The sequence below is a fragment of the Streptomyces sp. NPDC057307 genome (assembly GCF_042667665.1).
GTDB lineage: Bacteria > Actinomycetota > Actinomycetes > Streptomycetales > Streptomycetaceae > Streptomyces.
This window is the reverse complement of record NZ_JBHUZM010000046.1, coordinates 1-50,631: the sequence shown is the minus strand read 5'-3', so window position 1 is coordinate 50,631 and position 50,631 is coordinate 1. Positions and strand designations below refer to the sequence as shown.

At 71.0% G+C, this 50,631-nt stretch carries 41 protein-coding genes and 1 pseudogene; 15 read left to right on the top strand and 27 right to left on the bottom strand.

What is annotated here, in order from left to right:
* Window positions 1-857, top strand: an 857-nt coding sequence (locus ACFUN8_RS18305; RefSeq protein ID WP_383638151.1) for an ATP-binding cassette domain-containing protein, incomplete at its 5' end; no start/stop codon positions are given.
* 70 nt (window positions 858-927) lie between these two features.
* On the opposite strand, the gene ACFUN8_RS18300 is transcribed toward ACFUN8_RS18305, so the two are convergent.
* Complete coding sequence (locus tag ACFUN8_RS18300; protein ID WP_383638148.1) at window positions 928-1,557, bottom strand: DNA-binding response regulator; 630 nt, start codon at window positions 1,555-1,557, stop codon at window positions 928-930.
* A gap of 671 nt (window positions 1,558-2,228) precedes the next feature.
* Here ACFUN8_RS18300 and ACFUN8_RS18295 point away from each other — a divergent pair.
* Both ACFUN8_RS18295 and ACFUN8_RS18290 read left to right on the top strand, forming a co-directional pair.
* Window positions 2,229-3,695, top strand: a complete 1,467-nt coding sequence (locus tag ACFUN8_RS18295; protein ID WP_383638145.1) for an AMP-binding protein — start codon at window positions 2,229-2,231, stop codon at window positions 3,693-3,695.
* On the top strand, window positions 3,692-4,738 hold the full coding sequence (locus ACFUN8_RS18290; RefSeq protein WP_383638142.1) for a hypothetical protein: 1,047 nt from the start codon (window positions 3,692-3,694) through the stop codon (window positions 4,736-4,738). The genes ACFUN8_RS18295 and ACFUN8_RS18290 overlap by 4 nt, the downstream gene beginning before the upstream one ends.
* A gap of 243 nt (window positions 4,739-4,981) precedes the next feature.
* Here ACFUN8_RS18290 and ACFUN8_RS18285 read toward each other — a convergent pair whose 3' ends face one another.
* The 4 genes from ACFUN8_RS18285 to ACFUN8_RS18270 all read right to left on the bottom strand — a co-directional run bounded on the left by ACFUN8_RS18285 (window position 4,982) and on the right by ACFUN8_RS18270 (window position 8,813).
* Complete coding sequence (locus tag ACFUN8_RS18285; RefSeq protein WP_383638139.1) at window positions 4,982-6,964, bottom strand: esterase-like activity of phytase family protein; 1,983 nt, start codon at window positions 6,962-6,964, stop codon at window positions 4,982-4,984.
* Window positions 6,961-7,383: a hypothetical protein gene (locus ACFUN8_RS18280; protein WP_383638136.1), complete on the bottom strand. Its 423-nt coding sequence runs from the start codon at window positions 7,381-7,383 to the stop codon at window positions 6,961-6,963. Before ACFUN8_RS18280 ends, ACFUN8_RS18285 begins: the two co-directional genes overlap by 4 nt.
* Window positions 7,384-7,499: 116 nt before the next feature.
* A complete protein-coding gene (locus ACFUN8_RS18275) occupies window positions 7,500-8,168 on the bottom strand; it encodes an O-methyltransferase (RefSeq protein WP_383638133.1) in 669 nt (222 codons plus the stop codon).
* 150 nt (window positions 8,169-8,318) lie between these two features.
* Entirely contained in the window at window positions 8,319-8,813 is a 495-nt protein-coding gene (locus tag ACFUN8_RS18270; RefSeq protein ID WP_383638154.1) for a hypothetical protein, read from the bottom strand.
* A 33-nt stretch (window positions 8,814-8,846) separates the two neighbouring features.
* On the opposite strand from ACFUN8_RS18270, the pseudogene ACFUN8_RS18265 reads away from it, so the two are divergent.
* Window positions 8,847-9,200 (top strand): annotated as a pseudogene (locus ACFUN8_RS18265) (helix-turn-helix transcriptional regulator); the annotation flags it as partial.
* 39 nt (window positions 9,201-9,239) lie between these two features.
* Here ACFUN8_RS18265 and ACFUN8_RS18260 read toward each other — a convergent pair.
* From ACFUN8_RS18260 to ACFUN8_RS18235, 6 genes are read right to left on the bottom strand one after another with little or no spacing between them, the layout of a single operon-like run.
* The gene (locus tag ACFUN8_RS18260; RefSeq protein ID WP_383638130.1) at window positions 9,240-10,040 is read right to left on the bottom strand and encodes a thioesterase II family protein; all 801 of its coding nucleotides are present in this window, start codon (window positions 10,038-10,040) and stop codon (window positions 9,240-9,242) included.
* Window positions 10,041-10,098: 58 nt separating this feature from the next.
* On the bottom strand, window positions 10,099-10,839 hold the full coding sequence (gene fabG, locus ACFUN8_RS18255) for a 3-oxoacyl-ACP reductase FabG (RefSeq protein WP_383638127.1): 741 nt from the start codon (window positions 10,837-10,839) through the stop codon (window positions 10,099-10,101).
* Window positions 10,836-11,093 (bottom strand): acyl carrier protein, encoded by a 258-nt coding sequence (locus tag ACFUN8_RS18250; protein ID WP_383638124.1) that lies wholly within the window; start codon window positions 11,091-11,093, stop codon window positions 10,836-10,838. The genes fabG and ACFUN8_RS18250 overlap by 4 nt, the downstream gene beginning before the upstream one ends.
* A complete protein-coding gene (locus tag ACFUN8_RS18245; RefSeq protein ID WP_383638122.1) occupies window positions 11,084-12,130 on the bottom strand; it encodes a beta-ketoacyl synthase N-terminal-like domain-containing protein in 1,047 nt (348 codons plus the stop codon). Before ACFUN8_RS18245 ends, ACFUN8_RS18250 begins: the two co-directional genes overlap by 10 nt.
* Window positions 12,127-13,263 (bottom strand): beta-ketoacyl-[acyl-carrier-protein] synthase family protein, encoded by a 1,137-nt coding sequence (locus ACFUN8_RS18240; RefSeq protein ID WP_383638119.1) that lies wholly within the window; start codon window positions 13,261-13,263, stop codon window positions 12,127-12,129. Before ACFUN8_RS18240 ends, ACFUN8_RS18245 begins: the two co-directional genes overlap by 4 nt.
* Window positions 13,260-15,110, bottom strand: a complete 1,851-nt coding sequence (locus ACFUN8_RS18235) for an AMP-binding protein (protein WP_383638116.1) — start codon at window positions 15,108-15,110, stop codon at window positions 13,260-13,262. The genes ACFUN8_RS18240 and ACFUN8_RS18235 overlap by 4 nt, the downstream gene beginning before the upstream one ends.
* 415 nt (window positions 15,111-15,525) lie before the next feature.
* Here ACFUN8_RS18235 and argB point away from each other — a divergent pair, with 415 nt between their 5' ends.
* Window positions 15,526-16,461, top strand: coding sequence for an acetylglutamate kinase (gene argB / locus ACFUN8_RS18230; protein WP_383638113.1), 936 nt, complete (start codon window positions 15,526-15,528; stop codon window positions 16,459-16,461).
* Window positions 16,462-16,464: 3 nt separating this feature from the next.
* Here argB and ACFUN8_RS18225 read toward each other — a convergent pair whose 3' ends face one another.
* The 3 genes from ACFUN8_RS18225 to ACFUN8_RS18215 form a co-directional block, all read right to left on the bottom strand.
* Complete coding sequence (locus ACFUN8_RS18225; RefSeq protein ID WP_383638110.1) at window positions 16,465-16,986, bottom strand: GNAT family N-acetyltransferase; 522 nt, start codon at window positions 16,984-16,986, stop codon at window positions 16,465-16,467.
* A gap of 82 nt (window positions 16,987-17,068) precedes the next feature.
* Window positions 17,069-18,673, bottom strand: a complete 1,605-nt coding sequence (locus ACFUN8_RS18220; protein WP_383638107.1) for an amidohydrolase — start codon at window positions 18,671-18,673, stop codon at window positions 17,069-17,071.
* Between the two features lie 83 nt (window positions 18,674-18,756).
* Entirely contained in the window at window positions 18,757-18,969 is a 213-nt protein-coding gene (locus ACFUN8_RS18215; RefSeq protein ID WP_383638104.1) for an MbtH family protein, read from the bottom strand.
* 215 nt (window positions 18,970-19,184) lie between these two features.
* Between ACFUN8_RS18215 and ACFUN8_RS18210 the strand changes: the two genes are divergently transcribed.
* The gene (locus ACFUN8_RS18210; RefSeq protein WP_383638101.1) at window positions 19,185-20,282 is read left to right on the top strand and encodes an alpha/beta hydrolase-fold protein; all 1,098 of its coding nucleotides are present in this window, start codon (window positions 19,185-19,187) and stop codon (window positions 20,280-20,282) included.
* 54 nt (window positions 20,283-20,336) lie between these two features.
* Here the strand turns inward: ACFUN8_RS18210 and ACFUN8_RS18205 are convergent, their stop codons facing one another.
* The 8 genes from ACFUN8_RS18205 to ACFUN8_RS18170 all read right to left on the bottom strand — a co-directional run bounded on the left by ACFUN8_RS18205 (window position 20,337) and on the right by ACFUN8_RS18170 (window position 40,711).
* A complete protein-coding gene (locus ACFUN8_RS18205; RefSeq protein WP_383638098.1) occupies window positions 20,337-22,037 on the bottom strand; it encodes an ABC transporter ATP-binding protein in 1,701 nt (566 codons plus the stop codon).
* Complete coding sequence (locus ACFUN8_RS18200; protein ID WP_383638095.1) at window positions 22,024-33,027, bottom strand: amino acid adenylation domain-containing protein; 11,004 nt, start codon at window positions 33,025-33,027, stop codon at window positions 22,024-22,026. The genes ACFUN8_RS18205 and ACFUN8_RS18200 overlap by 14 nt, the downstream gene beginning before the upstream one ends.
* A gap of 72 nt (window positions 33,028-33,099) precedes the next feature.
* Window positions 33,100-34,890 (bottom strand): ABC transporter ATP-binding protein, encoded by a 1,791-nt coding sequence (locus tag ACFUN8_RS18195; protein ID WP_383638092.1) that lies wholly within the window; start codon window positions 34,888-34,890, stop codon window positions 33,100-33,102.
* A 76-nt stretch (window positions 34,891-34,966) separates the two neighbouring features.
* Entirely contained in the window at window positions 34,967-36,019 is a 1,053-nt protein-coding gene (locus tag ACFUN8_RS18190) for an iron-siderophore ABC transporter substrate-binding protein (RefSeq protein WP_383638089.1), read from the bottom strand.
* Window positions 36,020-36,195: 176 nt separating this feature from the next.
* Window positions 36,196-37,038 (bottom strand): ABC transporter ATP-binding protein, encoded by an 843-nt coding sequence (locus ACFUN8_RS18185; RefSeq protein WP_383638086.1) that lies wholly within the window; start codon window positions 37,036-37,038, stop codon window positions 36,196-36,198.
* 34 nt (window positions 37,039-37,072) lie between these two features.
* Entirely contained in the window at window positions 37,073-38,173 is a 1,101-nt protein-coding gene (locus ACFUN8_RS18180) for a FecCD family ABC transporter permease (RefSeq protein ID WP_383638083.1), read from the bottom strand.
* Window positions 38,170-39,228, bottom strand: coding sequence for a FecCD family ABC transporter permease (locus ACFUN8_RS18175; RefSeq protein WP_383638080.1), 1,059 nt, complete (start codon window positions 39,226-39,228; stop codon window positions 38,170-38,172). Before ACFUN8_RS18175 ends, ACFUN8_RS18180 begins: the two co-directional genes overlap by 4 nt.
* A gap of 148 nt (window positions 39,229-39,376) precedes the next feature.
* Window positions 39,377-40,711, bottom strand: coding sequence for a lysine N(6)-hydroxylase/L-ornithine N(5)-oxygenase family protein (locus tag ACFUN8_RS18170; protein ID WP_383638077.1), 1,335 nt, complete (start codon window positions 40,709-40,711; stop codon window positions 39,377-39,379).
* Between the two features lie 241 nt (window positions 40,712-40,952).
* Here ACFUN8_RS18170 and ACFUN8_RS18165 point away from each other — a divergent pair, with 241 nt between their 5' ends.
* Window positions 40,953-41,900 carry a methionyl-tRNA formyltransferase gene (locus tag ACFUN8_RS18165; protein ID WP_383638074.1) on the top strand — a complete coding sequence of 316 codons (948 nt, stop codon included), beginning with the start codon at window positions 40,953-40,955 and terminating at the stop codon, window positions 41,898-41,900.
* A 67-nt stretch (window positions 41,901-41,967) separates the two neighbouring features.
* Here ACFUN8_RS18165 and ACFUN8_RS18160 read toward each other — a convergent pair whose 3' ends face one another.
* From ACFUN8_RS18160 to arsM, 4 genes are all read right to left on the bottom strand, one after another.
* A complete protein-coding gene (locus tag ACFUN8_RS18160; RefSeq protein WP_383638071.1) occupies window positions 41,968-42,507 on the bottom strand; it encodes an EF-hand domain-containing protein in 540 nt (179 codons plus the stop codon).
* 143 nt (window positions 42,508-42,650) lie between these two features.
* Entirely contained in the window at window positions 42,651-43,388 is a 738-nt protein-coding gene (locus ACFUN8_RS18155; RefSeq protein ID WP_383638068.1) for an SDR family NAD(P)-dependent oxidoreductase, read from the bottom strand.
* A 121-nt stretch (window positions 43,389-43,509) separates the two neighbouring features.
* Window positions 43,510-43,944 carry an Rrf2 family transcriptional regulator gene (locus tag ACFUN8_RS18150; RefSeq protein WP_383638065.1) on the bottom strand — a complete coding sequence of 145 codons (435 nt, stop codon included), beginning with the start codon at window positions 43,942-43,944 and terminating at the stop codon, window positions 43,510-43,512.
* Between the two features lie 59 nt (window positions 43,945-44,003).
* Window positions 44,004-44,756, bottom strand: coding sequence for an arsenite methyltransferase (gene arsM / locus ACFUN8_RS18145; protein ID WP_383638063.1), 753 nt, complete (start codon window positions 44,754-44,756; stop codon window positions 44,004-44,006).
* A 109-nt stretch (window positions 44,757-44,865) separates the two neighbouring features.
* Here arsM and ACFUN8_RS18140 point away from each other — a divergent pair, with 109 nt between their 5' ends.
* From ACFUN8_RS18140 to ACFUN8_RS18120, 5 genes are all read left to right on the top strand, one after another.
* Entirely contained in the window at window positions 44,866-45,333 is a 468-nt protein-coding gene (locus ACFUN8_RS18140) for an ArsR/SmtB family transcription factor (RefSeq protein WP_383638060.1), read from the top strand.
* Window positions 45,330-46,484, top strand: coding sequence for an ACR3 family arsenite efflux transporter (gene arsB, locus ACFUN8_RS18135; protein WP_383638056.1), 1,155 nt, complete (start codon window positions 45,330-45,332; stop codon window positions 46,482-46,484). The genes ACFUN8_RS18140 and arsB overlap by 4 nt, the downstream gene beginning before the upstream one ends.
* Window positions 46,477-46,881 carry an arsenate reductase ArsC gene (locus ACFUN8_RS18130; RefSeq protein ID WP_383638053.1) on the top strand — a complete coding sequence of 135 codons (405 nt, stop codon included), beginning with the start codon at window positions 46,477-46,479 and terminating at the stop codon, window positions 46,879-46,881. Before arsB ends, ACFUN8_RS18130 begins: the two co-directional genes overlap by 8 nt.
* A 121-nt stretch (window positions 46,882-47,002) precedes the next feature.
* Complete coding sequence (locus tag ACFUN8_RS18125; RefSeq protein WP_383638051.1) at window positions 47,003-47,329, top strand: WhiB family transcriptional regulator; 327 nt, start codon at window positions 47,003-47,005, stop codon at window positions 47,327-47,329.
* 231 nt (window positions 47,330-47,560) lie between these two features.
* Complete coding sequence (locus ACFUN8_RS18120; protein ID WP_383638049.1) at window positions 47,561-47,725, top strand: hypothetical protein; 165 nt, start codon at window positions 47,561-47,563, stop codon at window positions 47,723-47,725.
* Between the two features lie 33 nt (window positions 47,726-47,758).
* Here the strand turns inward: ACFUN8_RS18120 and ACFUN8_RS18115 are convergent, their stop codons facing one another.
* Window positions 47,759-48,025: a hypothetical protein gene (locus ACFUN8_RS18115; protein ID WP_383638047.1), complete on the bottom strand. Its 267-nt coding sequence runs from the start codon at window positions 48,023-48,025 to the stop codon at window positions 47,759-47,761.
* A 199-nt stretch (window positions 48,026-48,224) separates the two neighbouring features.
* On the opposite strand from ACFUN8_RS18115, the gene ACFUN8_RS18110 reads away from it, so the two are divergent.
* The 3 genes from ACFUN8_RS18110 (at window position 48,225) to ACFUN8_RS18100 (ending at window position 50,521) form a co-directional block, all read left to right on the top strand.
* Window positions 48,225-48,572 carry a GntR family transcriptional regulator gene (locus ACFUN8_RS18110; RefSeq protein ID WP_383638044.1) on the top strand — a complete coding sequence of 116 codons (348 nt, stop codon included), beginning with the start codon at window positions 48,225-48,227 and terminating at the stop codon, window positions 48,570-48,572.
* A 65-nt stretch (window positions 48,573-48,637) separates the two neighbouring features.
* The gene (locus tag ACFUN8_RS18105) at window positions 48,638-49,126 is read left to right on the top strand and encodes a hypothetical protein (RefSeq protein ID WP_383638041.1); all 489 of its coding nucleotides are present in this window, start codon (window positions 48,638-48,640) and stop codon (window positions 49,124-49,126) included.
* A 204-nt stretch (window positions 49,127-49,330) separates the two neighbouring features.
* Window positions 49,331-50,521 (top strand): alpha/beta hydrolase family protein, encoded by a 1,191-nt coding sequence (locus ACFUN8_RS18100; RefSeq protein WP_383638038.1) that lies wholly within the window; start codon window positions 49,331-49,333, stop codon window positions 50,519-50,521.
* Window positions 50,522-50,631 lie beyond the last annotated feature (110 nt).

The window sequence follows — 50,631 nt, the reverse complement described above, 5'->3', positions numbered from 1 at the left end:
TGCCCGAACCGTCGGTGCCCGAGTCGTCGGTGCCCGCGCCCCGGCGGCTCGGGCACGGCCGTGGCGTCGGAGCCGTACGCGCTCCCCGCGACCGTCCCGCGCCGGCGGTCGAGGTACGCGCCGTCACCCACGCCTACGGTCCCGACTCACCTCCCGTACTGGAACACCTCCACCTCACCGTCCGGCGCGGCGAACACATCGCCGTCGTCGGCCCGAGCGGCATCGGCAAGTCCACCCTCGCGGGCGTCGTCTCCGGGCTCGTCACGCCCGACCTCGGTACGGTGCTGCTCGGCGGGGAGCCGGTGACCGGCAGCACCGCCGAGGAGCTGGCGGAGCGCCGCGTCCTGATCCCGCAGCAGGCGTACGTCTTCACCGGCAGTGTCCGTGACAATCTCCTGCATCTGCGGCCGGACGCCTCGGACGCCGAACTGGCCTACGCGGTAGAGGCGTTGGGCGCCGAAGCCCTCGTGCGCCGACTGGGCGGCCCGGAGGCCGTACTCGACCCCCGGGCGCTGTCCCACGGTGAGCGCCAGTCGCTGGCGCTGTGCCGCGCCTACCTCTCCCCCGCGCCGCTCGTCGTACTCGACGAGGCCACCTGCCATCTGGACCCGGTCGCCGAGGCCCACGCCGAACGCGCGTTCGCCGCGCGGGCCCTCGCCGACGGAACGCGCGCGCGTGACGGCGCGCTGATCGTCGTGGCCCACCGGTTGTCGTCCGCGCGCCGGGCGGACCGGGTACTTGTGCTGGACGGCACCGCGCCACGGTTCGGCACCCACGACGAACTGCTGACGAGTTCCCCGCTCTACCGCGACCTGGTCGGCCACTGGCAGCACACGCCGCCGGCCGCCGACCGCTGAACTCCCCCGGCCGCAACCCGGCTCGCGGCCACCGGCACCGTCGCAGCCACCGCCACCGCTACAGCCACCGCTACAGCCATCCCGCGTCCTGGGAGATGCGAATGGCGTCCATACGATTGCGCGCGCCGACCTTGCGTATGGCGGAGGCCAGGTAATTGCGTATCGTCCCGCTCGACAGATTCAGCGACTTCGCGATCTCGCCGATCGGCGCCCCCTGCGCGGCGAGCGCCAGTGCGCTCAACTCACGCGGTGTCAGGGGAATCTTCGTCGCCTGGAGGAAATCACAGGCCAGGGAATCATCCACGAATCGCTCACCGCGCGCGACCTGGTGAATGCCCTCGATCAACCGGCTGGGATCGCCGTCCTTGTTGACATATCCCAGCGCCCCCGCCTCGAATGCCCTCAGCAGTGCTCCCGGCTTTCTCGCCGAGGTCAGAACCAATAACGCCCCCATACCGCCCTGCCCGTTGCCGGGTCCGGACCGTCCCGTGCGCGCCGGGTCATCGAGACAGTCGATGTCGGTCACCCAGACGTGCGGCGATGGACCGTGCGCCCCCTGGCGACCCGGCCGTCGGGGCGAGGCCGAAACGTCGAGTGTCTCCTCGCAGCGCAACAACGCGACGAGGGCGGAACGGAACAGTCCGACCCTGTGTACGACTTGAACAATGATCATGCGCGTCCCCTTGTAGTGGTCGGTCATCGGTCGGCATCACATCCACTGCCCCTGATACGCCGACAGGAACTCCGTTCCGACCGGAAGGTGAGGCACTTTTCATACCGCCGTGAGCCCCCGGCATGCACATGTGCTCCCCAGTACGCCCCCCTTCGTTCTATTCACTGACCACCTGCCCCGGAAAAGCTGTCACATCGATGCGACAAACGGAAAGGAAAAGAGAGATCCGGTCAGTCGGCGACTGAATCAAGTCGAAATTTCCGGGGTGACCAATCCTTGCCGTCGGACCGCATATGCCCCGCGCCGAGCCGTCGGCGAACAGGCCCTCGGGCCCCACCGCCCGAAGCGGGGCGCCAGATGAATCTGACGCGCAATCAGCGACGCCCGGACGGGCCCTGACCAGCGCGAAGGCGTGGCCGGCCGGGCATCCGCGGCTCAACTGGTTGGTAGATACCGTTGATCGGTCAACTGCCCTGCTCTATGGTCGCGTTCATCGAACGGCCGTCCCCGGTCGGGAGTGCACCACCAGGAGCCCAGCCGCCCCCCGGGCGGCGCGAACAAGGGAGATCCATCATGGTCAAGCACTACGTCAAGTACGCCTTCAGCACGCTCACCGCGGCCATGTTCGCCAGCATGATCTGACGGTCGCCCCCGGCCTGGACCGGGAAAACAACCCGGTCCAGGCCTCAGGAGGCACCTTGTTCGGCACCGCCCTCAGTCAGCTCCGCTACGGCATGGCGATCCTGCGCAACCGTCCCATCCGACCGCGGGACCTGGAACGCATCGCCCGGGACCTGGTCGCGACCCTGGCGGAGTTCGGCGAGCCCGGAGCGGACTCGGCCCTGCTCCCCGGTCAGTCGGGGTCCGTCGACCCCGCCGTACGACGGACCGTCATGGAACGCAGCCTGCGGGCCACGGCACAGGCCGCCGCCCGGCACACGGCCCACTACCGGCGGACCTTCGACGTCCTGGGACTCGACCCGGCCACCCTCACCCCGGAGACCTGGGACCGGGTGCCGGTCACGCCCAAAGAAGCCCTGCGCGGTCTGCCGGCCGCGTTCGTGTCCGCCGCTTCCGCCCCCGCGCTGATGGCGCTCACCACCGGGACCAGCGGCACCCCCACCACGGTCTGGTACTCCAGGGCCGAGGTGGAGATCTCGGTCGCCATGAGCACCGTCTCGGCCGTGCTCGGCATGGGCCTGCGGCCCCGCCACACCATGGCGTACGCGGGCTGTTCGCGGGCGACCCTGCCACTGCTCAACGTGGAGGAGTCGGTGACCCGCGTCGGTGCCTCGTTCGTCCAGATCGGCACCGTGGACCCGGCCGTGGCGCTGGACCGGTTGGCCACACCGCTCGGCCTGCGGGACAAGGCCCCGCAGATCACCCATCTGACGGTCTCCGCGTCCTATCTCTCCGCCCTGGTCGAGGAGGCGGAGCGGAGCGGCTGGCACGCGTCGGACTTCGGCCTGGAATCCGTCGGCGTCGGCGGCGAGGTGCTCTCCGAACCGCTGAAGGAGCGGGCCGCCGCCGCGCTGGGCGCCCGGATCTCCACGTCGTACATGATGACCGAGACCCTCCCGTCGGGCGGCATGCCGTGCACCGAGGGACATCTGCACCACACCACGGAGTTCGGGCACCTGGAGATACTCGATCCCGTGACACATGAGCCGACGCCGCCGGGCGCCACCGGCATCATCGTGTCGACGCCGTACGTGCCCTACCGGGACTGCACACTGCTGTTGCGGTACGCGACCGGCGACCTGGTCGCGCGCCCCGAGGCCGACCCCACGTGCGAGCTGTCCCATCTGCCCGCGACCTCGCCCATCCTCGGCCGCTGGTCGAGTCCGCTGAGCGTCGCGGTGCCCACCCGGTCGGTGCTGAACCTGCTGGAGGCCGAGCGGGACGTCCCGCTGCCCGCGCGCTACGCCCTGGTCGAAGAACCCGGAGGCCCCGTGCTCCATGTCCTGGTCCGCAGGCTGCCCGCCGAAGCGCTCCTCGGCGGGCTGGAGGAGCGGGCCACCGCGGCGGGCCTCGCGCTGGACGGCATCGTGCTCCACGACGACCCGGCCACCCTGCCGCCGACCGGCCCGGTCCGCGCCGATCTGCGCGAGCACACCTTCGAGTCGCCCCGCCCCGCCGCCGTACGCATGGCGAGCCCGGCATGAGTACCGCCATCGCCCTCGTGGGCCTCAACTGCGCCGTCGCCGCGATCACGGTGGCGGGCGCCGGCTACTTCGCCCGGGTCCGGATGCCCCGGCCCCCGGTCGGCAAGTACGAACTGCCCGACGTCGCCGTGATGACCGCCGTCGTGGTGGCGGCTCCCCTGGTGTATCTGGCACTGCCCCGGACCGCGGTGGCCGTCGTGTTCGGCCTGGTCCTCTGCGCCGCGCTCCAGTTCACTCTCGCGCCGCTGATCGGCGGCGGGCGGGCCTGGGCGGCCTCGGCGCTCTCCGTGGCCGTCACCGCCGTCTGCGCGTTCGCGGACCTGCCGGTCGCCGTGACGGTGCTCACCGACGTACTGCTCGCCGTCGCCGTGGTGGGCGTGGCCAACATGTGGGCGCAGAGCGGGATGCGCTCCGTCCACGCGGCGTGGTTCGCGGGCGCGCTCTGCTGCTACGACCTGGTGGCGACCGGACTCACCTCCGTGATGGACCGGTTCGCCGCCCAGGTCATGGGGCTGCCGTTCGCCCCGCTGCTGGCGGTCACCCAGGGCAGGCCGCCGGTGGCGCTCGGACTGGGCGACCTGCTGCTCCTGGTGCTGTTCCCGCTGGTCGCGGTCAAGGCTTTCGGACGGGCCGCCGGCGTCCTCGCGGCCGTGGTCGGCCTGGCGGTGTCCGCGGGCGTCAGCCTGCTGTTCGGCCTGGGAGCGCTGACGGGGGCGTTCCCGCTCCTGACGGCGCTGGGACCGCTGATCGTGCTGCAGCACGTGCTCTGGTCACGGGCCAAGGGGGGCGAGCGGACCACCGCCGAGTGGCGTGCGGGAACACCGCGTACGGCGACGTCCACCACCTCCCCGGACCCGGACCCGGCGCTCCTGAAGGCCCTGGAACCGACCGGCCTGGACACGCTGCGGCCGGAGTTGTCCCCGGGCGACTGGCTCGCGGTCGTCGACGGCCGGGCGGTGGGCAGCGGCACCTCGTCGGGCCGGGCCCGCAGGGACGCGCGGCTCCGCGGGTGCGACACGGTGCCGGTGGTACGCCAGAACTGAGCCGGGGCCGCGGGCGCGCGTGCCGGCGGCCGCGGCTGGAACCGGCATCGTTCGGCCTTGACCCGGAGTGCGCTCCAACTGCCGGCATCGGGCAACGACGGAGAGGCAGTGCCGATGGCTGAACTCCCGGCCGGACGTGCGGGAGCGTGTCCTGCTCGCGGCCAAGGGCCGCTTCGGATACCCGGGCGCGAGCCTGACACCGGCCCCGGATTCGGCGCCCGTCGTCCGGACCGGTGAGGGCGCTCAGGAAAGCCGGACCGCCACCGAGTACAACCGAGTGATCTGCCCCTCGCTGCCGTTGTCGTCCGAGACCAGATACAACGGGCGCCACCCTTTGTAGCGGCCGTCGGTCCACGTACCTCCCAGGGCCATGCCCTCGACGTTGTCGAGCAGCGGGTTGAGTTGTCTCGACTGCAGTGACGCCACTTCCCCGGGGCCGCCCGCGGGGCATTGAGCCAGGTCGAAGACAAGCTCGGTCTTGGCGAAGATGTCGGCCGGCAGGTTGTACAGGGCCTTCTCGTCCGTCACGTCTCGAGCGTTCGTCAGTGAGATCTCGGCGACCTGGATCGCGTTGCCGAGGTTCGACGTGAACTGGCGCTCCAGCGCCAGTAACCGGCCGCCGTCGACCGCGGCCAGCTCGACGAGATACATCCCGTCCGCGGAGAGATACGCGTACTGCCTGTCCGGGGTGTACGCGCCTCCGTGCGTTCCCCTGTAGCGCTGTATGCGCAGAATGTGGCGGCCGCGGGAATCGCCGTCCTGGGCGAGCGGGGCCTCCCAACCGGCGTACAGATAGCGGCCGTCGGGGGAGACGGTGAGCGATTCGATGCCCCGGCCCACCAGGGCACCACCCGCCGGCGGGTACTGGAGCTCCTTCGGCACGGCGATGGCTTCGCCGAGTTGCCTTCCGCTGGCGATGTCGAACCGGCGGATGGCGGGACCGGTCTCGGAACCGATCAGCATCGTCCTGCCGCCCTTCTCGACGACCAGGGCCTCGCCGTCGTACCAGTCCGGGAGCTTGCCGCCCTCCGCCGGACGCAGGGTGTAGGCCGTGCCCGCCGAGGGCTCCAGGCTGTACGGCGAGCCGAGTTCGAGCGGGAAGACCCGGCCCGGTGAGTTGTCGGCGAGCGCGAGTGCGGCGGGGGGATCGGCGGACAGCAGACCGAGGGCCGAGATTCCCTCCACCGGTTCGTTGTTCACCTCCTGCTTGTTGAGAGCGTCGGAATGGTCGAGCAGTACGGCCTTGGGAGAGCACGCGCCGGTGGCCTCGGCCGGGTGCAGTTCCTGCCAGCGGTCCACCGCCGGCGGCAGGACCAGCCCGAGCGCCAGGCCCGTCGCCCCGGCGAGCAGCGACCAGAGCGCCGTCCGGCCTCCGCGCACCGGTGGGGGCGGGACGGTGGGAACGGCAAGGGGCGGCAGCACCGCCACGTTGCGGATGAACTCCAGACCACCGACCCCGTTACGGTCCTCGTCCTGCGGTTCCTGCGGCAGCTCCGGGCGCATGCCCGCGATACGCGCCTTGACGGCCTCGAAGAGCACGTGCAGCCCTAGCATCCCCGCACCGTCCGGAACCCCTTGGCGCATGATGTCGACCAGGGCGCCGGTGAACGCGGTGCAGCTCTTCGGATCGGGGGCGTGCGAGGGCCTGTTGCGCGGCCCGGAGGTCATCACGTACGAGCCCTCGACGTCCCGCAGTGTCCCGACGGCCACTTTCCCGCCCCGCACCCCGCGGTCGGCGGTGGACATCTCCGTCAGCACCTGTCCGCTGAAGCAGCAGTCGAGGATGAGCACCCGGCGCAGGGCCGAGCCATGGTCCCGGATCGCCCTGCGTACGTCGGCGGCACGGACGCAGGTGTCCGGCTGGTCCTCGGCGGAGTCGGGCAAGGTCAGATGCAGCTTCTGGTCATGCCGGTCGAGGAGGCCATGCCCGGCGTAGTAGACGATCAGGGTGTCTTCCGCCCGCTTGGCGGCCTCCCGGATCGGACCGACCAGTTCGGAGGGGGCTCCCGGATTCGACACGGTCGTGACCCGGTCGTCGGGGATGCCCCAGATCTCCTTGTCGGTCAGGGCGGCCCGTAACCCGACGAGGTTGTGCGCGACGCCACGCAGTGAGTCGAGATGGGTGTAGCGGTCCACCCCGATCAGGACGCAGGTCGAGCGGTTCGGATCGATCCGCCGGGAAGGGCCTTCCAGCCGCTGCCCGTCCGGCTGCTCGACAACGGTCACGACGCGCTCCCGGGGGTGCGACGGAGGTCGGGGTCCGCGTCGGGGCCGGGGTCGGGTTCGGGGTCGGAGTCGTCCGGATGGGGGGCGGCTCCCCCGGCGGGTGGCTCCAGTCCGAATCTGCGCAGGACGGCTTCGGTCTCCGCCGCGTCCGCCCCGATTATGTTGATGGTGACCGGCGTCCGCGTTCTTCTGCCCTGACGCCAGGCCAAGTACGAGTAGGGCAGCTGCCCCAGCGCCGCTCCCGCGGAGATCGACGCGAGCACCGCGTCGAGGCTGGGGCCCATCCGCCCGGCCTCCGCGCCGGTGACCGCCTCGATACGGACATGGCCACGCAGGGCCCGGTCATCCGCGAGCCAGTTGTAGAGGGAGCGCAGATCTCCCTCCCGGTCCGGTCCTGTCGTCTCGAATCTGAGTTCCATCGGCTCCCCCGTTGCGGTTCGTCGCCGAACGACATACGTCTCGTGTGTGCCACACACGATGGTGCAACTATCCTACGGACAACGGGAGTTGCACCACGGGCCCGCAACAGGCGCGGTCAGCGTCTGCGGGCGATGGTCAGACCGTCCGCGATCGGCAGGAGCACCGACTCGACCCGGTCGTCGGCACGGACATGTGCGTTGAACTCGCGGATCGCCAGGCCGTTCCCCTCGGCGTCGGCGTTGGCCGCCTCACCGCCGTACAACACGTTGTCGGCGAGGAGGAGCCCGCCCGGACGCACGCGCGGTACGAGTTCGTCCCAGTAGGCGCGGTAGCCCGGCTTGTCGGCGTCCAGGAAGACGAGGTCGATCAGCGGCTCCGCCGGCAGGGATCCGAGGGTGTCGAGGGCCGGGGCGATCCGGAGGTCGATACGGTCCCGGACCCCGGCCTCCTCCCACGCCTGCTGGGCGATGGCGGTCCACTCCGTGGAGACGTCGCAGGCGAGGACGCGACCGCCGGGGGCCAGGCCCTGGGCCAGTGCGAGGGTCGAGTATCCCGTGAAGGTGCCCACCTCGACGATGCTGCGCGCGCCGGTCAGCCGGGCCAACAGGGTGAGCAGGACGGCCTGTTCGTGCGGAGTGCGCATCCTGGCGGGCCCACCGAGCGCCCGCGTGCGCGCGATCAGCTTTTCCTGGACGGGAGTTGGCGGTTCGGCCTGGGCCAGGAGGTAGTCGTACAGCTCGGGGGTGAGGGGGACCGACTTGATCGCGTCCGCGCGGCTGCTCATGTCGTGGGCCCTTCGGCAGGAGTGGGAGGGGGTGCCCGCCGGGCAACGGACTGCTCGGCGGGGGCCGCGAGGCGGCGGCCCCAATTGTGCCTCGCGGCCGGCCCGGCGCCCGGTACGCCGGAGTGTGCGGCGCCACGCGTCGTACGGCACCTACCGCTTGAACAGATCTTCACTCAGCGCCCAGAGGCGCCCGGCGGACTCCGGGTCGATGGAGTGGGACGTGACGGCGGAGTTGGGGTGCCGCGGGTCGAAGGGCCGCTGCTCGTCGTCCAGCTCCGAGATGTCGCTGTTCCTCAGATAGACCCCGCCGATGTCCGCGAGGAGGGGGCTGGTGGCCGCGAACACGACGGTGGCGGCCCCCTGTCGGGGTGTCTTCTTCTCGCGGTCGGGGTCGATGACCGGGCGGCCGGTCTCGTCGATCAGGCCCATGGCCCGCAGCCCCTCCTGGCCGCCGGCACTGTTGAGACTGGTGCCGACGACAATGCCCGGATGGGCCGCGTAGCCGCGGATGCCGTCGGCGGACCAGCGACGGTCCAGCTCGACCGCGAAGAGCACGTTGGCCGTCTTGGACTGCGCGTAGGCCGTCGTGTACTCGTAACCGGCCGCGAAGGTCGCGAACTGGACCTCGTAGCCGCGGGTGTCCACGGTCCGTTCCCGGGGTGCCGGGACGCCGGCGCCGGGTGGCTGCGTCTGCTGACGGACGAACGGCTGCGCACGGCGGTGACGCTCATGCACGCCCAACCGGGCACGGCCTGGCAGCTGGAGACCCTGGCACAGGCGGCCGCCATGTCACGTACGGCCTTCGCCACGCGCTTTCGCGCCGTGGCGGGCATGCCGCCGCTCACCTATCTCCACCACTGGCGCATGCTGCTCGCACAGCGCGCCCTCCGGGAGGGGAACGAGCAGGTCGGCGCGCTGGCGTCCGCTCTGGGCTACGCCTCGGAGAGCGCCTTCAGCACCGCCTTCAAACGCGAGACCGGGGAGCCGCCGCTGCGCTACCGGAAACGCGTCCGTGAGGAGGCGTCGAGGTAGGGGCGGCCCGACGTCGCGGGCGGCGCGGCTCGTCCGCGGTCATGGCGCCCCATCCGGTGTGTACGTCGGCCTCGGCCGGAGCAGGGTGCGGATCGTCCGCGTGATGGTCCCGGTCAGCTCCTTTCGGTGGTCGTTCAGATAGAAGTGCGCTCCCGCGTAGGTGTGCAGCCCGAGGAAGTCGTCCGTCAGGTGGGGCCAGGCGTCCAGTTGGCCGGGGGCCACCACGGTGTCGTCCGTACCGGTGAAGAGGGTCAGCGGTACCGGAAGAGGTTTCGCGGGTGTCTCGTGGTCCCAGCTGTCCGCGAGTCCGAGATCGTTGCGCAGTACGGGCGCGAACGCGGTCCAGAGGCTGTCGTCGCCCAGCAGCCGGTCCGGGGCGCCGCCCGTGGCCCGCAGCCAGTCACGCAGCGCCGCGTCGGAGCCGAGGCTCCGGCTCAGTGGCGGTTCCACGGCGTCCGGTTGGGGTGCGCGGAAGGCCGACACCCCCAGCCAGAGCGGCAGTTCGCGTGACGTGTCCCCGAGGCGGCGCGCGAGCGCGTACGCGACGCGGGCTCCCACACTGTGGCCGAAGAACGCGAACGGCCGGTTCAGCAGCGGTGTGAGGGCGTCGTCGAAGAACGCCACGAGGTCGGCGCAGTCGCCGATGAGAGGGAGGCCCTGCGCGTTCCCCCGGCCGGGCGCGTCCAGCAGGCAGATGTCCCAGTCGTCCGGGAAGTGGCGCGTCCAGCCGCGGTAGAGCAGATGGGAGCCCCCGGCATGGTGGAAGAGGAACAGACGCACCGCGGGATCGTCGACGGGCCGGCGCCGGGTGACCGGGCCGAGCGGGGCGATGGGTCTCATACGTGTCCTGCCCGTCGGGTGGGGTGCGGGCCCTGTGTCGCGAGGGCGGCCGTGCCGTTCACATCACCAACCCGCCGTCGATGCCCAGGACTTGGCCGGTGATGTAGGAGGCGCGTGCGGACAGGAGGAACGAGACCAGGTCGGCCACCTCCTCCGAGGTGCCGAACCTCGACAGCGGGATCTGACCGAGATACTTCTTCCTGGCCCGGTCGGACACGTCGGCCGTCATCTCCGTCTCGATGAATCCGGGCGCCACGGTGTTGGCCCGTACGCCGAATCTGCCGTACTCCTTCGCCATGGCCCGGGTGAAGCCGATGATCCCGGCCTTGGCCGCCGAGTAGTTGGTCTGTCCGGCGCTCCCCCGCACTCCGGCGATCGAGGACAACGTCACCAGGGAGCCCGCCCGGCGACCGACCATGCGCTCAATAGCGGGACGGCAGATGTGGTACGTACCGTCCAGGTTGGTGGTCAGTACGTCATGCCACTGGGCGTCCTCCATCGTCGCCAGCGGTTTGTCCCGGGTGATGCCCGCCGCCGTCACCACGGCGTCGATCGGGCCGAGTTCGTCCTCCGTCGCGGCGAGGAAGGCGCGGCTCTCGTCGGCGTCGGCGACGTCGACCCGCATGGCGAGGACGCGGGCGCCGAGCGCCGTCGCCTGCCGCTCGGTCTCCTTGGCGGCGTCGGCGCGCGAGACGTAGCAGAAGGCGACGTCGAATCCGTCCTCGGCCAGTCTGGTGACGACGGCCCGGCCGATTCCCCGGGAACCGCCGCTCACCAGGGCTATTCGCCTTTCCGTCACGCCACCGACCCCTCGGCGAGCAGGGATTCGACCAGAACGCGCAGTTCGGTGAGGTTCTGTACGGAGCCGACGGAGGTGTCCTGGATCGGTATGCCGTAGCGCTGCTCCAGCCGGGAGGATATTTCCAGCACCATCAGCGAGTCCATTTCCAGATCCTCGGCGAAGTGGTCACTGTCACCGACCTCTTCGGTTTCCAGCTCCAGCGAGAGGGCGACGATCGTGCGCAATTCCTCGACGTCCACGGTCAATTCCATGGTGAATTCTCCTTTCGTTCGACGTCCGGGCCGGTCAGCAGGAGTGCGGCTGCCGCGTCATCGGCATCGGCGCCTCCCGTGAACGCGAGCACCGTTCTCGTTCCGTGCGTTCGTATGTGGACGGCGCCGGCGGCGGCCTGGAGAACTCCCAGGGCGCCCGAGCAATGGCCCAGTCGCGCCGTGAGATCCAGGCTCTGCCCGGCGAGATCCGTGCTCTGCCCGGCGGACGTGGCCGGTGGGCGCGTGAGGTCGCCGGTGAGCCGGAGCCCGACGGGGGCGGAGGCGGGGGCCAGGGATTCGGCGGCCGCGACGGTGGGCGCGAGTTCGGCGCCGCGCGTGTACGCCGACAGATACGCGTACACGTCCGCCTGACGTACGGAGGCCGCCGCTTCGAGCACCACGGCGCACGCCACGTCGGGAACGGGCCGGCCGAGCAGCTTGTCGGCGTGTTCGGCGGCCGGTTCGACACCGATCACGACCGCTCTGCGGCAACGACCCGCCGTGATGAGACCGCGGGCCCACTGCACGGCGTCCAGCCCACTGGTGGCCCCGTTGCAGACGGTGAGGTTCGGGCCGCGCAGCCCGTACCGGATGGCGATCCAGCCGGCGACGACATTGCTCGACGTCTGTGGCAGGCCGAGCGGGCTCAGCCCGGTGACCGTGTCGCGGGCGATGGTGTCGGTGAAGTCGCAGACCGTCCGCAGAGTGCCGAGGTTGGAGCTGACGACCACGGCCGTGAGACCGGCCACCCGGTCGTCGGCGCCGTCGGCCGTCCCCCGGAAGTGTCCCTTCTCGTCCAGCAGGCCCGCGTCGCCGAGTGCTTGTTCGGCGGCGTACAGGGCGAGCCGCGACGCCCGGTCCTTGTGGCGCATCTCCCGGCCCTTCAGGGCCGTCGCCGGGTCGAATCCGTCCATGGGAGGCGCGTCGGCGAGCAGGTCGCGCACGGACCGGAGGCCCGGCACGGCCAGTCCGACGCCGGTGACAACGACGCTGTCCGGTACGGGGCGTACGAAGGCCGCCGCTTCCGCGCCGGTCATGCCGCCGCCTCGACCAGCGCGACCGCGTTGATCCCGCCCAGGCCGAAGGCGTTGATCTGCGCGGTGGTGATGTCGGCCTCGGTGGCCCCGCCGCGGACGAGTCCGAGTCCCGCCGCCTCCTCGATGGGCTCGGCCAGGCCGAGCACGGGCGGCACGGTGCGCCGCCGCATGACCTGGACGGCGACGACCAGGCTGAGGAGTCCGGATCCGCCGAGTGTGTGGCCCGTCATGGATTTGACGGCCGTCATCAGCGGGCCGCGGCCCGTACCGGCGAACACCTCGGCGAGGACGGCGGCTTCGGTCTCGTCGTTACGGGGCGTACCGCTGCCGTGCAGCATCACCAGGTCGATGTCCTCGCCGCTGACACCGGCACGCCGATGGGCGTCGAGAACGGCCGCGCGTATGCCGTCGGCGTCGGGTGCGGTGGCGTGCCGGGCGTCGCAGTTCATGCTGACGGCCGTCAGCCGGGCGAGCGTCCGCCCGTCGTGCGTGCCCGCGCGCCGGAGGACGACCGCGACGGCGCCCTCCCCCATCAGCATCCCCTTGTGGGACACGTCGAACGGCCGGAGTACCTGCGGGGATTCGTTCTGCACCCGGTCCAGCATGCCGAAGGCGCTCTCGGTGAGGGAGTCCGTGCCGGCCACCACGACGGTGTCGGCCGTGCCGGACTCGATCATGTCGGTGGCCAGGCCCAGCGCGTACAGCGAGGCGGAGCAGGCGTTGGCGAAGGTGTACGTGGTCACGGCGCCGAACGCGTCGCGCAGGGCGCCGCCGAAGTGAAGGTCGGTGGGGCGCAAGGGGGCGCCCTCGGTCCACCACAGTTCCGCACTGCGCTGCTCGCGCAGCGTCGTTCCGACGAGCACCGGTGTCCGGGACAGGTCGTCGGACAGGCCCGCGTCGGCGAGAGCCTGCCGGACGGCGTGGATCAGCCACTTGGTGGCCCGCAGCGGCTCGTCCCGGCCGGCGGTGGCGCGGTCGTCGATCTCGTAGGCGTGGCGGGTGCGGTACTTGTCACTGTCGAAAGCCTTCAGCGGGCTGCGCGTCTCCCGTCCGGCGCAGAGCGCGTCGAATATCTGCCCGGGTGTGCGGCCGATGTTGGCGATCGCTCCGCTCCCGGTGATGTCCCAGGTCACGGCTGGCTCACCCGCTTGCGGAGCTGGAAGGCGGCCAGCTTTCCGGTGGAGGTGACGGGCAGTTGGTCGAGGAACTCCACTCGGGCCGGGCGCTTGAAGGGGGCCAGGCGGGTGCGGATGGCGGCGGTGATGGAGCGGCGGACCTGTCCGGTGTCGGATCCGGTCTCGGCGACGGCGTACAGGACGGCCTGTTCCAGCCCGTGCGCGTCGGCCCGGCCCACCACCACGCAGTCCCGGACGCCATCGACGGAGCGTGCGACGGCCTCGATCTCGCCGGGCGGGACCTTGTAGCCGCCGAGATTCAACAGGTCGTCGGCACGGCACAGATGGACGATGGCCCCGTCGCTGTTGCCGTTGCTGTCGCTGTTGCTGTCGCTGCCGCCGTTGCGGATCGCGATGTCGCCGGTGTACACGCCGCCGTCGGCGAAGGTGGCGGCCGCGGCGTCGGGGCGGCCTATGTAGCCGAGCGCGACCGTGGGGCCGCTGATGTGGAGCCGTCCTTCGACGCCGTCGGGTACGGGGAGTCCTTCGGCGTCCCGGACGGTGGCCCGGACTCCCGGCACGGGCAGACCGATGGTGCCGGGCATCGGCCGGCCGGCGGGGGTCGCCACGACGATGTGCAGGACCTCCGTCGCGCCGAGCCCGTTGATCAGTTCGGCGGAGAAGGTGTGCTGGATCCGCTCGCTCAGCCGGGCGGGCAGATTCTCCCCGGCGGCGACGCACAGCCGCACGGATTCCGTTCGCAGGCCGCCCTCCGACGTGTCCCCGGACGCGTCGACGGACTCTGCGGCATCGACCAACGCCGCGTACAGACGTGGCACCGACCAGAGCACCGTCGGCCGGTGCCGGTCCAGGGCGGCTGTCACGGTGTGCAGGTCGATGCTGCCCCGTACGAGGACCGCCCGAGCACCGGCCGCCAGCGGAAAGAGCACCGTCCCACCGAAGCCGTACCCGAAGGACATGCGTGCCGTGGACAGCACCGTGTCGTCCTCGCGCAGTGCGAGCAGCGAGCCGAATCCAGCCAGGGCCGCCTCGACGGCACCCGCGCTGTGTCGAACTCCCTTGGGCAGGCCGGTACTTCCCGAGGTGTACTGGATCAGCGCCTCGCCGTCCGACGGCCAGGGAAAGGCGCCGCCCGCGTCAGGGCCACCATCGGCGCCGTCCGCGCGGACGTCGCGCCCGGCGATCCGCCGACGGTCCGCGAAGAGGGAGTCCAGGGCGTGTTGCCGCTTGGGCGCGGCGTCCAGGTGGATCACGCTCGCCGCGCAGTCGTCGGCGATGTAGCCGAGTTCCTCGTCGTTGAGGAGCGGGCTGACGACCACCGGTACGCAGCCGTGCCACCACATGCCGAGGACGGCCACGACCGTGGTGACGGAGTCGTCGGCGACGATCAGTCCACGGGTGCCGGCGGGGATGTCCCGCGCGGCCAGCGTTCCCGCGTATCGCAGGACGGCGTCGTGCAGCCCTCCGTAGGAGACGTCGCCGGAATCAGGATCGGTGTACGCGATCCGCTCCCCGCGTCCCTCGGTGAGGTGGACCCCCACCAGCCGCTGGACGAGGTCGACGAGCTGCGGCCCCGTCGCCGGCCGGTCGGCGCCCAGCTTCTCCAGCAGCACGGCCGCGGAGTCGTCGACGCAGCGCATGGCCGCCGCCTCGACGGGGCTGAGTTTCACCTTGAATTCTTTCTCGGCACGGACGACGACCTCGGTCTTCTCCAGGGAATCGAGGCCGAGGTCTTCGTAGAAGAGCGCGTCGTCCTCGATGTTCTCCTCATCCGTTTCAAGAACTTCGGCCACGATCGTCCGTAATTTCTGCAGCGGTGTGCCGATATTCGTTATGCCAGACACGAGGTGACACTCCTTCATATACGCCACTGTCCGGGGGCGGCAAATCGTCACTGGGCACGGATTTCAAAGCGGCGCGCCGAACAGAGCCGGTCTAAATAAGCCATTGACGAACCAGGTCGATCAATACCCCTGGCCGCGGATTTCACAAACGTCGAAAACAGGCCCCTCGGGCCGGCCTTCCGGGCGCCGATGGCGCGAACACGGCGGATGCACGAGTACATGGACTCGACCGGACAACCTTCCGGCGGGGCAACGCGGTTGACCTCCGCCGAGGCCCCCGGGAAGACCGGTCGCCGCACACCAGGATTGCAGCTATTTAGGTTAGGCTAAGCTAAGAACGCCCTGGTCGTCGGACCCAGCCTCGCGGGCGGCGGGACACCGAACACACCGACAGACACCACGAGAGACGGAAATCATGACGGAACGGGCCGCGGTGGCGGCGGATCTGCGGGGCAGCGCGGTCGTCGTCAAGTTCGGCGGCAACGCCATGGTGGACGCGAGCCTCCAACGGACGTTCGCCCGGGACGTCGTGGAGCTGTGGCGCGCGGGTCTGCGCCCGGTCGTGGTGCACGGGGGCGGGCCGCAGATCAGCGCGATGCTCGACCGCCTCGGCCTGGAGACCCGGTTCGAGGCGGGACTTCGGGTGACCACGCCGGAGACCATGGAAGTGGTACGCATGGTGCTGTCCGGCCGGGTCCAGCGGGAGTTGGTCGGCCACATCAACGCCCATGGGCCCTTCGCCGTGGGGATGACGGGCGAGGACGCGCACACGATGACGGCCGTGCGGCGGCCGGCCTGGGTGGACAGCCGGCCGGTGGACATCGGTCTCGTGGGCGACATCGTGGAGGTGAACCCGGGCATGGTGCGCACGCTCCTGGAGCAGGGCCATATCCCGGTGGTCTCCCCCGTCGCACGCGGTGAGGACGGTCAGGTCTACAACGTCAACGCGGATCTCGCGGCGTCGGCCCTGGCCGTGGCCCTGGACGCCGCGCGCCTGGTGATACTCACCGATGTGGCTGGGCTGTACGCGAACTGGCCGCACAGCACCGAGGTGATCGAGCAGTTGACCGCCGACGCGCTGGACGGACTGCTGCCGAAGCTGTCGAGCGGGATGCTGCCGAAGATGGAGGGCTGTCTGCGGGCCGTTCGCGGCGGCGTGCGCAGGGCGCACGTACTCGACGGCCGCGTGCCTCACGCGGTGCTGCGAGGGGTCCTCGACGAGATCAGCCCCGGCACCACGGTGGTTCCTGACGACAGCCGGGCCGACAGCCGGGCCGGCAACCCGGACAAGGTCCGAGCCCCCGGCCCGAGCACCGTTCGACGCGCGCCCACCGTCACAGGCTCCTCCTGAAGGTCACAGGATCCTCCTGAGGATCCGCGCGTCGCGCCGGGGGTCCAGGGACGCCGCCCAGGACGGCGGCGCCAGTCGCGCGGTCGTGGGCGCGAAGCCGTAGCGGAGGAACAGCCCGCCGCCGCCGGTCGTCGCCGTGAACAGGGCGCCGAGCGACTGGGCGCGGGCCACGGTCAGCGCGGCGCGCAGCAGCCCGGCCCCCACTCCGTGTCCCTGCCGGTGCCCGGCCACGCAGAAGTTGTACAGCACGCCTACGGGCCCGCGGCCGTCCCCGGGGGCGCCCGGGTGCACGCGCAGGCCCACACAGCCGTCGAGGGGCCCTCCGGGGGCCCGCGTCACGAGGAAGTCGGCCGCGCGGGTGGCGTAGAGGGAGACGGGGCGCTCCCGCAGGGCTCCCGAGCGCGCGAAGGGCTGCGACAGTTCGGCGAGTGCGGCGGCGTCCTCCTTCCGGGCGGGGCGCACGGAGGGGGTCGGCGCGAGGAGCGCGTGCGACTGGGGGGCGGGGCGCGGCGTAGCCGTGATCAAGGCTTTTCCTTCCTCGGTTCCACGATCGGAGGACGGCTCGGCGCCGTGGCACTCCGACGAGACAAACGAGATTAGGTTAGCCTTACCTTACTTCCAAGTCCAGTCGGGGAAGGTCCCGTTGGACCGCCGCCTCGGTCCCGTCGACATAGGTGGCCACCACCTCGATGTCCCCGATGCGCGCCGTGTCGACGCGCCGGGGGTCGTCGCCGAGCACGACCAGGTCGGCGGACTTGCCCGGGGTGAGGCTGCCCAGGGTGTCCTCCCAGTGGCAGGCGAAGGCGCCGGCGGCCGTATAGGCGTGGAGGGCCTCGTCGACGGTGATGCCCTCGTCCGGGCCGATCACCTGACCCGACTCGGCGGCCCGCTCGACCATGAACTGGACGGCCCGCAGCGGCGATCCGTCCGTGACGGGGCGGTCGGAGCTGCCGACGAGGGGAATGCCGTGGTCCAGGAACGCCCTCCCCCGGTACAGCCACGGGGCCCGCCCGGCGCCCATGACCGCCGCGTAGTCGTCGCCGAAGTAGCGGAGGAAATTGGGCTGGACGACCGCGCTGAGTCCGAGTCGCGCGAAGCGCGGGAGCTGGTCGGGGCGGATCAGGCCGGCGTGTTCGATACGGTGCCGGGCACCGGGGCGCGGCCGGAGGCGCTGGGCGCGTTCCAGCGCGTCCAGGGCGAGGTCCGCCGCGCGGTCGCCGATCGCGTGCACGGCGAGCTGCCATCCGGCGAGATGGCCGGCCACGATCGTGTCCGCGAGCGCGTCCGGGTCGTCCTGCAACTGGCCCGAGTGGTCGAGCCCTTCGTACGGACCGCTGAGTGCGGCGGTCCGGGCCATCATGCCGCCGTCCGTGTAGATCTTCAGCGCGCCCACGGAGAGGCGGTCGTCGCCGAATCCGGTACGCAGTCCGAGGTCGAGCGCCCGGGGAATGCCGTCGTCCTGGTGCGCGTCGACCGGGCGCAGCCGGTCGGCCGCCACCATGAGCTGTACTCGCAGCGGCAACAGACCTTCCTCGCGGGCGAGTTGGTACGCGCCCAGCTCGACCGGGCTGTGGCCGAAGAGCGCGCCGCCGATGCCCGCCTCGGCGCAGGCGGTGATGCCTTCGGTCAGACAGGTGCGGGCCGCGCGCCCGATCGCCTCGGCCAGCTCCCGTTGCGAGTGGGGCAGGCGCAGCGCGCGGGCGACGCCCATGGCGCCCTCGGTGAGGAAGCCGTTCTCGTGCGGGATGTCGGCGGGAAGCAGGCCGAGGACGGCGGAGTTGACGACACAGCCGTGCCCGGAGTCGTGCAGCAGGTACACCTTGTGCCCGTGGCTGACCGTGTCCAGTTCGGCGGCGGTCAGATGGCGGCCGAGGGCCCGCTGGTCGTAGCCGGCGATGCTCAGCCAGCCGCCGGGCGAACCCTGCCGGGCGGCGGCTTCGGCCACGACGGCGAGGACGTCGTCGATCCGCGTGCGGCCGGCGATGCTCACGGTGTCCGCCTTGAACCCCGTCCAGGCCAGGTGCACATGGGCGTCGATGAACCCGGGCAGCACGGTGGCGCCCTGAAGGTCGATCACCTCAGCGGCGGGCAGCGAGGTCACGGCCTCGTCCAGGCCCACGATCCGGCCCCGCCAGATGCCCAGGTCATGGGCGACGGGATGGTCCGGATCCATGGTGAGGAAGCGCGCGTTGGTCAGTCTGGTGCAGAGCATCGGCGGTGCCCCTCCGAGGTGTCGGCTGTCGGGACGGGTTCACCGCGGTACCGCGAGCGGGCCGGCCGGCCCGCCGCGCGAGGTCACATGTCCGTGGACGCCGCGAGGGATCGGGGGCGCAGATCGGTCCAGTTGGCCTCGATGAAGTCCAGGCACGTCTGTCGGGTGTTCTCGTCGAGGACGATCGTCCACCCCCCGGGCACCTCGGCGAAAGACGGCCAGAGCGAGTGCTGCCCCTCGTCGTTCACCAGGACCAGGAAACGGCCTTCGGGGTCGTCGAAGGGGTTGGTGCTCATGGGTGCGTGCCTCCTCGGGGCCGACGGGTCGGGTGACGGCCGCGTCGGGTGGGTGCGTCAAGTCGTCGGCGTGGGGCGGTCGGTGGCCGCAGGGCCGCGCGCGGGCGGCCGTACGGGAGACGGATCAGGGATGGAAGGAGAGACTACGTTAGGTTAGGCTCCCCTAATCAATGGCGAGCCTAGCCTTTCCCCTTCCCTCTCACAAGGAGACGTCGATGCGCCTCGCGGCCGACCGGGAGCACGCCTTCGCCGAGTTCGGACTGCCCGGCGAGCCCGGCACCGAGGAGTTCTGGGCCGGGGCGCGGACGCCCGCGTCGGTCCCCGCCGACGACGGCGGCTGGCTGACGCTGTTCCTGTGGCGCGGGTCCCCGGCGACCATCGACTTCGAGAGCTGGTCGGAGCCGGCTCCCCTGCGCCGATGGGGCGACACGGACTGCTGGTACGCCGAGGTGCGCATGCCCGCACGGCTGCGGGTGACGTATCAACTCCTCGCGGGCGACGCGGCCTACGCCGACCCGCTGAACCCGGTCGGCGCCGGCGGTGACCGGTCCATCGCCGCGACCCCGGACGCACCGGACCAGCCGCACTGGCCGGCCGTCGGCGCCGAGGACGTCCTGCCCCTCCCCGGTACCCGGCTCCGCTGGAGCAGCGCGCGGCTCGGCGGGCGGCGTACCGTACGCGTCCATCCGGCGGGCGGCGGCGGACCGGTGGTCCTGCTGCTCGACGGGGACGACTGGCTGTATCTGCACCCGGCCATGACCGCGTTCGACTCGGCCGTCGCCAGTGGTGACATGCCACCGGTCACGCTCGTCTTCCTGCCGGCCAAGGACAGGGCGGCCGAGTTCGGGTGCCGCCCCGAGCTGTGGGAGGCCGTACGGGACGAGCTGCGGCCCCTGGTGGCGGAGAGCGGCGTACGCGCCGACTGGGACCGGCTGGTGGTCGCCGGGCAGAGCCTCGGCGGGCTGAGCGCGCTGTACGCGGCGCTGCGGTTCCCGGACCTGGTCTCCCGCGTCGCCTGCCAGTCGGCGTCCCTCTGGTGGACACCCGACGCCATGGACCTGGCGGACCCCTTGGGCGGCCCGGTCGGCGGCTCCGTCGCCGCGCTCCTGCGGGAGCGCCCCGATCTGTCGGGTCTGCGGTGCGCGTTCGACGTCGGCGAGCACGAGACGCGGATGCTGCCGCACTGCGAGCTGACCGAGACGCTGGTCGAACAGGCGGGCGCCACGGTGCGGGTCTCACGGTCGCCGTCGGGCCACGACCGGGCGGGCTGGCGGCACGCCCTGCTCAGGGATGTCGCCTGGGCCCTCGGCTGAGAGATTCCGGGAATCGTACGCGTACGGCCCCGGAACCGCTCACCTCTCAGCGGCTCATCGCGTCACGGCCAGGCAGTAGTCCTCGTCCGTGGCGAGCAGATTCCGGTGGGTGTCCTCGGCGACGACGACCCCCTCGTCCAGTACGAGTACCCGGTCGGCGACGTCCAGGAGCGCCGGGCTGCTGGTGATCACGACGGTGGTACGGCCCCGGCGCAGCTTCGCGACGTTGCGCGCGATGAGCTGTTCGGTGACCGCGTCGACGGCTGTGGTCGGGTCGCGCAGGACCAGGACGTCGCTGTCGGTGGCGAGGGCGCGGGCCAGGGACAGCCGTTGGCGCTGGCCTCCGGAGAGGTTCGCGCCGCGGTCCCGGACGGCGTAGTCGAGCCCGTCGCGGTGGAGGGCGACGACGTCCGTCAGCATGGACGCCTCGACGGCCTCGGGAACGAGCCGGCCGGTGCCCGACGGGTCGATGTTCGTACGGAGGGTGCCCGCGAAGATCTCCCCGTCGTACGGGTTGACCAGCATGTGCTCGCGGACCGCCTCGATCGACAGGTCCGAGAGCGCCTGCCCGCCGACGCGTACCACTCCCTCGTACTCCTGGGGCGGGACGTTGACGGCCAGGATCGAGGCGAGGTCGGCCGCCGCGCGCGGCTGGTAGACGGCGATCGCCACGAACTCACCGGCGGGCACCTGGAACTTCAGCCGGTTCAGGGAGCCGTGGCGGACGCAGTCGACCTCCAGGTCGCCGCCCGCGGCCGGGCGCTCCGGGCCGGGGGTCGTCACCGGCGGCGCGGTCAGCACCAGCGCCATCCGATCGGCCGACGCGCGCGCCATCATCACGTACTTGGGCATCTCCGAGAACAACTTGAGCGGTTCGATGATGAACTGCGCGAGGCCCACGGCCATGACCAGTTCCCCGATGGTGATCTCGCCGCCGAACGCCAGCCAGCCGGCCGCCAGGGTCACCGCCGCGGCGAGGACCGCGTTGAGAGCCAGGGCGGTGCCCGCGTACGCGCCGTTCACCCTGGCGACGGTGATCGCCTGGTGCTTCGCGTCCGAACTGACCTTCCGGTACGACTGGAAGGCCGCGTGGTTGCCGCCGAAGCCGTGCAGCGGGCGCAGGCCGGTGATGAGGTCGGCGACCTTCGCGCCGGCCCGGGCCACCCGTGCCTGCTGTTCGCGGGTACTGGCACCGATCCGCTTGGACATCACGGCCAGGATCGACAGGATCGCGACCGTGCCCGCGATCACCAGCAGGCCGAGCCGGAGGTCGGCCATGCCCAGCGCGACCGCCGTGACCAGCACCGCGACGAGCGAGCTGATCAGCAGCGGCACCACCTCGATGATGTCGGCGGTCTGGTCGGCGTCCTCGGTGGCGATGGTCAGCACCTCGCCCGACTTCAGGTCGACGTCCCTGGCCACCGGCTGGAGTCCGCAGGCCGCCACCCGCACCCGCCAGCGGTGCGCCTCGGTCGTGTTGGCCTTCTGCAACGTACGCATCCCGAACCGCCACGACAGCGAGACGGTCGTGATGATCACGGCCAGCGCGGCGATCGACAGACCGAGGGCGCCGAGGCTGCGGTCCTGCATCGTGTGCTCGACGATCAGGCCGAGCGCGATGGGGAAGGCGGTCTCGCCCGCCTGGTACAGGCCCATGAGGCCGGTGCCCCTGGCCATGGCGCCGACGTTGCGGCGCAGCGCGGTCCGCAGGATGTCCGACCCCGGGGAGGGCCGCTTCGGGTCAGCAGTTTTCATCAAGATGGCGGGCAATCGCTTCCGGGGTTCGCAGGGTGAACAGGTCACGGATGGTGACCACAGGACCGTACTCGCGGCGGAGCATGCCGATCAGCCGCACCGCCAGCATGGAGTGCCCGCCGAGGGACACGAAGTCGCTCACCGCGCTCACCTCGTCGTCGTCCAGGTCCAGGGCCTCGGCGAAGAACTCGCACACCGAGGTCTCGGTCCCGGTCTCCGGGCCACGCTCGCCCCCCGTGGTCAGCGCGCCCAGCGGCTTGGCCTCCGGCAGCGCCTTGATGTCAGCCTTCCCGTTCACCGTCAGCGGGATGCCGTCGACCTCCGCGTAATGCGTCGGGCGCAGGAAGTCCGGCAGGGCGGCGCCCACTTGGGCGGCGACGGCCGCCAGGTCGGCGCCGTCCAGGACGAGATAGGCGGCCAGCCGGTACGCGCCGTCGACCTGCGGGTCGGGCTGGGCCACCGCGGCGACGAACCGCACCGCCGGGTGCGCCGCGAACGCGGCCTCCACCTCGCCCAGTTCGACCCGGTGCCCCCGGATCTTGACCTGCTGGTCGGTACGGCCCAGATACGTCAGGTTCCCGTCGGGTCGCCGCACCACCAGGTCCCCGGTGCGGTACATGCGCTCACCGGGCGCGCCGAACGGGCACGCGACGAAGCGGTGCGCGGTCTGGGCGGGCTGTCCGAGATAGCCGCGCGCGATGCCGACGCCCGAGACGTACAGCTCGCCTGGAACGCCGTCGGGCAGCGGCCGCAGCCACGGATCCAGTACGTACACCTCGGTGTTGTCGATCGCCACGCCCACCACCGGGTCCTGGCAGTCGAAGGTGCCGACGCCGAGGGTGTTGATCGTGTACTCGGTGGGTCCGTACAGGTTGTAGCCGATCGTGCCCTCGGTGTCGGCGAGCCGCCGCCACAGTGTCGGGGTGACGGCCTCGCCGCCCAGCAGCACCAGCGCCGGGCGCCGTTCGGGGTTGTCGAGCAGTCCCTCGGCCACCAGTTGCTGCGCGTAGGTCGGGGTCACGTTGATGACGTCGATGCCGTGATCGAGGCAGTACTCGACCAACCGGGGCGCGTCACGGCGCAGTTCCTCGTCGCAGATGTGCACCTCGTGGCCGTCGGCGAGCCACAGCAGTTCCTCCCACGACATGTCGAACGCGAACGACACGGTGTGCGCGATCCGGAAGACCCGGTGGTCGTGCTCCGCGAGGACCGGTTCGAAGATGCGCCGCTGATGGTTGATCAGCATGTTGGTGAGCCCGGCGTACTCGGTCACCACGCCCTTGGGCTTGCCGGTCGACCCGGAGGTGTAGATCGTGTACGCGGGGTGCCGCAGCCGGTCGGGGTCGTCCGGGGCGAACGTCCGGTACGGCTCTGCCTCGGGCAACGGCCGGTCCAGTTCGATCAGTTCACCGGTCAGCCGTGGCGACACGGCGCTCACGGTGAGGGTCACCGCGGGGCGGGCGTCCGCGACGATCGCGGCGATCCGCTCGTCCGGGTGGTCCAGTTCCAGTGGTACGTAGGCGGCGCCGACGCGCAGCACGGCGAACAGCGCCACGATCGAGTCGAGGGAGCGCGGGATCGCGAGCCCCACGGTCGTCTCGGGGCCGATGCCCCGGCGGGCGAGCACGCCGGCCACCGCGCGGCTGCGGTCGCGGAGCCCCGCGAACGTCAGGGTCGAGCCGTGGGCGACGAGCGCGACGCGCTCCGGATCACGGTCGGCCGCCTCGTCGAACCGGTCGACGACGGTGTCCGTGCCGACGTCGGTACGGTCGGCGGGCTCGGGCGCCGGCCCAGGACCGCGCAGTGCGCCGACCGGACCTGTCGACCCGGCCAGGTCTTCCAGTACGCGGAGATAGCTGTCGAGAAGACGACGGGCGTTCTCGGGGTCGTCGTCGCGATACTCCAGCTTGACCGTGAGCCGGTCGCCGGGCGTGACGACCCAGGTGAACGGATAGTGCGTGGAGTCGTCCGCCCGCACGGATTCGATGCCGTGCCGGGCGTTCATCTCGGCGAAGGCGTCCAGGTCCAGGAAGTTCTGGAGCACGAACAGGTTGTCGAACAGGGTGGTGTGCCCACTGGCGCGCTGGATCTCGCCGAGCCCCACGTGCTCGTGCTCCATCGCCTCGACCCTGGCCGTCTGTACGGCCGACAGGTACGCGCCGACCGTGTCGTCGGGCCGTGCCCGGGTCCACATGGGCACCGTGTTGAGCAGCACGCCGACGATGTCGCCCAGCCCCTCGCCCTCACGGCCCGAGACGGTCACGCCGAACACGGCGTCGCCGCGGCCCGTGTGCGCGCCGAGGAGCAGGCCGAACGCGCCGGTCAGCACCGAGTTCAGTGTGACGCCGTGCGCCTTCGCCGCTTCCCGCAGCAGTTCCGACAGTTCGGCGGACATCGTCCGCACGAGCGCGCGCGGCAGATCGTCGGAGAGGGACGGTTCCGGTCCGGCGAGCAGCGTCGGTCCGGCGAGTCCGGCCAGGTGTTCCGCCCAGAAACGCTCCGACACGGCGGCGTCCTTGGCGGCGAGCGTCCGGGCGTAGTCCTCGAAGCTCGGCGCGGCCGGGGTCGCGGTCCGCGGCTCGCCCGCGAGGACGGCCTCGTACGCCTCGAACAGGTCGCGCAGCAGGATCTCGCGGGACCAGCCGTCCCACAGCAGCAGGTGGTAGCTGAACAGCAGACCGTCCCGGCCGTCGGGCAGCCGCACCACCGTCAGCCGGATCAGCGGCGGCTCCCCGGGGTCGAATCCGGTGTCCCGGTCCCGGGTGCGCAGGTCGTCGACCTCGGTGTCCGTCGACAGGTGGACCGTACGGACATCGACCCGCCGACCCGCCTTGAGGACCTGGACCGGGTTTCCGTCGTCGTCGGTGGTGAAGCCGGCGCCCACGACCGGGTGGCGTGCGATCACGTACGCCATGGCCTCGGCCAGCGCGTCGGTGTCCAGCCGCCGGTCGAAGGTGAACCAGCTCTGCGCGACGTAGTGTCCGGCCGAACCCGCCATCTGGGCCTGGAAGAACAGGCCCCGCTGGAGGGGGGTGACCGGCGCCGTGCGCTCGGCCGTCGCGGCGGTGTCCGCGACCTGCTCCAGCGCTCTGCGCCAGTGCCCGGTGATCTCGTCGGGGATCCCGTCGGCGAGGGTGAAGGCGGCGTGCAGGGATCCGGTGGCGTCGTCGGTCCACGCGTTGACCTCGACGGCGTACGGGCTGCCCTGGTCGCCGGCGGTGAGGTGCAACGCCTGGGACTCGCCTCCCCGGCCGAGGTAGTTGAACAGCACCTGGGGGCGGGCGGTCAGCAGCGGGGCCGTCTGCGGGTTGAGGTGGCGGAGCTGGCCGTAGGCGACCTGCCCGCACTCGTCCGGCTGGCGTTCGGCGACTTCACGTGCCGCCGCTACGGGGTCGGTGTGGGCGGTGAGGCGTACGGGTGCGATGGCGGTGAACCAGCCGACCGTACGGGTGTAGTCGTGGTGGTCGAGGGCGGGGACCCGGCCGTGTCGCTCCAGTTCGATCGCGAGGTCGGTGGGCGACGGCTGACTGTGTGTCAGCGCGGTGCGCAGCGCGCCGCACAGCAGCTCGGTGAGACCCACGCCGAGTGCGGCGGGGGCGGTACGCGTCAGCCGGTCGCTCACGTCGGGCGGCAGGACGACGGTGGTCTCCCGCAGCTCCCGGACGGCGGGCAGCAGCGGGGGCGCCTGGAGGGTGGTGACCCAGTGGCCCAGGTCGTCGATCACCTGGGTGGACCGGGACGCCAGCGCTTCGGCGTACTCGGCGTAGGAGGTGGTCGGCGGCGGCAGGGCCGCGCCGCTCATGGCGGTGGCCAGGTCGTCCAGGAGGACCAGCCAGGAGACGGAGTCGACGGCGATGTGGTGCACGGTGACGACCAGGGTCCGGCTGGCCTCCAGCCAGGAGAACGCGATGACCTCTCCGGACTCGGGATCGAGCCGCCCGGCGGCCTCGTTCGCCACGGCCGTCGCGTCGGTACCGTCCGTCGCGGCGGTCTCGTCCGTCGTGCCGGTCCCGCCCGTCCCGCCCGTCCCGTCCGCGCGGACGATGGTGACGGTGATCTGACGGGTGGGTTCGGTACGCAGCGCCCACACGCCGTGCTCGACGCGCAGCCGCAGCCGGAGGACCGGGTGCGCGGCCACGACGGCGTTCGCGGCGCGCTCGACGTCGGCGAAGCCGGTGCCCTCGGCCGCCACCAGGGCTCTGGCCTGGGCGAACCGGGCGAGTGATCCGCCCAGTTCGCGCTGGCGCAGGATGATCGGCGTCGGTGTCAGCGGGCCGTCCTCGTGGCGGGCGGGCGCGGGTGCCCGGTCTTGCGGGGTGCGGGTCCCCAGGTGCTCGGCGAGGGCGCGCGGTGTCCGGAACAGGAAGACGTCGCGGGGTGCGATCGGCAGCCCGAGCGCCCTGGCCCGGTTGATCACGGTGATGGCGACGATGCTGTCGCCCCCGGCCATGAAGAAGTCGGTGTCGGCGTCCACGTCGGTGCCGGGCAGCGTATCGGCGAAGACCCCGACCAGTGCGGCGAGCGCGGACCCACTCGCGGCGGCGGGGGTGTCGTCGGCCGCCGGGGTGTCGTCCTGTGCGGCACGGGCGACGAGGGCCTTGCGGTCCAGCTTGCCGTTGACCGTCAGCGGCAGGGTGTCGGCGCGCAGTACGCGGCCCGGCACCATGTGCGCGGGCAGCTTCGTGGACAGCAGGCCGGCGAGATCGCCGGGTACGCGGCCCACGACATGGGCGACCAGATGGTCGCCGCTGTCCGCGACGGTGACGGCCACATCGACCACACCGTCCAACTCCCTGATCGCGGACTCCACTTCACCGAGTTCGATACGGAAGCCCTTGAGCTGTACCTGGTCGTCGGCGCGGCCGGCGAACTGCAGCTCGCCGTCGAGTGTGCGGCGGGCGAGGTCGCCCGTGTGGTACATCCGGGAGCCGTCGTCCGCGAACGGGTTCGCCACGAACCGGCCCGCGGTCAGCCCCGGCCGGCCCAGATAGCCGAGCGACACCTGGTCGCCCGCGACGTAGATGGCGCCCACCCGGCCCGGCGGGACCGGCCGGAGCCGGTCGTCGAGCAGATGGGTGACCAGGCCGGGTATCGGTCCGCCGATGGGGCTGATGTCGTCGCCGGCGCCGAAGTCCTCGTCCGTCAGCACCCGGTGGGTGACATGGACGGTGGTCTCGGTGATGCCGTACATGTTGACCAGTTCGGGCGTATTGGTGCCGTGCCGCTCGACCCAGCCGCGCAGCCGGCCGAGATCCAGCGCCTCGCCGCCGAAGATGATGCGGCGCAGTGCCGTGACCGGCTTCTCGGCGTGCCGGTCGGCCTCGATGAACTGGTAGAACGCCGACGGGGTCTGGTTGAGCACGGTCACTCCGCGCTCGCGGACCAGCCGGTGGAAGTCGACCGGGGAGCGCGTCAGCCCGTACTCCGGCACCAGCAGCTCGCCGCCGTGCGCGAGGGCGCCCCACAGCTCCCAGACCGCGAAGTCGAAGGAGAAGGAGTGGAACTGGACCCATACGTCGTGCGCGCCGAAGTCCATGTCGGGGCGGGTGTTCGCGAGCAGTGTGACCACGCTGGAGTGCGGGACGACGACGCCCTTGGGCCGGCCGGTCGATCCGGACGTGTAGATCACGTACGCGGGGTCGTGCCGGTCGAGCACGGGCTCGGGCCCGGTGGCGGCCCCGGAGGGCGGCGGCTCGTCCCCCTGGACGAGTACGCGGGCCGAGACGCCCGCCCGGTCGAGCAGTCCGGTGAAGCGGTCGCGCTGTTCACGGCCGACGAGTACGACCTGCGGGGCGGCGTCGGCGAGGATGTACTCCAGCCGTTCGTCCGGGTACGCCAGGTCGATCGGCACGTACGAGCCGCCCGCCGTGACGACCGCGACCAGGGCGACGACCTGCTCGACGGAGCGCGGGACGGCGACGGCGACGCGCTTGCCCGGCCGGACCCCGGCCGCGCGCAGGGTGGCGGCCAACTCGTCCTTGGCGTCGGACAGTTCGCCGTACGTCAGGGACCGGGTGCCGCCGTCGAGGGCGCACTGGGTGACGGCGGTGGCGGCCGGGTCGCGGCTCGCGGCGGCGTCGAACAGTCCGCCGAGGGTGGTCGGGGTGATCCGCGCCGGGGCCCGCCCGGCCTCGGGCGCCAGGTCCGCGACCGGGGCGTCCGGGCGGGTGAGCAGGCCGGTGAGGCTCCGGGTGAACGTACGCAGGATCGCCTCCGCGCCCGCCTCCCGTAGCAGTTCGCCGTCGTAGATCAGGTTGAAGCGCAGGCGGCCGTCGAGTGCGCGCTCCACGACCAGCGTCAACGGGTAGTGCGGGGCGCCCTCGTTCGCGATGTCGGTGATGACCAGCGTGTCGTCCGGCCCGCGCAGTGCGCCCAGATCGGTCGCGACGTCGAACACCACCAGGGTGTCGAACAGGGAGCCGACGCCGGCCTGGCGGCCGATGCGCGCCAGCGAGACATGCTGGTGCGGCAGTACCGCGCCCTGGTGCTCCCGGACGGCGGTGAGCAGGTCGCGCGCCGTGGTGGTGGCGGCCCAACGGGCGCGCACCGGGATGGTGTTGATGAACAGGCCCACCATGTCGCCGATGCCGGGCACGTCGGCGTCGCGTCCGGACACGGTGGAGCCGAACACGACGTCCTCGCCGTGCAGGATGCCGCCCAGTGTCACCGCCCAGGCGCTGTGCACGGCCACGCTCAGGGGTACGCCGGCGGAGCGGACGGCCGCGTCGAGGTCCTCCTCGGGTTCCAGGGCGGTGTCGGCGAACCGGTCGGACGGGGTGTGCCCCTCGGCGACCAGTGACGGGCCGGGCAGCTCGGCGAGTTCGTCGCGCCATACGCGGTCGCTCTCGTCGGCGTCGCGTTCGGCGAGCCAGCCGAGGTAGTCGGAGAAGCCGCCGAGCGCGTACACGGTCCCCGGCGCGTGGTACTCGGCCAGCAGCGCGCGGAGCATCGGCGGGACCGACCAGCCGTCGGCGATGATGTGGTGCACGGTCTGCACCAGGACATGGCGGCCGTCGCCGGCGCGGATGAGCGTGTACCGCATCAGCGGTCCCGTGGCCAGGTCGAACCCGGCGCGGCGGTCCCGCTCGGCGAGGTCGCGTATCTCGTCGTCGCTGATGCCGGGGCGGTCCAGCGTGCTGAAGGGCGCCTCCACACCGCTCTCCTGGACGGAGACCACCCGGCCGTCGGCGAGCGCGGTGAACCGTGCGGCGAGGTTCGGGAACAGCGCGAGCAGGCGGGTGGCCGCCGTCGCGAGCCGGTCGGCGTCCAACTCGCCGTCCAGTGTGAGCAGTTGCTGCTCGACGTAACTGCCCGCCGAGTCGTCGTCGAAGACGGAGTGGAAGTACAGGCCCTCCTGCAACGGCGTCAGCGGCAGGATGTCCCGCAGCGCCGGGCCGTCCAGGGTGTCGACATCGCCCTGGGTGAGCGGGACCAGGCCGAAGTCGCTCGGCGAGTGGCCGCCCCGGTCGAGCGCGGCCAGGCCGGCCAGCGCTCCCCGGAAGTACTCGCCGAGGGTCTCGATGTCCTCGTCGGTGAACATCCCGTCGGGCCACGAGATGGTGGTGACCAGCTCGTACTCGCCGCTCGTGGCGGCGGGTTCGGCGATCGCGTTGAACTCCAGGGCGCGCGGGAGGCGCATCCTCGGGTCGCGCTTCTCGCCCAACTGGCCCGTGGGTCCGGCGAGTTGCCAGTCCCCTGCGGCTCCGGCGTCGAAGCGGCCGAGGTAGTTGAACAGCACCTGCGGTGCGGGTGCGTCGAACTCGGCGTGGGCCAGGTAGCGCAGGGCGCCGTAGGAGACGCCGTTGTCCGGTACCCGGGCGAGGTCCTCCTTGACCGCCTTGAGGGCGGCGGCCAGATACTCGGGTGCGGTGAGGTCGGCCGCGGCGCCGGGGTCCACGGTCACCGGGAACAGGGTGGTGAACCAGCCGACGGTGCGCGACAGTTCCGGCTCGAAGCCGGCGCTGCCCGCCACGAACCGCCCCTCACGGCCGTGGCCTTCGAGTTCGATGTGGGCGTGGCTCTGGTCCTGTCCGAGATCGCGGCGCCACCGGGCGAGGGTGACGGCGAGCGCGGTCAGCAGTACGTCGTTGACGCCCGCGTGGAACTTCGCGGGGATCTCGCCCAGCAGCGCGGCCGTGACGTCGGGGCCGGCGGTGACGGTCCGGGTGCGCTCCCGTGCCACGGTGTCGGCCTCGGACAGGGCGCGCCTGCCCACCGGTGCGTCCGCGCCCGGCGGTTGACGCCGGAAGTAGGCGCTGTCCGCGTCGAACGCGGCACGCTCCAGGAGCTGCGTCCAGCGGCGGAACGAGGTGCCCACGGGGGGCAGTTCGACCGGCGTACCCGAGGTGAACTGCCGCCAGGCGGTGGCCAGGTCGTCCATCAGGATCCGCCAGGACACCCCGTCGATCACCACATGGTGGACGGCCAGGACCAGTTGACGTGCTTCGCGGCGCCAGACCGCGCGCAGCATGACGCCGTTGTCCGGGTCGAGCCCGTCGGTGGCGAGCGCGACGCACGCGTCGAGCGGTCCCTCACTCTCCTGCGGGCTCATGGGGGTGGCCGGGGTGGCCGGGGACGCCTCGGGGATGTCGAAGCGCCAGCGGTCGCCTCGTACCAGCCTGGCGCGCAGCATGTCGTGCCGCGCGGTCACGGCGGCGAGGATCGTGCCGAGAGCGTCGGCGGTCAGGTCCGCCGGGGTGTTCAGCACGACCGACTGGACGAAGCCGTCGATCGCGTCCGTGGTCTCGCCGAGCCACTGCACGACGGGCGAGCCCACGACGGTCCCGGTCGCGACATCGCGGTGGTCCACGGTGGAGACGTCTTCACGGCTCGCGACCGCGGCCAGTGCCCCGACGACGCTGTTGGTGAAGATCTGCCGCGTGGTGACGTAGAGGCCCGCGTCCCGCAACGCGCTCAGCAGCGAGATCGCCAGAATGCTGTCGCCGCCGAGCTGGAGGAAGTCCTGGTTGACACCGACCTCGTCCAGCCGCAGCACGGCCGCGACCACGGCGCACACGACGCGCTCGTTCTCGGTGGTGGGCGGGAGGACCGGGCCCGCCCCGATCGCGGGCTCCGGGAGCGCGGCCCGGTCGAGCTTGCCGTTCGCGGTGAGCGGGAACTCCTTCATCACGACGGTGTGGGCGGGCACCATGTACTCGACCATGTGCTCGACGGCCCACGCCTTGACCTGGTCGGCCCGCAGGTCCTCGTGCCCGGCGGCCGGGATCACGTATCCCACCAGATAGGTGCCGCCCGCCGCGTTCTTCTTCGCGACGACGCAGGTGTGCCGTACGCCGGGGTGCTCGGCGAGACCGGCCTCGACGTCCTCGATCTCCAGCCGCATGCCGCGGATCTTGATCTGGTTGTCGGCGCGGCCGAGGAAGTCCAGCGATCCGTCCGGGGCGAACCGGGCGAGGTCGCCGGTCCGGTAGAGCCGGGAGCCGTCCGTGGCGAACGGATTCGCCACGAACCGGGAGGCGGTCAGGCCGGGCGCGTTGACGTAGCCGCGTCCGAGGAGGAACCCGCCGGCGTACAGCTCGCCGCCGACGCCGACCGGGACCGGGCGCAGTTCGTCGTCCAGTACATAGAGCTGGGTGTTGGGGTTGGCCTTGCCGATCGACGTCGACAGGCGTTCCGCCTCGCCCCGGTAGATGACGTGCGAGACACCGATCGTCGTCTCGGCCGGGCCGTAGCCGTGGTAGAGCGGGATGTCGAGCTTGGTGCGGTACCGCTCGTACAGCTCCGGGGTCAGTACCTCGCCGCCGCACCACACGTGCCGCAGGCTGTCGAGGCGCCCGGAGTCGCCCGCCATCTCCAGCAGGACGTCCAGCATGGAGGAGACGAGGTAGGTGAACGTGACGCGCTGCTCGGCGATCACGCTCAGCAGATGGTGCGGATCGCGTTCGCCGCCGGGGCGCAGGACGACCAGTCGGCCGCCTGACACCAGGGGCAGGAAGATCTCGTTGATGGAGATGTCGAAGGACAGCGGGGCCTTGAACAGCGACGCGTCGTCGTGGCCGAAGCCGAGGATCTCGTCGACCTGCCAGAGCAGGCGTTCGCTGATCGCCTCGTGCCGGATCATCGCGCCCTTGGGCCGCCCGGTGGAGCCGGACGTGAAGATCACGTACGCCAGGGCCGTGCCGGGGACGGATATCCCGGTCCCGTCCACGGGGTGGGAGCCGAACCGCCAGTCGGCGAGGTCGACGGCCTCGGCCTCCGGTTCACCCGGACCGGGCTCACCCGAGGTGTTGAGTTGCAGGACGACCCGGGCGTCCTCGATGACGACGGCGCGGCGCGCGGCGGGCCACTGCGGATCGAGGGGTACGAAGGCGCAGCCGGCCTGGAGTACGGCGAGGAGCCCGACGACCATCTCGGCGGAGCGGCCGAGCGAGATACCGACGACCTGTTCGGGGGTGAGCCCGCGTTCGAGCAGCCGGTGGGCCAACTGGCTGGACTGTTCGGCCGCCTGACGGTAGGTCAGCGACCGGTGCTCGTCGACGACGGCGATGGCGTCCGGCCTGTTCCGCGCCTGCTCGCGGAACAGTTCCACGATGGTCGGGCGGACCCGGTCGGCCGTGTTGTCGTTCCACTCGGCCAGGGCTTCGAGCCTGGCCGCCGCGCCGGACGGGGCGATGGTGCCGAGGGGCCGGTCGGGGAAGTCGGCCAGGTCGTCCAGCGCGAGCTGCGCGTCGGCCGGGAAGACGCCTTCGGGGACGGCGATGCGCCAGGCACCCTGGCCGTCGGCGTCGGCCTCCCAACCGCCGGGCCCCGCACCGCCGTTGTCGACCCATCCCAGGACGTCGGCGAAGAGCGTGCCGGGGGCGAGGTCGATGCCCTCCGGGCTCCGGCCGGTCGCCCAGTACGACAGCCCGACGGCGCAGGCTTCGGCGACGGTCCGGTCGGAGTAGTCACCGGCCCGCCGGCGTACGTCGGCCACACGTGCGGGAGAAAGCAGTACGAGACGAGCGCTCGGTTCCATCGTCGAAGACATCGAAGACTCAGCATCCCTTCCAGGCATGAAAGTTAGCCTAACCTAACTTAGGCTCGCCTAATCAAGGCTGTCCTAGCTACCTTCTCGCCACGCCTGCCACAACCGCGCGTAACGGCCCCCCAGAGCCACCAGCTCGTCATGGGTCCCCCGCTCGACCACACGCCCCGCGTCCAGCACGGCGATCCGGTCCGCCGCCATCGCCTGGGTCAGCCGGTGCGCCACGAACAGCGTGGTCCGGCCCGCGCACGCGGCCAGCACGGCCCGTTCCAGCTCGGCGGCGCCCTCGCTGCCCGCCTCCGCGGTCGACTCGTCGAGCACCACCACCGGCGACCGGCCCAACACCAGCCGGGCCAGGGCGATCTGGGCGACCTTGGTCACATCCAGTCGCTCACCGCCCTCACCGACCGGGGTGTTCAGCCCGTCGGGCAGCGCGTCGACCCACTCGTGGGCGCCGACGGTGCGCAGCGCGTCCGCCAGTTGGGCCTCGGTCGCGTCCGGCGCGGCGAGCCGCAGGTCGTCGGCGAGCGGGCCGGAGAACACATGCGTCTCCTGCGTGAGGATGCTCACCAGGGCCCGCGCCCCGGCCTCGTCCAGACCGGCGAGATCGTGCGATCCGATACGTACCGAACCGGCCTGCGGGGTGCCGATACCGGCGATCAGCGCGGCCAGCGTCGACTTGCCCGCGCCCGTCGCGCCCACCAGGGCCAGTGAGCCGCCCGCCGGAATCGTCAAGTCGACGTCCCTGAGGACCGGTTCGTCGGTGTCGGGATAGCTGAACGTCAGCCCCTCCACCGTCACGGGGTACGGCGCGACCTCGGCGGCCGCGACGGAACGGTCGCCCACCAGGCGGTCCTCCGCGTCCTCCCCCAACACCCCGACCAGACGGGTCAGGCTCGCACCCGACTTCTGCGCCTCGTCGAAGGTGAACATGATCGCGCCCAGCGGGGTGAACAGCCGGTGGAACATCAGCGGGGCCGCCGACACCTCGCCCAGGCTGGCGGCATCGGCCTCCAACAGGGCGTACCCCACGAGCAGGATCAGGACGAGACCGATGAACTCGGCGCGGTTCTCCCTGCCGACGAACCGGCCGAAGAACCGGAACACCTCGATGCCGAGATTCCGCACCCGCCACGACTCCCGGGTGACCGTCTCGCGGACGGATTCCTCCAGGCGGTACGCCCGTACGGTGTCGATCCCGTTGAGCCCGCTGATCAGCGCCTGCGCCCGGTCGGCCTGGGCCACCCGCTGCTTCCGGTAGAGCGGGGCGGACCTCGGGAGATACCAGCGCAGCGCCAGCGCGTACGCGGGCAGAGCGCCGGCGCCCGCCAGACCGAGCCGCCAGTCCAGTCCGAACATGCCGACGGTGGCGATGAAGACCAGCACGCCCGCCGAGAACACGGTGGGGACGGCCGTACGGATGCCCTTGGACAGCACGGCCACATCGTCACCGACGCGCGACAGCACATCGCCCCGGCCGACCTGTTCGATCCGTGCGCTCGGCATCCCCAGCACCGCCCGGACGGCGCGTTCCCGCAGCTGCGCGAGCAGATCCGCGCCCAGCCGTCCGATCAGATACGTCGACACGGCGGTGGCCGCCGCGCCGAGCAGCGCGGCGGCCCCCATCAGTACGCCGACGGTGACCAGGACCGAGCGCGACTCGCCCTCGACCACCCCGTCGACCACCTGTCCCAGCAGCAGCACCGGCAGCACCTGGAGCGCCGCCCCGGCTACCGTGGTCAGCACGGTGGCGAGCGTCAGCCACGGCGCTTCGCGGCAGTGCGCCACGACCCACCGGGTGGCCTCGCCTCCGGTCGCCGTACGCAGACTTGCCGCCGGGGCGAGGCGGGTGCCGGTGGCGCTCACCCGGAGACCGGGCCGAGTCGATGACGGGAACGGGGCCTGGAGCGGGGCCGGGAGGGACTGATCACCATCGTCTTCTCTACTTGGCGGACTTGACGAGTTCGTCGATCGCGTACGGCAGGGACGGCAGGGTGCCCTGGGACATGGCCGCGCCGACCGCCGGGCCCTCACTGTCCAGCAGGTAGGAGACCTTCCCGTTCTTGACCGCCGGCAGGTTGGCGAACAGCTCGAACTTCTTCAACGCCTCGGTGTCCGCCTTGTCGTTGACGACGAAGATGCGGTCGACGTCGATCAGGTCGATGCGCTCGGGCGACAGCTCGGTGGAGAAACCGCCGTCCGCGATCTCGTCGATCTTGGTCTGGTACTTGAATCCGGCGCCGGTCACCAACTGCCCGCGCACGTCGGTCGAGGTGAACGGGGAGATCGAGTCCTTGTACCAGGAGATGACGACCGCGGTCTGGTCGGCGAACTCGGGATTGGCCTTCTTCGCCGCGTCGAGCTTGCCCTGGATGCCCTGGATCTGCTCGGCGCCCTCGTCCGCCTTGCCGAGCGCCTTGGCGATCTGGCCCGCGTTGTCCTGCCAGGGAGCGCTGAAGGGCTCCTTCTCCGCCTTGGTGCGGCCCACCGTCGGGGCGATCTTGGAGAGCTTGTCGTAGGCGGCCTGGTCGACCTCGGAGTAGACCGCGATGATCAGGTCCGGGCGCAGCGCCGCGATCTTCTCGTAGTTGGGGCCCGAGTCACCGTTCTTCATGATGACCTCGGGGCGGGCGTCGCCCCACTTGTCCTTCACCCAGGGCCACTGGGTGTTGATGTCGGGGGTCTTGCCCGCCGGGTTCGGGTACTGGTCGACCATGCCGACCGGCTTGACGCCCAGGGCCAGGACGGCCTGGTCGTCGGTGTAGCCGACCGTGACGACCCGCTTCGGGGCCTTGGTGACCTTCGTGGATCCGAACGCGTGCTCCACGGTGACCGGGAAGGCCCCGGAGGCGGCGGCGGGGGCGTCGTCGCTCGACGTGTCCGCCGAGTCGTCGGAACCACATCCCGCGAGGAGGCCGACACCGAGCGCCGCGGCGGACAGTGTCGCCGCCAGCCGGCGCCATGGCTTCACGATCGTCGTTCTATGGAGAAGCATCCGTCAGTCCCTTGCGTTCGCGCTGTCCGCTGCACCCTCGTCTTAGGGCAGCCAAACCTTAACCTGCGTTGGTGAGGTTAGCCTAGCCTAACTTGTGAAATCCCTTTACCGACCCTTGGGTTGGACCGGGGCAACCGCACGGACGGCGACAGCGGCATCCGGCGAGCTGCGGCGGGCTAGACGTGCGTACGGCCCAGCGGCACGATGATCGGGCTGTCGCCCACCGGGGCGTCGATCACCTGGGCGCGCAGCCCGAACGCCTCGTGCAGCAACTCGGCGGTGATCACATCACGCGGATGCCCCTGCGCCAGGATCGAACCCTCGCGCATCACGATGAGGTTGTCGCTGTAACGCGTCGCCAGATTGAGGTCGTGCAGCACCATGACCACGGTGCGCCCCGACTCGTGCAGGTCGTCCACCAGGTCGAGCACGTCGATCGCGTGCGCCAGGTCCAGGTAGGTGGTCGGCTCGTCCAGCAGCAGCAGATCGGTGCCCTGAGCCAGCGTCATCGATATCCAGACGCGCTGACGCTGTCCGCCGGAGAGCGAGTCGACCGGGCGGTCGGCCAGATCGGCCACGCCGGTCATGGCGAGCGCGCGCTCCACGACGTCGGCGTCGTCCGACGACCACTGCCGCAGCCAACTCTGGTGCGGATGGCGCCCCCTGGCGACCAGGTCGGACACCGTCAGACCCTCCGGCGCGACCGGCGCCTGCGGCAGCAGACCGAGCTTCTTCGCCACGTCCCGGGTCCTGAGCCTGCCGATGTCCTCACCGTCGAGCACGACCGTGCCCCTGGTCGGCTTGAGCAGCCGCGTAAGGGTGCGCAACAGGGTCGACTTGCCACAGCCGTTGGGGCCGATGATCGTGGTGATCACGCCTGGCGGGATCGACACGTCGAGGTCGTCGATGACGGTCCGGCCGCCGTACCCGACCGTGACTCCCCTGGCCGCCAGCCGTGCGACGCCGTCGGCGCCGGACGCGACCTCGGTCTCGATCTCGGTGATGTACTGAGCAGCCACAGGCCCCCCTTATTAGGTTTGCCTAACCTTTTTATCATCTATCCGTCTGCCGGAGGTTCGCCCTCACCAGCAGATAGACGAGGAAGGGCCCGCCGATCGCGGCGGTCACCACACCTACGGGGAGCGTGATCGGCAGCGCCGCACGCGCGATCAGGTCCGCGCCGATCAGCAGCAACGCGCCCACCAGGCCGGAAGCCACCAACGGCGGTGTCGGGCAGCGGACCAGACGCATCGCCACCTGCGGCGCCACCAGCGCCACGAACGCGACCGGGCCCGCCGCGCTGACGGCGACGGCCGCCAGCAGGACCGCGCAGAGCAGCAGGACCGCCCGCACCATCGAGTAGCGGACGCCCAGGCCGGCGGCGACCTCGTCGCCGAGGTGCAGCGGCTTGAACTGGAAAGCGGCGGCGGCCACGACGGCCATGAGGACGACCGTGCACCAGAGCGCCACCCGTACGTCGTCCCACGACCGGTTGTCCAGCGAGCCGACCAGCCACACCTGGGCCCGCGCGACGTCCCTGATGTCGGCCTGGACCAGCAGCCAGGTGGTGATCGCCTGCATCACCGCACTCACCGAGATACCGATCAGGATGAGCCGGAAGCCGTCGATCCCGCGCCGCCAGGCCAGGAAGTACACCAGCAGCCCCGTACCGAGACCGCCGGCGAGCGCGGCCGCGGACAGGCCCACCGAGCTGACCACCGCCGCGGTGGTGCCGCTCGACACCGTCACCAGGAACACCGCGACCGCGCCGGCGCCCCAGGTGATTCCCAGAATGTCGGGGCTGGCCAGCGGATTGCGCGCGACGGCCTGCGTGATCGCCCCGGACACCCCCAGCGCGATCCCCACGACAAGACCGGCGAGGGCACGTGGCATCCGCAGGTCCATGATCACGAACTGGTCGACCTGCTCACCCCGGCCGAAGAGGGTGGCGACCACCTGGGGCAGTCCGATGGGGAAGTCCCCGACGCCGATGGAGACACAGAACACCAGGAAGGTCGCTCCCGTGAGGAGCAGTGTGACCAGCACCATCCAGGGACGCCAGACGAACGACAGCCCCCCGAGCCGGGCGCCCGGCGCCACCGGTCGCTTCACGGACTCGTCGCGCCTCTGGTGCGTCAGGTCTGTCTTGTTCATGCGCTCTTGAACTTTCCTCGCCACACGAGGCCCGCGAAGAACGGGGCGCCGAGGAGGGCGACGACGACGCCCGAGTCCAACTCGCCCGGCCGCACCACCAATCGCCCCACGATGTCACTGAACAACAGGATCAGGGCCCCGAGCAGACCCGCGTACGGCACCAGCCAGCGGTAGTCCGGCCCGGTGAGATACCGGGCCACATGGGCCACCATGAGCCCGAGGAACGCGATGGGGCCGCATGCCGCCGTCGCCGCTCCCGCCAGCAGGGTGATGGCGACGATGCCGATGGTGCGGGTGAGCGCCATGTTCACACCCAGCCCGCGCGCCACATCGTCACCGAGGTTGAGCAGGTTGAGGGCGGGCAGCGTGAACAGCGCCAGCACCAGTCCGACCGCGACGAACGCGGCCACCGGCCAGATGACACCGAAGCCGACACCGGCCACGGAGCCCGAGTTCCAGAACCGCAGCGCGTTCAGCGACTTCTGGTCGGACAGGGAGATCGCCGTGGTCATCGCCGCGAGGAAGACCGTGACGCCCTGTCCCGCCAGTACGAGCGTCAGCGGATTGCCGGCGCCCCGGCCGATGCTCGACAGACCGAACACGACGACACCGGCGACGCCCGCTCCCACGAAGGCGAACCAGACGTACTGGAAGGGGTCGGTGAACCCGAACAGGGCGATCGCCGTCACCACGGCGAACGAGGCGCCGGCGTTCACCCCGAGCAGCCCGGTGTCCGCGATCGGGTTGCGCGTGTACCCCTGGATCAGGGCTCCGCCGACCCCGAGGGCGATACCCGCCACGATCGCGAGCACCGTCCGGGGCACCCGCACGGTGTGCACGATGAGCCTGATCTCGGTGAGCCGCTGGTCGGACTCCGGCGCGGCGAACAGTCCGTGCCACACCTCGGCGGGACTCAGCGCGCGGGCGCCGACGGCCAGCGAGACGACGCCCATGACCAGCAGGATCACCACCAGCACGCCCAGCCCGAGGGCCCGGTGCCGGCGGGCTTCCGTCGTGCCCTTGGGTATCGGGCGTTCCACTGCAGTCGTGCTCATGTCGACGTACGTTATCCCTTTGATCTACGAGGGAGGCAGGGCCGGTCGGGCGTCCCACGCCCCGTGGACGGACCCGTGGACGGACCCGTGGACGGACCCGGGGGCAGACCCGGGGGCAGACCCCGGAGGCCCGGCCGTGGGGCCCGGCTCACACCGAGGTCTGCCGGGCCTCGCCGGAGGCTGCCTTGGCACCCCGGTCGAGGAGCGAGTCCAGGATCTCGCCGACCCGGATCGCGGTGTTGGACAGCAGGGACGACGTGATGCCGTGCGTGTGCTCCGTGCCGCCCTGCAGGTAGATGCCGCAGCGCAGGTCGTCGTCCGTCGCGATGCGGTAGTCGCGCTCGACACGGACCCGGCCCTCGTCGTCGCGGAGGCAGCGCTCGGCGACATCGCCGAGGAGGCCGACGGGGTCGGCCTGGCTGTAACCGGTGGCGAACACCACGACATCCGCGTCCAGGAAGGTCTCCTCGCCCGTGACGAGTGACTTCACCGTGGCACGGGCCTTGTCCGGCGTCTCCTTGACGTCGACGAGCCGGGACACGTTGATGAAGCGCAGCCGCTCGGTGCCGAGGACCTTCTCCTGGTAGCTCTGCCGGTACAGGTCGTCGATCAAGTCGATGTCCACCACGGAGTAGTTGGTGTTCCCGTGATAGTCCATCAGCCGCGTCTTGACCTCGTCGGGCGCGGCGAAGTACTGGTCGACCGCCTCGGGGTCGAAGATCCGGTTGGCGAAGCCGCTGTCGTCGGCGGGGCTGTAGCCGTAGCGGGAGAAGACCGCGCAGACCTCGGCCTCCGGGAAGCGGCGGTGCAGGTAGGCGACGTTCTCGGCGGCGCTCTGCCCGGCGCCGACGACGACGAACCGGGAAGGCGAGGTGCCCTCCAACCCGTCGACCTTCTTCAGCAGTTCGGAGTTGTGCCAGACGCGGTCGCCGCGCTCCACGCCCGCCGGCATCTGCGGGCGCAGTCCGGTGCCGATGACGAGGTTGCGGGCCCGGTGGACCACGAGCCCCTCCCCCGACCGTACGGTCACGTCCAGGTACTCGACGGTTCCGTCGTGGACGATCGGCGTCACGCCGACGACCTCGTGGCCGTACGAGACCATGTCGTCGACCTTGGCCGCGGCCCACTCGAAGTAGTCGTGGAACTCGACCCGCAGCGGGAAGAGGTTCTTGTGGTTGATGAAGTCGATCAGCCGGCCCTTGCTCTGCAGGTAGCAGAGGAAGCTGAACTCGCTGGTCGGGTTCCGGAGCGTCACCAGGTCCTTGAGGAAGGAGACCTGCATGGTCGCGTCGTCGATCAACATGCCCCGGTGCCAGCCGAATCGCGGCTGCTGCTCGAAGAAGTGAGCGGTGACGGACTCCTGCCTGCCGACGCGTGCGTTGTGCTCGCTGACCGCGATCGACATGGCCACATTGGACGGCCCGAAGCCGATACCTATGAGGTCGTAGACCGGTGCTGCGTCGCCAGGAAGAACCTGTGACATGTCACTCCCATTCATACGGGGGAAGCCGCCTGTCAGGTGCGGGGGGAAGGTACGAAGGGCGGGCACGCCGACGAAGCAGCCCGCCTGAACTTAGGTGAGCCTAAGCTAATCCCCAGCGGCTGTCGATAGGACCCCCTGCCGCCGGGACCCGCTGACTGGGGTATCACATGGGCGAGTTGCAAACTAAGGTAAGCCTTGCTTAACTCTCCGTCGGTCCATCCCTGCTCTGAGGAGGAACCCCATGCGGGTCGTCATGTTCGGTTACCAGACCTGGGGCCATCGCACCCTGCAAGCCCTTCTGGACTCCGAGCACGACGTGGTGCTGGTCGTGACACACCCCAAGAGCGAGCACGCGTACGAGAAGATCTGGAGCGACTCCGTCGCCGATCTCGCCGAGGAGCACGGCGTCCCGGTGCTGATCCGCAACCGGCCCGACGACGAGGAACTGTTCGAACGGCTCAAGGAGTCCGATCCGGACATCATCGTGGCGAACAACTGGCGGACCTGGATCCCCCCGCGGATCTTCGGCCTCCCGCGTCACGGCACGCTGAACGTGCACGACTCGCTGCTGCCGAAGTACGCCGGTTTCTCCCCGCTGATCTGGGCGCTGATCAACGGCGAGCCCGAAGTGGGCGTCACCGCGCACCTGATGGACGACGAACTCGACGCCGGCGACATCGTCCGGCAGGAGGCGGTGCCGGTCGGACCGACGGACACCGCGACCGACCTCTTCCACAAGACCGTCGACCTCATCGCCCCGGTCACCATCGGCGCGCTCGGCCTCATCGCCGCCGGGCAGACGGAGTTCACCAAGCAGGACCGCTCGCAGGCGACCTTCTTCCACAAGCGGTCCGTCGAGGACATCCGGGTCGACTGGTCCTGGCCGGCGGAGGACCTCGAACGCCTGGTCCGCGCCCAGTCGGAGCCGTACCCCAGCGCCTTCACCTTCCACAAGGGCAAGCGGCTCGAAGTGCTGGCCGCGGTGGTGTCCGAGGGCCGCTACGGCGGTACGCCCGGCCGGATCTTCTACCGCGAGGGTGACGGCGTGGTGATCGTCGCCGGAGCCGACGCGCGCACCGGCCGCAACCGCGGCCTGGCCATCACGCGCGTACGGACCGAGGACGGCCGCGAGTTGCCCGCGACGGAGTACTTCACCTCCATGGGCGGCTATCTGACCAACCGCGCCTGACACGAACGCGCCGCGGTCCCCGGGCGGGGACCGCGGCGGGATTACGTGCTCCCGGGCCGGGTTGGCCCTACGCGGCGAACCGGCCGCAGAGCAGGTTGCCCGGTTCCGCCGGGTCGTCGCTGATCCAGAACTGACGCCACAGGATCGCGAACTCGTCGCGGCTCAGGTGGCCGTCGCCGTTCAGATCGAGCAGTTCGAAGACGCCCGTCATGTCCACGGGCCGGCCGTTCCAGGTCTCCACGAGCCTGCGGTGCTCCTCCGGGGATATGACGCCGTCGCCGTTGGAGTCCACGGCGTCGAAGACCGTCTCGGCGGTCGCGGACACATCCGCGATCATCGTGGGCAACTTGTCGACGAGCGCGAGCAGTTCACCCAGGTCGACCGCGCCGTCCCCATTGGCGTCCCCGGTCTCCAGCAGCGCCGCCCACCAGCCCATCAGCAGCGTCTCCACCCGCGTACGCAACTCCGTGCCGGGCCCCACTCCCGGCAACCTGCTCCAGCGGGCGACCAGCGCCCTGAAGTCCTCCTCGCGCAGATAGCCGTCGCTGTCCACGTCCAACGCGGCGAACATCCCCTTGAGCTTGCGCTCCTGAAACGCACTGGCCATGAGCGGCCTCCCTCGCGATAGCGGACAGCGCGTAACTATAGATTCGGACACGACCACACAACTACGGGCACATTTGCACGAAGAGTCACCCGTCCGGGGCTCTCGTCCGTGCTCTCGGCGTCGCCGAAGCGCCCCCGACCCCACTAGAGCTGCGTGACACCGCCGTCGACGAGGAGTTCGGCTCCCGTGGTGAAGGAACTCTGGTCGCTCGCGAGATAGAGGGCCGTGGCGGCGACCTCGTCAGGACGGCCGACGCGACCGAGCGGGGTCGCCGGAGCGGGCTCGCCACTCGTGGGAATACTGGCCCGCAAGCCGTCGCCGCCCGGGGTCTCGACCGGTCCGGGCGTGAGGGCGTTGACCCGGATCCCACCGCCGGCGAGTTCCGCCGCCCAGGTGCGGGCCAGGCTGCGGACGGCGGCCTTCGTCGCGGCGTAGACGGCCAGTCCGGGAGCCGCGCGCAGCCCGACGCTGGAGGAGACCAGGGTGATGGAGCCACCGGCCGTCATCAAGGGGAGGGCCTTCTGCACGGTGAAGATCGTTCCCTTGAGGTTGATCGACGACGTCCTGTCGTACTCCTCCTCGGTGATGTCGCCGACAAGGGCGTACGTCCCCACTCCGGCATTGGCGACGACGATGTCGAGCCGCCCGCTGCGAGCGGTGATCTCGGCGAAGAGGCGGTCGAGGTCGCCGAGTTCGGACACGTCGCTCCGTACGCCGATGCCTCGGTCGCCGACCTCCGCGACGGCCGCGTCCAGTTCCTTCTGGCGCCGCCCGGTGAGGTAGACGGTCGCTCCCTCGGCCGCGAAGCGGCGGGCGATGGCGAGTCCGATGCCGGTGGAACCACCGGTCACCAGGGCGGTCTTGTCGTTCAGCTGTCCCATGAGAAGCTCCGAATTCTTGAGGTAACCATTTTTGTTACATTGATGGGCGAGAAAAGGGCCGCGGTCGCGGATCCGGATCTCAGGCCTCAGACCTCAGATCCCGAAACGACCGCGGCCCGCCCTACCCCGCGGTGGCCAGTACGTCACGCAGGACATCCGCCAGCGTGGTGCGCGCCAGCTCCACGCGGAGCGACTTCTCGATCCCGTCGTAGACGTTCCGCATCGCGGGCCCGATGCCGTGCCCCACCACACATTCGGGGTCCGGCACCGAGCGGTGCAGCGCGAAGACCGGACCGGGCTCCACCGCGTCGTACACGTCGAGCAGGGTGATGGCTTCCAGTTCGCGCGCGAGCAGCCATCCCGCACCCGCGCCGCGCCGGGAGTCGACGAGCCCCGCCCCGCGCAGCTCGGCCAGCAGCCGCCTGATCACCACCGGGTTGGTGTTGACGCTCGCCGCTATCTGCTCCGACGTGGCGACCTCGTGTCCGCGCCTCTGGTAGAGCCCGATCCAGGTCAGGGCATGGGTCGCGATGGTCAGCCTGCTGTTGGCGCTCACTTCGCACCCTCCCTCCGGGCTTTGACGTAACCATAACTGTTACGACTGCTCCCGGTCAATCATCCGGCGGGCTTGGCGGCTCGAACGATCGCCGAGCTCACACCGTCGGCGACGGCATGGGTGGGGGTGATCTCGATGCCGGTGAATCCGGCGGCCTCCAGTCCCGCACGGTATTCGGCGAAGGAGAGCGCGCCGGCGATACAGCCGACGTAGTCACCGCGCTCGGCGCGCTGTTCGGCGCCGAGGTGGTCCTCGGCGACCACGTCCGAGATTCCGATCCGGCCGCCGGGGGCGAGCACACGGAACGCCTCCGCGAAGACGGCCGGCTTGTCGGTGGACAGGTTGATGACGCAGTTGGAGATGACGACGTCGATCGTGTTCGCGGGCAGCGGGATCGCCTCGATGGCGCCTTTGAGGAACTCGACGTTGCCGGCCCCGGCCTCGCGCCGGTTCGCCAGGGCGAGGGCGAGCATCTCCTCGGTCATGTCGAGCCCGTACACCTTGCCGGTCGGGCCCACTCGACGGGCGGAGAGGAGGACGTCGATGCCGCCGCCGGAACCGAGGTCCAGGACCCGCTCGCCCTCGCGGAGGTCGGCGACGGCGGTGGGGTTGCCGCAGCCGAGGGAAGCGGCCAGGGCATCGGCCGGCAGTTCGGCGCGCTCGTCGGCCGCGTAGAGGGCTCCGCCGAAGTTGTCGTCGACCTCGACGGCCTGCGGCCCGCAACACGCGGTGCCGCCCTCGGCGACCTGGACGGCGGCTGCCGCATAACGCCGACGGACGGTCTCGCGCAGTTCGGTGGACTGCTCGCTCATGACTCTCACTCCTTGCCGGAGGGGCTGGGACAGGCCCCTGGGAACGGACTGTATCGATGTTCTTCGATGCAACCTTGCGCCCTGATTCGAAGCCTGTCAATATTGAAGAATGTCGAAACAAGAGCTTGTGGTGCTCGGCCAGGACGCCACCGACGCCTGCTGCCCCACGCTGCTGACCGCCCCGCTCGCCGAGGACCGGGCCGTCGAGCTGGCGAAGATGTTCAAGGCTCTGGGCGACCCGGTCCGGCTGCGGCTGCTGTCGATGATCGCCTCGCGGGACGGTGGCGAGATCTGCGTCTGCGACCTCACCCCCGCCTTCGACCTGTCCCAGCCGACGATCTCCCACCACCTCAAGCTCCTGCGGCAGGCCGGACTCATCGACTGCGAACGCCGCGGGACATGGGTGTACTACTGGCTGCTGCCCGAGACGACCGACAAGCTCGCCGGACTCCTCACCCGTCCCGGCGCCCGACAGACTCCGGGGATGCCGGAAATGCCGGAGACGCGCGCGACCACCGAGACCACTGAGGCCGGCGCGACCACTGAGGCCGGCGCCACCGCCGGGGCCTCGGCATGAGCCGGACCACCAACGGGCCGGTGTCCGCCCGGCTGTCCTTCCTGGACCGGTTCCTCGCCGGGTGGATCCTTATCGCCATGGCCGCGGGCCTGGGGCTCGGGCGCCTGGTCCCCGGACTCGGTGACGCGCTGGCGAAGGTGACGGTCACCGGGGTCTCGCTGCCGATCGCACTCGGCCTCCTCGTGATGATGTATCCCGTCCTGGCCAAGGTCCGCTACGACCGGATCGACACGGTCGCCCGCGACCGGCGCCTGCTGATCCCGTCCCTGGTCCTCAACTGGCTCCTCGGCCCGGCCCTGATGTTCGCCCTCGCCTGGATCTTCCTGCCCGACCTGCCGGAGTACCGGACCGGCCTGATCATCGTCGGTCTCGCCCGGTGCATCGCCATGGTCATCATCTGGAACGACCTCGCCGGCGGGGACCGCGAGGCGGCGGCCGTCCTGGTCGCCGTCAACTCCGTCTTCCAGGTGGTCGCGTTCAGTCTGCTCGGCTGGTTCTATCTCTCCGTACTGCCAGGCTGGCTGGGCCTTGCGCGGACCGCGCTCGACGTGTCCGTGTGGGAGATCTCCCGCTCCGTCCTGATCTTCCTCGGGATCCCGCTGCTGGCCGGGTTCCTGACCCGCCGGATCGGCGAGAAGGCCAAGAGCCGGGCCTGGTACGAGGACCGGCTCATCCCCCGTATCGGCCCGTTCGCCCTGTACGGACTGCTGTTCACCATCGTCGTCCTGTTCGCCCTCCAGGGCGAGGCCATCACCTCGAAGCCGCTGGATGTCGCGAGGATCGCGCTGCCGCTCCTGGTGTACTTCGCCGTCATGTGGGCCGGATCGATGGCCCTCGGAAAAGCTGTCGGACTCGACCATCCGAAGGCGACGACGCTGGCGTTCACCGCCGCGGGCAACAACTTCGAACTCGCCATCGCCGTCGCGATCGCCACCTTCGGCGCGACCTCCGGGCAGGCGCTGGCCGGAGTCGTGGGACCGCTCATCGAAGTGCCGGTGCTGATCGGACTGGTCCATGTCGCCCTGGCCGCCCGCCGGTTCTTCCCCCGACCGGCTGCGGCGCCCGCCGAGCCCATCACCGCCGAATCGCTCACACCCGAGCCGATCACCGCCGAGTCGGTCACCCCCGAGGAGGGCCCCGCCCGTGTCTGAGACCAGGCCGTCCGTACTGTTCGTATGCGTCCACAACGCGGGCCGGTCCCAGATGGCCGCCGCCTTCCTCAGCCACCTCGCCGGCGACCGGGTCGAGGTCCGCTCCGCCGGATCCGCCCCCGCCGGGACGGTGAACCCGGCCGTCGTCGCGGCGATGGCCGAGGAGGGTATCGACCTCACCGCCGAGACCCCGAAGATCCTCACCGTGGACGCGGTGCGGGCGTCCGACGTGGTGATCACCATGGGCTGCGGCGACAGCTGCCCCGTCTTCCCCGGCAAGCGGTACCTCGACTGGCAGCTCGAAGACCCGGCAGGCCAGGGCGTCGACGCCGTGCGACCGATCCGCGACGAGATCCAGCGGCGGATCCGCCGGCTGCTGGACGAACTGGGCGAATGACGCGTTCCGATGTTTGCCGTCGCTGTGCGAACAGTCACCCGAAGGGGTGATCAGCGAACTGCCATCTGTCGGAACGGTAAAGCGTTTTGTAGCGTCTGACCTTCCAGGGGAAGGGGGCGCGATGAACGCACAGTCGGAGTGGGGCGGACGGGGTGCCTGCCGGGCCGTCGATCCGGACACCCTGTTCGTACAGGGTCAGGAGCAGAACAAGGCGAAGTCCGTGTGTCTTGGCTGTCCGGTACGCACGGAGTGCCTGGCCCATGCCCTCGACAACCGGGAGGAATTCGGTGTCTGGGGCGGCATGACCGAGCGCGAGCGCCGGGCACTGCTGCGGCGGAGGCCGACCGTCACGTCCTGGCGGCGCCTGTTGGAGACCGCCCGGGGCGAACACGAACACGAGCAGCCCGACGGCGGCGAGGGCCTGCAACTGCCCGCCGGTGGCCTGTAGTCCGGGGTGGGCGGTCCGGGTTCCGACCGGTCGGCACATGGGCGCCGGCGATTCGCTTGGTACGTGAACCCGCCTTCCGCACGGGCCACTTGGCCTGACTGAGGAGCCTCGGGCGACGAGCCGTACAGAAGAGTGGGAACGCCACGGCCCGGCCTCCGCGTGCCGAACGCCGGCGCTTCCCGAGCGCGGCGGCCCTCGGCGAGGCGGCTGGGGCAGGAAGTCAAGGTCCGGATGCCGGAGCGCACGCTGATGGGGATCGTGGCCCGTACCGCGTACTGGTTGGAGTGGTGGCGCCGCTTCGGTCCGCCCTCGGGCAATAACCCGAAGCTCGACGTCGACTTCACCCGGCTCCGCGACCAGGACCTGACCGCCGCCGTCCTCGGGCAGGCAGCCTGAACCAGCAGGGTGCCCGCCCTTGGTGGCGGGCCTTCAGCGGCGCAGGACGCTGACGACGCGTTCCCTGCCCAGGATCGGGGCGTCCTCGCATCCTTCGGGGGTGACGAGGTAAGGGCCGACCCACTTGCGGGAGTTGCCCGTCGGGTCGTCGTGGCCGGGGTAGGTGCGGCGGTTCGGCCGTACGAACCACTGGTGGCGGTAGATGCGGCCGGCGGTGTCGCAGGCCCCCTGGTCGTCGTCGGGTACGGGGCGGATGGACGGGGGGAGCGTGATGTAGCGGACCGGGGCGTCGGGGCTCAAGAACCTCGACGACGGTGGCCCCGTCCAGGAGGAAGCCCACGGCGTCAACCGCGTCCCCATACAGACAGCCCTCGCCGACCTACTCCCGGACCCGAACATCCCGACGCCTCGACCACCTCGACCACCTTGACCGCACCAGCATCCCCACAGTGGCCCGGTATTGACTCCAACTCGGAATAGTGCTGATAATGCTAGCACTATGAGGTGGGTAATCGATCACATGTCGCGGGAGCTGCTCCCGCACCAGGTCGCCCGCTGCGTCCGCCAGGGCGTGGCCGCGGGCGATCTGGCCGTCGGCGAGCAGTTGCCCCCGGCGGCCGAGCTGGCCGAGGCGCTGGAGGTCGACCGCAACACCGTGCTGGCCGCCTACCGGCAGCTCCGCGACGAGGGCCTGCTCGAATTCCGGCGGGGCCGCGGTGCGCGGGTGGCGTCCGCGGTGCCCGAGCCGTCGTCTGTGCTCGACGCCGCCCAGGCCCTGGTGGCCGAGGCACGCCGGTACGGCCTCGGCCAGAGCGACCTGGTCCGCCTCATCGAGCGACTGATGTGACCCACAGGACGGCTCGCCGAGCGTCTTGGCGCGACTGAGAAGATTTAGGGAGAGGACAGAGCCTGATGACGACATCCGCATTCGCCGGCCCCGGCCGGCACTCGGTCTACACGGGACGGGCCACGAACTGGCCCATGGTGGTGCTGAGCGTCGCCCTGGTCGGGCTGCTGCTGGCCGTGAGCAACCTATCGGCGAGCGACCACGGCGATCTCCTGATCCTGCTGCTGGTCATCGGCACCGGTGTGCTGCTCGAGGTGCTGACCTCCGCCAGCGTCCGGACCGCCGCGGGCCCCCACGGCGTAACAGTCCGGTTCGGTGTGCTCGGCCTGCCGCGCTGCAGGTACCGGCTCGCGCAGATCGCCCACGCCGAGGTCATCGACCTGTCGGCGTGGTCCGTCGCGTACGGCTTCTGGTGGACCCCGCGCCGGACGTGCTGCACGCTCCGCTCCGGGCCGGCCCTGCGCCTGACGCTGAACTCCGGCCGTACGGTGACCATCACGGTGCCGGACGCCCCCGCGGCCGTCGCCGTCATCCGCGAGGCCGCCTCACACTGAAGTGTCCCGGCGAAGAAGGCGTCGACGGCCAGTCTGTCCGGCACGTCGGCGAGCGCCGCCGGTTGTGCACACCGGTCCTGGCAGCCCATTGCCGCCTGCTGCACCCTCGCCGCCGGCTCGCGCCAAGCCTCACGGTCATGAGCGCACAAGATCGCCTATCGCTGACCGCTGTACCGATCTTCCTCAACCCCGGAGAGTCGATCCTTGAAGACACTCGTCGCAGTTCTCGCCTCCGCCGCCATGCTGCTGGCCGGCTCGCCCGCCGCGGCTGAACCGCAGCCTGTCCTGCCGTCCCGGATGGCCGCCGGGGCCGACATCCGGCTGACGTTGCCGCGGCCGACCGGGCCGGAGCGGATCGGCACCGTCTCGCTGCATCTCGTCGACCGGTCCCGGCCCGATCCGTGGGTGCCGGCCGAGAAGGTTCGCGAGCTGATGGTGCAGATCTGGTATCCGGCGCGCGGCGTCCACGGCCATCCGCGGGCGGATTGGGTGTCGCCGGGCGTGGCGGCCCGCATCAACCCGCCGGGGAGTGGCTTCGTGCTGCCGGTCACGCACGGGCACACTGGCGCGCCAGCCGCCTTGGGCCGCCGGCCGGTCGTGATGTACTCACCCGGCTTCGGCGGGGAGCGCACCGGGAGCACGGCGCTCGTCGAGGACCTGGCCAGCCACGGCTTCGTCGTCGTGACGATCGACCACACGCACGACGCGCAGTTCGTCGAGTTCCCGGACGGGCGGATCGCGACCCACTCGATCCCGCCGCCGGCCGGCCCCGACGATGAGGAGTCGTCGCTGGGCAAGGTGCTCGACGTCCGGGTGGCCGACACCCGCTTCGTCCTCGACAAGCTGACCGCGATCAGCCGCGGGCACAACCCCGACGCATCGGGCCAGGCGCTGCCGCGGGGACTCGCGAAGGCCCTCGACCTGTCCCGGGTCGGGATGTTCGGCGCGTCCCTCGGCGGTGCCGCCTCGGCCGAGACGATGCTGGTGGACCGGCGGGTGCGGGCCGGGCTCAACCTGGACGGCACCTTCTTCGGCCGGGTGCTCACCGCCGGCCTGGACCGGCCGTTCCTGATGATGGGCGCCGACTACCAGAGCCCCGACGACGCCGACCAGACCTGGGATCAGATGTGGACCCGGCTGCGCGGCCCGCGATACTGGATCCAGCTGAAGAACGCCGGGCATCTGTCCTTCACCGACTTCCAGATCCTGCTGCCTCAGAGCGGAACTCCAGCGGAGGACAGCGAGCCGTTGATCGGTAGCATCGACGGCGGACGGTCCATCGCCGTCCAGCGGCCGTACGTGCGGGCGTTCTTCGACAGACACCTGGGTCACCGCGGCGGCCGCCTGCTGGCCGGTCCATCGGCGCGCTTTCCGGAGATGCGTTTCCTACCGTGAGCCGGCCCTTGAGGACTAGGGGGTGTCTTGTCGATCATTGGTCGAGCCAGATGAGGGTGCTGGCGAGGGTGATGGCGGCGAGGTAGCGGTCGGGGCGTTTGTCGTAGCGG

Bases quoted from the DNA above. Each gene is read 5' to 3' on its own strand.
- ACFUN8_RS18300 (WP_383638148.1), bottom strand. From the start codon at position 1,557: ATGACCGACCACTACAAGGGGACGCGCATGATCATTGTTCAAGTCGTA.
- ACFUN8_RS18290 (WP_383638142.1), top strand. From the start codon at position 3,692: ATGAGTACCGCCATCGCCCTCGTGGGCCTCAACTGCGCCGTCGCCGCG.
- ACFUN8_RS18280 (WP_383638136.1), bottom strand. From the start codon at position 7,383: ATGGAACTCAGATTCGAGACGACAGGACCGGACCGGGAGGGAGATCTG.
- ACFUN8_RS18275 (WP_383638133.1), bottom strand. From the start codon at position 8,168: ATGAGCAGCCGCGCGGACGCGATCAAGTCGGTCCCCCTCACCCCCGAG.
- ACFUN8_RS18260 (WP_383638130.1), bottom strand. From the start codon at position 10,040: ATGAGACCCATCGCCCCGCTCGGCCCGGTCACCCGGCGCCGGCCCGTC.
- ACFUN8_RS18250 (WP_383638124.1), bottom strand. From the start codon at position 11,093: ATGGAATTGACCGTGGACGTCGAGGAATTGCGCACGATCGTCGCCCTC.
- ACFUN8_RS18245 (WP_383638122.1), bottom strand. From the start codon at position 12,130: ATGACCGGCGCGGAAGCGGCGGCCTTCGTACGCCCCGTACCGGACAGC.
- argB (WP_383638113.1), top strand. From the start codon at position 15,526: ATGACGGAACGGGCCGCGGTGGCGGCGGATCTGCGGGGCAGCGCGGTC.
- ACFUN8_RS18220 (WP_383638107.1), bottom strand. From the start codon at position 18,673: ATGCTCTGCACCAGACTGACCAACGCGCGCTTCCTCACCATGGATCCG.
- ACFUN8_RS18215 (WP_383638104.1), bottom strand. From the start codon at position 18,969: ATGAGCACCAACCCCTTCGACGACCCCGAAGGCCGTTTCCTGGTCCTG.
- ACFUN8_RS18210 (WP_383638101.1), top strand. From the start codon at position 19,185: ATGCGCCTCGCGGCCGACCGGGAGCACGCCTTCGCCGAGTTCGGACTG.
- ACFUN8_RS18205 (WP_383638098.1), bottom strand. From the start codon at position 22,037: ATGAAAACTGCTGACCCGAAGCGGCCCTCCCCGGGGTCGGACATCCTG.
- ACFUN8_RS18200 (WP_383638095.1), bottom strand. From the start codon at position 33,027: ATGTCTTCGACGATGGAACCGAGCGCTCGTCTCGTACTGCTTTCTCCC.
- ACFUN8_RS18190 (WP_383638089.1), bottom strand. From the start codon at position 36,019: ATGCTTCTCCATAGAACGACGATCGTGAAGCCATGGCGCCGGCTGGCG.
- ACFUN8_RS18180 (WP_383638083.1), bottom strand. From the start codon at position 38,173: ATGAACAAGACAGACCTGACGCACCAGAGGCGCGACGAGTCCGTGAAG.
- ACFUN8_RS18175 (WP_383638080.1), bottom strand. From the start codon at position 39,228: ATGAGCACGACTGCAGTGGAACGCCCGATACCCAAGGGCACGACGGAA.
- ACFUN8_RS18170 (WP_383638077.1), bottom strand. From the start codon at position 40,711: ATGTCACAGGTTCTTCCTGGCGACGCAGCACCGGTCTACGACCTCATA.
- ACFUN8_RS18165 (WP_383638074.1), top strand. From the start codon at position 40,953: ATGCGGGTCGTCATGTTCGGTTACCAGACCTGGGGCCATCGCACCCTG.
- ACFUN8_RS18160 (WP_383638071.1), bottom strand. From the start codon at position 42,507: ATGGCCAGTGCGTTTCAGGAGCGCAAGCTCAAGGGGATGTTCGCCGCG.
- ACFUN8_RS18155 (WP_383638068.1), bottom strand. From the start codon at position 43,388: ATGGGACAGCTGAACGACAAGACCGCCCTGGTGACCGGTGGTTCCACC.
- arsM (WP_383638063.1), bottom strand. From the start codon at position 44,756: ATGAGCGAGCAGTCCACCGAACTGCGCGAGACCGTCCGTCGGCGTTAT.
- ACFUN8_RS18140 (WP_383638060.1), top strand. From the start codon at position 44,866: ATGTCGAAACAAGAGCTTGTGGTGCTCGGCCAGGACGCCACCGACGCC.
- arsB (WP_383638056.1), top strand. From the start codon at position 45,330: ATGAGCCGGACCACCAACGGGCCGGTGTCCGCCCGGCTGTCCTTCCTG.
- ACFUN8_RS18125 (WP_383638051.1), top strand. From the start codon at position 47,003: ATGAACGCACAGTCGGAGTGGGGCGGACGGGGTGCCTGCCGGGCCGTC.
- ACFUN8_RS18120 (WP_383638049.1), top strand. From the start codon at position 47,561: ATGCCGGAGCGCACGCTGATGGGGATCGTGGCCCGTACCGCGTACTGG.
- ACFUN8_RS18110 (WP_383638044.1), top strand. From the start codon at position 48,225: ATGAGGTGGGTAATCGATCACATGTCGCGGGAGCTGCTCCCGCACCAG.
- ACFUN8_RS18105 (WP_383638041.1), top strand. From the start codon at position 48,638: ATGACGACATCCGCATTCGCCGGCCCCGGCCGGCACTCGGTCTACACG.